Origin of the sequence: Pseudoalteromonas agarivorans, from assembly GCF_024518735.1 — a bacterium.
In the GTDB taxonomy this organism is placed as follows: domain Bacteria; phylum Pseudomonadota; class Gammaproteobacteria; order Enterobacterales; family Alteromonadaceae; genus Pseudoalteromonas; species Pseudoalteromonas atlantica.
Genome location: NZ_JANIGJ010000013.1, coordinates 1 through 57,671, shown reverse-complemented (window position 1 = coordinate 57,671; position 57,671 = coordinate 1). Strand labels below are relative to the sequence as shown.

Annotated in this window: 51 protein-coding genes (1 of these 51 running past the window's edge); 21 read left to right on the top strand and 30 right to left on the bottom strand. The window is 41.3% G+C overall.

What is annotated here, in order from left to right; all coding sequences use genetic code 11:
- The 7 genes from folX to ycaO form a co-directional block, all read right to left on the bottom strand.
- On the bottom strand, positions 1-223 hold the 5' portion of the coding sequence (folX, locus tag NQT65_RS18245; RefSeq protein WP_024032091.1) for a dihydroneopterin triphosphate 2'-epimerase. Its footprint begins 134 nt before the window's first position; 223 of the gene's 357 nt are visible here — the first part of the coding sequence; its start codon is at positions 221-223; the stop codon falls past the left edge of the window.
- A 2-nt stretch (positions 224-225) separates the two neighbouring features.
- On the bottom strand, positions 226-780 hold the full coding sequence (folE, locus tag NQT65_RS18240; RefSeq protein WP_004589001.1) for a GTP cyclohydrolase I FolE: 555 nt from the start codon (positions 778-780) through the stop codon (positions 226-228).
- Between the two features lie 24 nt (positions 781-804).
- The gene (gene folM, locus NQT65_RS18235) at positions 805-1,524 is read right to left on the bottom strand and encodes a dihydromonapterin reductase (RefSeq protein ID WP_256851720.1); all 720 of its coding nucleotides are present in this window, start codon (positions 1,522-1,524) and stop codon (positions 805-807) included.
- A 116-nt stretch (positions 1,525-1,640) separates the two neighbouring features.
- Entirely contained in the window at positions 1,641-2,477 is an 837-nt protein-coding gene (nadE, locus tag NQT65_RS18230) for an NAD(+) synthase (RefSeq protein ID WP_055255384.1), read from the bottom strand.
- A gap of 69 nt (positions 2,478-2,546) precedes the next feature.
- Positions 2,547-3,173: a YceH family protein gene (locus tag NQT65_RS18225; RefSeq protein ID WP_256851719.1), complete on the bottom strand. Its 627-nt coding sequence runs from the start codon at positions 3,171-3,173 to the stop codon at positions 2,547-2,549.
- A gap of 41 nt (positions 3,174-3,214) precedes the next feature.
- Positions 3,215-6,577, bottom strand: a complete 3,363-nt coding sequence (locus NQT65_RS18220) for an ATP-binding protein (RefSeq protein WP_256851718.1) — start codon at positions 6,575-6,577, stop codon at positions 3,215-3,217.
- 114 nt (positions 6,578-6,691) lie between these two features.
- The gene (gene ycaO / locus NQT65_RS18215; protein ID WP_024032086.1) at positions 6,692-8,452 is read right to left on the bottom strand and encodes a 30S ribosomal protein S12 methylthiotransferase accessory factor YcaO; all 1,761 of its coding nucleotides are present in this window, start codon (positions 8,450-8,452) and stop codon (positions 6,692-6,694) included.
- Positions 8,453-8,598: 146 nt separating this feature from the next.
- On the opposite strand from ycaO, the gene NQT65_RS18210 reads away from it, so the two are divergent.
- The 4 genes from NQT65_RS18210 to NQT65_RS18195 all read left to right on the top strand — a co-directional run bounded on the left by NQT65_RS18210 (position 8,599) and on the right by NQT65_RS18195 (position 13,729).
- Positions 8,599-10,884, top strand: a complete 2,286-nt coding sequence (locus NQT65_RS18210) for a penicillin acylase family protein (protein ID WP_256851717.1) — start codon at positions 8,599-8,601, stop codon at positions 10,882-10,884.
- Positions 10,885-10,942: 58 nt separating this feature from the next.
- Positions 10,943-11,791 carry an MBL fold metallo-hydrolase gene (locus NQT65_RS18205; protein WP_256851716.1) on the top strand — a complete coding sequence of 283 codons (849 nt, stop codon included), beginning with the start codon at positions 10,943-10,945 and terminating at the stop codon, positions 11,789-11,791.
- An 88-nt stretch (positions 11,792-11,879) separates the two neighbouring features.
- Entirely contained in the window at positions 11,880-13,412 is a 1,533-nt protein-coding gene (locus tag NQT65_RS18200) for a bifunctional GNAT family N-acetyltransferase/carbon-nitrogen hydrolase family protein (RefSeq protein WP_256851715.1), read from the top strand.
- Positions 13,412-13,729: a DMT family transporter gene (locus tag NQT65_RS18195; protein WP_256851714.1), complete on the top strand. Its 318-nt coding sequence runs from the start codon at positions 13,412-13,414 to the stop codon at positions 13,727-13,729. The genes NQT65_RS18200 and NQT65_RS18195 overlap by 1 nt, the downstream gene beginning before the upstream one ends.
- Positions 13,730-13,810: 81 nt before the next feature.
- On the opposite strand, the gene NQT65_RS18190 is transcribed toward NQT65_RS18195, so the two are convergent.
- Positions 13,811-14,689, bottom strand: coding sequence for an EamA family transporter (locus tag NQT65_RS18190; RefSeq protein ID WP_256851713.1), 879 nt, complete (start codon positions 14,687-14,689; stop codon positions 13,811-13,813).
- A 253-nt stretch (positions 14,690-14,942) separates the two neighbouring features.
- Between NQT65_RS18190 and NQT65_RS18185 the strand changes: the two genes are divergently transcribed.
- Positions 14,943-15,326, top strand: a complete 384-nt coding sequence (locus tag NQT65_RS18185) for an MAPEG family protein (protein WP_256851712.1) — start codon at positions 14,943-14,945, stop codon at positions 15,324-15,326.
- Positions 15,327-15,399: 73 nt separating this feature from the next.
- Here the strand turns inward: NQT65_RS18185 and NQT65_RS18180 are convergent, their stop codons facing one another.
- The 3 genes from NQT65_RS18180 to NQT65_RS18170 form a co-directional block, all read right to left on the bottom strand.
- Positions 15,400-16,611 carry a M56 family metallopeptidase gene (locus NQT65_RS18180; protein ID WP_256851711.1) on the bottom strand — a complete coding sequence of 404 codons (1,212 nt, stop codon included), beginning with the start codon at positions 16,609-16,611 and terminating at the stop codon, positions 15,400-15,402.
- 9 nt (positions 16,612-16,620) lie between these two features.
- On the bottom strand, positions 16,621-16,995 hold the full coding sequence (locus tag NQT65_RS18175; protein ID WP_004588989.1) for a BlaI/MecI/CopY family transcriptional regulator: 375 nt from the start codon (positions 16,993-16,995) through the stop codon (positions 16,621-16,623).
- 99 nt (positions 16,996-17,094) lie between these two features.
- Positions 17,095-17,787: a pseudouridine synthase gene (locus NQT65_RS18170; protein WP_256851710.1), complete on the bottom strand. Its 693-nt coding sequence runs from the start codon at positions 17,785-17,787 to the stop codon at positions 17,095-17,097.
- A gap of 90 nt (positions 17,788-17,877) precedes the next feature.
- Between NQT65_RS18170 and NQT65_RS18165 the strand changes: the two genes are divergently transcribed.
- Positions 17,878-18,183 (top strand): DUF6482 family protein, encoded by a 306-nt coding sequence (locus NQT65_RS18165; protein ID WP_004588987.1) that lies wholly within the window; start codon positions 17,878-17,880, stop codon positions 18,181-18,183.
- A 41-nt stretch (positions 18,184-18,224) separates the two neighbouring features.
- Positions 18,225-18,632, top strand: a complete 408-nt coding sequence (locus NQT65_RS18160) for a GNAT family N-acetyltransferase (RefSeq protein WP_256851709.1) — start codon at positions 18,225-18,227, stop codon at positions 18,630-18,632.
- Positions 18,633-18,647: 15 nt separating this feature from the next.
- On the opposite strand, the gene NQT65_RS18155 is transcribed toward NQT65_RS18160, so the two are convergent.
- From NQT65_RS18155 to lptM, 9 genes are all read right to left on the bottom strand, one after another.
- Positions 18,648-19,004 carry a HopJ type III effector protein gene (locus tag NQT65_RS18155; protein ID WP_029773753.1) on the bottom strand — a complete coding sequence of 119 codons (357 nt, stop codon included), beginning with the start codon at positions 19,002-19,004 and terminating at the stop codon, positions 18,648-18,650.
- 37 nt (positions 19,005-19,041) lie between these two features.
- The gene (locus NQT65_RS18150) at positions 19,042-20,343 is read right to left on the bottom strand and encodes a hypothetical protein (RefSeq protein ID WP_126005463.1); all 1,302 of its coding nucleotides are present in this window, start codon (positions 20,341-20,343) and stop codon (positions 19,042-19,044) included.
- 24 nt (positions 20,344-20,367) lie between these two features.
- Complete coding sequence (locus NQT65_RS18145; RefSeq protein ID WP_256851708.1) at positions 20,368-21,468, bottom strand: retropepsin-like aspartic protease; 1,101 nt, start codon at positions 21,466-21,468, stop codon at positions 20,368-20,370.
- Positions 21,469-21,492: 24 nt separating this feature from the next.
- The gene (locus NQT65_RS18140; RefSeq protein ID WP_004588983.1) at positions 21,493-22,200 is read right to left on the bottom strand and encodes an HAD-IA family hydrolase; all 708 of its coding nucleotides are present in this window, start codon (positions 22,198-22,200) and stop codon (positions 21,493-21,495) included.
- 10 nt (positions 22,201-22,210) lie between these two features.
- Complete coding sequence (locus tag NQT65_RS18135; RefSeq protein WP_256851707.1) at positions 22,211-23,155, bottom strand: tyrosine recombinase XerC; 945 nt, start codon at positions 23,153-23,155, stop codon at positions 22,211-22,213.
- The gene (locus NQT65_RS18130; protein ID WP_024032071.1) at positions 23,152-23,763 is read right to left on the bottom strand and encodes a DUF484 family protein; all 612 of its coding nucleotides are present in this window, start codon (positions 23,761-23,763) and stop codon (positions 23,152-23,154) included. Before NQT65_RS18130 ends, NQT65_RS18135 begins: the two co-directional genes overlap by 4 nt.
- Positions 23,760-24,590 carry a diaminopimelate epimerase gene (gene dapF, locus NQT65_RS18125; RefSeq protein ID WP_004588980.1) on the bottom strand — a complete coding sequence of 277 codons (831 nt, stop codon included), beginning with the start codon at positions 24,588-24,590 and terminating at the stop codon, positions 23,760-23,762. The genes NQT65_RS18130 and dapF overlap by 4 nt, the downstream gene beginning before the upstream one ends.
- A 64-nt stretch (positions 24,591-24,654) precedes the next feature.
- Complete coding sequence (gene lysA, locus NQT65_RS18120) at positions 24,655-25,908, bottom strand: diaminopimelate decarboxylase (protein ID WP_029773748.1); 1,254 nt, start codon at positions 25,906-25,908, stop codon at positions 24,655-24,657.
- Positions 25,909-26,100 (bottom strand): LPS translocon maturation chaperone LptM, encoded by a 192-nt coding sequence (lptM, locus tag NQT65_RS18115; RefSeq protein WP_004588978.1) that lies wholly within the window; start codon positions 26,098-26,100, stop codon positions 25,909-25,911.
- A gap of 148 nt (positions 26,101-26,248) precedes the next feature.
- On the opposite strand from lptM, the gene cyaY reads away from it, so the two are divergent.
- From cyaY to add, 8 genes are all read left to right on the top strand, one after another.
- Positions 26,249-26,572 (top strand): iron donor protein CyaY, encoded by a 324-nt coding sequence (cyaY, locus tag NQT65_RS18110; RefSeq protein ID WP_004588977.1) that lies wholly within the window; start codon positions 26,249-26,251, stop codon positions 26,570-26,572.
- Positions 26,569-27,225 (top strand): alpha/beta hydrolase, encoded by a 657-nt coding sequence (locus NQT65_RS18105; protein WP_004588976.1) that lies wholly within the window; start codon positions 26,569-26,571, stop codon positions 27,223-27,225. The genes cyaY and NQT65_RS18105 overlap by 4 nt, the downstream gene beginning before the upstream one ends.
- Before the next feature lie 21 nt (positions 27,226-27,246).
- Positions 27,247-28,182, top strand: a complete 936-nt coding sequence (locus tag NQT65_RS18100) for a DUF2914 domain-containing protein (protein ID WP_256851706.1) — start codon at positions 27,247-27,249, stop codon at positions 28,180-28,182.
- A 35-nt stretch (positions 28,183-28,217) separates the two neighbouring features.
- Positions 28,218-29,156 (top strand): hydroxymethylbilane synthase, encoded by a 939-nt coding sequence (gene hemC / locus NQT65_RS18095; protein ID WP_029773745.1) that lies wholly within the window; start codon positions 28,218-28,220, stop codon positions 29,154-29,156.
- The gene (locus NQT65_RS18090; RefSeq protein ID WP_256851705.1) at positions 29,157-30,989 is read left to right on the top strand and encodes a uroporphyrinogen-III synthase; all 1,833 of its coding nucleotides are present in this window, start codon (positions 29,157-29,159) and stop codon (positions 30,987-30,989) included.
- Complete coding sequence (locus NQT65_RS18085) at positions 30,986-32,095, top strand: heme biosynthesis HemY N-terminal domain-containing protein (protein WP_256851704.1); 1,110 nt, start codon at positions 30,986-30,988, stop codon at positions 32,093-32,095. Before NQT65_RS18090 ends, NQT65_RS18085 begins: the two co-directional genes overlap by 4 nt.
- Positions 32,096-32,141: 46 nt before the next feature.
- Positions 32,142-34,832 carry a CHASE domain-containing protein gene (locus tag NQT65_RS18080; protein ID WP_256851703.1) on the top strand — a complete coding sequence of 897 codons (2,691 nt, stop codon included), beginning with the start codon at positions 32,142-32,144 and terminating at the stop codon, positions 34,830-34,832.
- A gap of 138 nt (positions 34,833-34,970) precedes the next feature.
- Positions 34,971-35,972 carry an adenosine deaminase gene (add, locus tag NQT65_RS18075; RefSeq protein ID WP_055019972.1) on the top strand — a complete coding sequence of 334 codons (1,002 nt, stop codon included), beginning with the start codon at positions 34,971-34,973 and terminating at the stop codon, positions 35,970-35,972.
- Positions 35,973-36,018: 46 nt separating this feature from the next.
- Here the strand turns inward: add and NQT65_RS18070 are convergent, their stop codons facing one another.
- The 4 genes from NQT65_RS18070 to NQT65_RS18055 all read right to left on the bottom strand — a co-directional run bounded on the left by NQT65_RS18070 (position 36,019) and on the right by NQT65_RS18055 (position 39,320).
- A complete protein-coding gene (locus NQT65_RS18070; RefSeq protein ID WP_004588969.1) occupies positions 36,019-36,435 on the bottom strand; it encodes a CBS domain-containing protein in 417 nt (138 codons plus the stop codon).
- Between the two features lie 162 nt (positions 36,436-36,597).
- A complete protein-coding gene (fre, locus tag NQT65_RS18065; protein ID WP_256851702.1) occupies positions 36,598-37,311 on the bottom strand; it encodes an NAD(P)H-flavin reductase in 714 nt (237 codons plus the stop codon).
- Between the two features lie 103 nt (positions 37,312-37,414).
- The gene (gene ubiD / locus NQT65_RS18060; protein ID WP_024032061.1) at positions 37,415-38,881 is read right to left on the bottom strand and encodes a 4-hydroxy-3-polyprenylbenzoate decarboxylase; all 1,467 of its coding nucleotides are present in this window, start codon (positions 38,879-38,881) and stop codon (positions 37,415-37,417) included.
- A 145-nt stretch (positions 38,882-39,026) separates the two neighbouring features.
- Entirely contained in the window at positions 39,027-39,320 is a 294-nt protein-coding gene (locus NQT65_RS18055) for an MliC family protein (protein WP_256851701.1), read from the bottom strand.
- Positions 39,321-39,453: 133 nt separating this feature from the next.
- Between NQT65_RS18055 and NQT65_RS18050 the strand changes: the two genes are divergently transcribed.
- Entirely contained in the window at positions 39,454-40,365 is a 912-nt protein-coding gene (locus NQT65_RS18050; protein ID WP_256851700.1) for a DUF808 domain-containing protein, read from the top strand.
- A 114-nt stretch (positions 40,366-40,479) separates the two neighbouring features.
- Positions 40,480-42,438, top strand: coding sequence for a S9 family peptidase (locus NQT65_RS18045; protein ID WP_256846559.1), 1,959 nt, complete (start codon positions 40,480-40,482; stop codon positions 42,436-42,438).
- A gap of 49 nt (positions 42,439-42,487) precedes the next feature.
- Here the strand turns inward: NQT65_RS18045 and NQT65_RS18040 are convergent, their stop codons facing one another.
- From NQT65_RS18040 to NQT65_RS18030, 3 genes are all read right to left on the bottom strand, one after another.
- Positions 42,488-43,420, bottom strand: a complete 933-nt coding sequence (locus tag NQT65_RS18040) for a tetratricopeptide repeat protein (RefSeq protein ID WP_256851699.1) — start codon at positions 43,418-43,420, stop codon at positions 42,488-42,490.
- Positions 43,421-43,513: 93 nt separating this feature from the next.
- Positions 43,514-44,914 carry a M20/M25/M40 family metallo-hydrolase gene (locus NQT65_RS18035; protein ID WP_256851698.1) on the bottom strand — a complete coding sequence of 467 codons (1,401 nt, stop codon included), beginning with the start codon at positions 44,912-44,914 and terminating at the stop codon, positions 43,514-43,516.
- Between the two features lie 151 nt (positions 44,915-45,065).
- Positions 45,066-47,144: a TonB-dependent siderophore receptor gene (locus NQT65_RS18030; RefSeq protein WP_029773737.1), complete on the bottom strand. Its 2,079-nt coding sequence runs from the start codon at positions 47,142-47,144 to the stop codon at positions 45,066-45,068.
- Between the two features lie 205 nt (positions 47,145-47,349).
- Here NQT65_RS18030 and dbpA point away from each other — a divergent pair, with 205 nt between their 5' ends.
- Positions 47,350-48,738 (top strand): ATP-dependent RNA helicase DbpA, encoded by a 1,389-nt coding sequence (dbpA, locus tag NQT65_RS18025; protein WP_096740357.1) that lies wholly within the window; start codon positions 47,350-47,352, stop codon positions 48,736-48,738.
- Here the strand turns inward: dbpA and NQT65_RS18020 are convergent, their stop codons facing one another.
- Positions 48,739-49,302, bottom strand: a complete 564-nt coding sequence (locus NQT65_RS18020) for a DNA-J related domain-containing protein (RefSeq protein ID WP_055019978.1) — start codon at positions 49,300-49,302, stop codon at positions 48,739-48,741.
- A gap of 75 nt (positions 49,303-49,377) precedes the next feature.
- On the opposite strand from NQT65_RS18020, the gene NQT65_RS18015 reads away from it, so the two are divergent.
- Positions 49,378-52,191 carry a tetratricopeptide repeat-containing hybrid sensor histidine kinase/response regulator gene (locus NQT65_RS18015; protein ID WP_256851697.1) on the top strand — a complete coding sequence of 938 codons (2,814 nt, stop codon included), beginning with the start codon at positions 49,378-49,380 and terminating at the stop codon, positions 52,189-52,191.
- 223 nt (positions 52,192-52,414) lie between these two features.
- Here NQT65_RS18015 and rho read toward each other — a convergent pair whose 3' ends face one another.
- Positions 52,415-53,674, bottom strand: coding sequence for a transcription termination factor Rho (rho, locus tag NQT65_RS18010; RefSeq protein ID WP_004588958.1), 1,260 nt, complete (start codon positions 53,672-53,674; stop codon positions 52,415-52,417).
- Between the two features lie 182 nt (positions 53,675-53,856).
- Entirely contained in the window at positions 53,857-54,183 is a 327-nt protein-coding gene (trxA, locus tag NQT65_RS18005) for a thioredoxin TrxA (RefSeq protein WP_004588957.1), read from the bottom strand.
- Positions 54,184-54,274: 91 nt separating this feature from the next.
- On the opposite strand from trxA, the gene rhlB reads away from it, so the two are divergent.
- Both rhlB and gppA read left to right on the top strand, forming a co-directional pair.
- Entirely contained in the window at positions 54,275-55,552 is a 1,278-nt protein-coding gene (gene rhlB / locus NQT65_RS18000; protein WP_024032051.1) for an ATP-dependent RNA helicase RhlB, read from the top strand.
- Between the two features lie 44 nt (positions 55,553-55,596).
- The gene (gppA, locus tag NQT65_RS17995; protein WP_138685463.1) at positions 55,597-57,090 is read left to right on the top strand and encodes a guanosine-5'-triphosphate,3'-diphosphate diphosphatase; all 1,494 of its coding nucleotides are present in this window, start codon (positions 55,597-55,599) and stop codon (positions 57,088-57,090) included.
- Positions 57,091-57,671: the final 581 nt, after the last annotated feature.

The window sequence follows — 57,671 nt, the reverse complement described above, 5'->3', positions numbered from 1 at the left end:
CAAGCAACAAAAAGTGCCCTTGCTCTACTAGGTTTATCACCTCTTTGGTGATCACTTTATAGTTAAGCGCTTGGTCCACTTCGTCTGTTTTACAGGCGTCATCAGCAGGGTAGTGAATTTCTAAATTAATCACTACATCTTGCTTTTTTTCCCGTTCTTCTGGGTTAAAACCAATAAATGTACGTAAGCGTAAGTTGGTTACGTTAATAATTGCGTTGGCCATAATTAACCCTTAATAAGCTGTAAAAACTCGTTACGCGTTTTAGAGTCACTTCTAAAGTTACCTAGCATTACAGAGGTACGCATGCTTGAGTTTTGCTTTTCTACACCGCGCATCATCATACACATGTGTTTAGCTTCAACAATAACGCCCACGCCTTTTGCGCCGGTTACTTCCTCAACGGCTTTAGCAATTTGATGAGTAAGTTGCTCTTGTATCTGAAAGCGACGAGCAAACATATCAACAATACGCGCAAACTTAGATAAACCTAGTACTTTGCCATCGGGAATATAAGCAATATGGCAACGACCAATAAAAGGTAATAGGTGGTGCTCACACATAGAGTAAAGCTCTATATCTTGGACAAGTACCATGTCATCAGCGTCTGAGCTAAATACCGCATTATTGGTAATTTCATCAAGCGTTTGACGATACCCTTTGGTTAAATACTCCATGGCTTTTGCTGCACGTTTTGGTGTATCGAGAAGACCTTCTCGGCCTGCATCTTCACCCACAGCGGTAATAATATTTTGGTAGCTTTGCTTTAAATCGTCATGCATAAATTTCTCAGTTTAATGTGTGTTCTACTTTAAATGGCGGCCGCCATCAACAGGCAAAGCGCGGCCTGTGATGTAGTGGCTGCGCAGTAATAAATCAATACTATTAATAATTTCTTGGCAACCTGGCTCTATACCCATAAGAGATTTTTTAAGGGTTTTAGCACGGTAAGCCTCGTCATCGTGCTGATTAAAAATAATCAACGATGGCGCAACCGAATTCACCTTTATGTTTGGTGCGTACTTAGCGCTAAACGACTTGGTTAAGTTATCAAGTGCAGCCTTACTTGCGGCATAGGCAATGTGCTTTGGGCTACCTGTTTCAACAACGTAATCGGTAAGATGAATAATGTCAGCCGGTGTGCAAGCATCAGCTTGGTATGCCATTAATAGCTTTGCACAGGCATTATTAATTAAATACGGTGTTTTGGCATGAATGCGCATCATGTTATCAAACAAACTCGAAAAATCAGGGTTACTGGCTTCGCAGTCCCAGCTAGAGGCATTGTGCACAATGGCACGTAAAGAGTGAGTTTGCTGTTTGAGTGTTTCAATAAAGCTAGCTATACCGGCATCGCTGCTAAAGTCGGCGTGTATGCATACGGCGCCTTGTTTTTCTAAGTCGTCGACTGCATCGTGGCGCGTACGATAGGTAATAATAATAGCTTGGCCTTGCGATAAAAAGTGCTTAGCAAGCGCAAGGCCAATACGTTGACCAGCGCCTGTTATTAAAATAGGAGATGTCATGTAATGCAGTTTTCTCTTTGGCAGGCGTTAAAATTAACTATAAATCAGTTTTTGTTTTACGTAACAATACGGTGAATAGATCAGCTAGTGCATACGCAGCACTAGCTGTTTAGCCGTTATAAATCATCGTAAATAGTCGGAATGGGTTGGCGCTTATGCTGAGTGCGAACATAAATATCAGTTAGCTTTTGCTCAACCTCTGCAGCCACCGGCTTGCCTTCTAAAAAGTCGTCAATTTGATCATAGCTCAGTCCCAATGCTTCTTCATCGGTGAGGCCTGGGCGGTCACTTTCTAAATCAGCTGTTGGGGCTTTTGTTACTAATAGCTCTGGCGCACCTAAGGCAGTTGCAAGTGCGCGAACTTGACGTTTTGATAAGCCAAATAACGGGGCTAAATCGCATGCGCCATCACCAAATTTGGTGTAAAAACCAGTAATGTTTTCAGCGCTGTGATCGGTCCCCACAACGAGGCCTTGGCAAAAACCAGCTATTTCGTATTGCGCTACCATGCGTTGGCGTGCTTTTACATTACCTTTTACAAAGTCAATTTTAGCTTGCTCTGGTAGCTCTTCACCACTGCCTACTACTGCCGCCATAGCTTGCTCGTGTAATGCATCGGCAGCAGGTTTTACGTTGACGGTCATGCGTTTACTTGGCTTGATAAAATCAACGGCCATTTGCGCTTCGTCTTCATCTGCTTGTACACCGTATGGCAAACGAACCGCAATAAATTGGTACTTATTAGTGTTTTGCTCTGCGTTTAGTTCATCTACGGCTAATTGACACAAGCGCCCGCAGGTCGATGAGTCAACACCGCCGCTAATTCCAAGCACTAGCGATACACTATGGGCTGCCACTAAACGTGCTTTTATAAAGTTAACTCGACGGGTAATTTCGGCGTTTACATCAATAGTTGGCTGAACTTTCATTTCAGCCATAATTTCGGCGCGCATGGCCAGCTCCTCGTTATTTAATAAGTTGTTTTTAAATAGGCTTACATTATCTGGTTTAGTGGTTATTAATTAAAGTCCTAAATGTCCTTTTATACGGCTAAGCTCGGCTTTTAGTTCCTCAATTTCTGCAAGTAACTCGTTAATTTCATCGTTTTTAACTTCTGCGACTTCTGTAGCTTGCGCTGGGCTTGGCGCTACTGCTGGGTCAGCAAAAAGGTGCATGTAGCGACTTTCTCGTTTGCCGGGCTCGCGCTCAAGCTTTGTTACGTAGTCATCTTTTGCTAACGCGCTCAGGGCGGTTTCTACTTCGCTAACGTTTGTAAAGTCAGCTAGGCGAGCGCTGCGCGTTCTTAGCTCACCGGGTGTTTGTGCGCCGCGTAACAGCAGTAAACATATAATTGCCCGTTGCTGCGTGCTTAACTGTAAGTTACTAAATTCTGTATTACAAAAACGGTGATCGTATTTATTAACTCGCCCCGAAAGCCCTTCGTCTAGCGTTACAAGGCGCTGACTTATAAGCTCATCAAGTGTTTGTTGCACCTCACTTTCGCTCAAGTTTACAACCGGGTCTCGATTTGATTTTTGGTTACACGCATTTGTCAGTGCGTTCAACGACAGTGGATAATGCTCGGGTGTAGTGCTTTGTTTTTCTAAAAGGCAGCCAATAACGCGCTGCTGATTTGCTGATAAATGCATGGCTTTTCTTTGTTAGTAAACAGTATTTTTAGCTTACACCTTTATTGTGTACCAAGCCATTGTTGTAATTTAGGCTCTAGTGCTGCGGAATCTAAAGGTTTGGTTAAATAATCGTTCATTCCTGCATCGAGGCACTTCTCTTTGTCGCCCTGCATTGCGTTTGCCGTTAACGCAATGATTGTAATATGTTTATTATGCTTGCCCGCTTTTCCTTCGCGTATAGCTTGCGTGGCTTGGTAGCCATCCATCACGGGCATTTGGCAGTCCATTAAAACTAACTGGTATTTTTTGTCTTGGCTGCTGTTTAGCTTATCTAGTGCATCTTGGCCGTTTTGTGCAATATCAAAGGTAAGCCCAACTTGTTTTAACAATGCTGAGGCCACCACCTGATTTACTTTGTTATCTTCTACTAAAAGCACTTGCGCGTGCGCTGATATTTCTTTGGGCTTTTCAGTTAACTCATTTTGCAGTTGTGCTTGGCGCTGTTGTTGCTCAATGTATTTATCGTTAGTGAGTGAATCAAATAAATCTGACGGAGTAAGCGGTTTAAATATCAGGCAATCTATATTTATGCCAATGTTGTTATGCTCTTGCGAATAACTCATCGGTGCCATAACAACCAGTTTGCTTTGCTTGGTGGTTACTCGGTTTTTTAATGTATTTATTTGTGGGTGCGCAGCTTGCTCAAAAAAATGATAATCGACTAGTAATGCATCTGGCTGGGTATCGCAGTTATCAAAATAATTAATGATGCCGCTATAGTCATTTAAAATATTCACGTGTGCGCCCCATACGCGTAATTGTTTGGCGGCAATATTGGCGTTAAGTGTGCAGGCATCAATAATTAAAATATGTTTGTTATTAATTAAGTGGCTGGGTAAATCTTGCGCTTTAGTTAAACGGGGCTGTATTTTTATAGAAAACGAAAAAGTGCTGCCTTCATTTAGCATGCTGGTTACGCTTACTTCGCCTTCCATGAGTTCACAAAGCTGCTTAACAATAGCAAGGCCTAGGCCTGTGCCGCCAAACTGGCGGGTGGTTGAGGCATCGGCCTGAGTGAATGAGTCGAATAAGGTTTTTTGTTTTTCTGCGTCTATTCCTATGCCGGTATCAATAATAGAGCAATGTAAAAAACTGCCATCGGTGGTTTCATCTATCTGCGCGGTCACCAGAATTTGCCCATCAATAGTAAACTTAACGGCATTGCCAATAAGGTTATTTAAAATTTGACGCAACCTATTCGGATCGCTAATTATTTCGCTGATAGTAATTTGGGTGGCATCTAAAATGAGGTTGGTATTATTTTGCTCCACTTTAAGCGCAAACGACTCAACAACTTCACCGAGTAATTTAGGTAAGTTAAATTGCACATTTTCTATATCAAGTTTACCTGCTTCAATTTTAGAAAAGTCTAAAATGTCGTTAATTATATTTAACAGCGACTGAGCTGAAGATTGTGCAAGCTCAATATGATGCTCTTGCTGTTGGTTGAGCTGGGTGCGCTTGATAATATTTAGCATGCCCAGTACGCCGTTCATGGGGGTTCTTATTTCGTGGCTCATGCTGGCTAAAAATTCACTTTTAGCCATTACTGCTTGCTCTGCAGCCTCTTTGGCGGTGACTAACTGTTGCTCTGTTTCAATGCGTTGCTGACTTGAATGCAAGCTGCCCACTAGGGCGGCTACAGCAATTAAAAAGCTTTCTTCGTTACGTGACCACGGGCGCATTGAAGCACATTGCTCAGCGCATACTATGCCAATGTTGCCACTTCCCGCCGGTATGATTGCGCACAGCATGGCATTAATATTGAGCGGCGCAAAGTAATGCGCTTTAAGGGGTTTTAGTAGAGGGTGATTTTGGGCATCACTGGTGCTAAACACAGCGTGTTTTTCTATGGCTTCAAAAAAATCAGGCGCCTCTTTTTTAAGCCATACCGCATTATTATTACCCATTCTGTTTTCAATATTATGGGATGCTATAGGACTTAATGAGGTTTTTGAGCTATTAAAAAACCAAATACTGGCTTGCTCAATGTTTAATGCATGGCAAATAGATTCAGTAATAACTTGTTTAGATTGGCTTAATTGGCCACTTAAAATAAGGTCGTTGGCTGTAAGCGACGCTAAAATTTCGTTATGTAGGGCAATTTTGCTGTTTTCAAGCTCAATACGCTTACGGGTATCAATATTTTGCAATGAGCCAAATATTCTTACACAGCGCTCGTTTTTTCGCTCGGCTTCACCATGAATAAGCACCCACATTTCGCGCCCTTCAGAGTCAATTACTTCAAGTTCGGCCTCATAACTTTTGCCTTCTTTAATTGCAGATTCAACCAGCTGAGTGATACGTTCTCTGCTTTCACCGGCTTTAAAGTAATTTAAGTTTGTAGGCCAGGTAGGCTCTTTATTTAGTGGGTACTTAAAGATTTTTTTGGTCATATCGGACCAATACACTTGTTTGGTTTCTAGATTAAATGACCACGCCCCAATTTGGGCAAGGTCACTCATTGCCTCCAGCATTTTTTCGTTTTGTTGCTGGCGGTTTAGCATTTTTAAAAAGAATAAGAACGCCCATATTAGTAATCCGCAAATAATTATAATGGCGATTCTAAGCGGCCATATAGTTGAAGGTGCGGGGCTCCAACCTTCTTTAGGGGCTACGTATAATTGCCAGCTTCCCCCTTGAAAATTAAGCGTAAAATCAAGCGGCTCTTGTGTGGTTATATTGTTATTGCCATAAAAAAACTCGCCTTTTTTGCCTAAACCATGACGCCCTTGAATAGCAATGTTGTAGTTTTTTTCAAGCTCTTTTATGCCTGAGTTTTTATACACTTTTTCAATGTCGAGCACCACCGATAACAACCCCCAAAAGCGGTTCTCGGGCGGAATATAAACAGGCACTCTGGCAATAAGGGCAATGTCGCCTTGAACCAGTTTAAGAGGCCCTGCCATAACAATGGTATTTGTATCACGGGCTCTAATGGCGTCTAGGCGCTGGTTTTTGTTTTCTAAAAAGTTTAAACCAATGGCTTTTTCGTTACCTTTGAGTGGGTAAGACATACGAACAATCATGTCGGGTGCACCGCCAATATGGCGCAATTCACTGGAGGTTTTAAACAAAGGCGCAGCAATTTGTTCAAACCGTGCTTGCTGTAACTCGGGTTCAGCTGATACAGCAACCGCTAATCCACGAACTAGCTGAATGTTTGATACCAAGGTGGCTTCGAGTTGTGCACGATACGTACTTACCTGAGATAAAATTTGTAGGCGGTGGGCGTCTTTTGCGCGATTGTAGTTAATTCTATCTAACACAATGCTTACTAATATTATTAGCGTAAGCGATAACCAAAAGGTCAGCTTATAGTTGCTAATAGTGTTTTTTTTGTTGTTATTTTTTGGCGGCATTGGCTAAGTCATGCTGTTATTTTAGGCAATTTAACTATAGCTAATTTATTGTATAAATAAAAACGGCGCTGATAAATTAGCGCCGTTTTATTTTTATAATTAGTAGTTTAACTATTAAGCATCGGTTACTTCACGTGCCCAATGGTTTTGCTTAGCAACATGTAACTTACGGTAACCATCAAGTAGTGCTGCATGCTTTTTAAAGCCTTCAAGCGATAAACCTGGGAAGGTTAAACCATTAAATAATTTACGGCCTTCTGCTATTTCAATAGCCAGCGTGACGTTATCGCTGCCAAACATTAAACCCAGTGCATCTTGGTAGTCGGCGTAGTCGCGCTCGTCATCGTATTTAATTTCAAGAATGGCTTTTAAACAGCGGAAGTGACGCATTGCATCTTCGTTTACTTGGCCTGTGTGTAGTATCCAGTCCACCCAATCAATGGCTTCTTCGTTGCCTGCGGCTAAACATAAGTGCGCTTTAAGCTCACCAATACGCAGTGTATGCCATGGTGTGTCGGCATCGGTGGCAAGGCCAATAAATTCAGCAGCACGAATAATATCGCTGTGGCCTGCTTCTTCTAGGCTGTCGTAAATGTCCATCCACTGCTGCGCATCGTACTGATCAAGCGATAGGAATGCTTCACGGAATTTAGCGCCTTCGTTGTTGTTACGCCAAATTAGTTCATCTACTGGGTAAATGTCTGACATACCTGGTACTAAAATACGACATGCATACACGTTTAAGTGTGTGTAATCCATAATGTAAATGTCGTGGCCCATGCTGTGAATTAAGTCAGTACAGAAGTTGTATTCTTGCTCTGTTGTACCGCTAAAGTCCCAATGAACAAAGTCAAAGTCGGCGTCGGCACGGAAAAAGTCATGCGAGATTAAACCGCTTGAGTCGATAAAGTGCAGCTCAATGTTTTCAGGCGTTGCAACTTCATCGTTATCAAAAGTAGCTGGTTGGAACACATCAAGTTGATCAAGGCGACGACCTTGTAGTAGCTCGGTAACCGTACGCTCAAGTGCAACTTCAAATGATGGGTGAGCACCAAATGAGGCAAACACAGAGCCATCAACAGGGTTAATAAGCGTTACGCTCATTACAGGGTATTTACCGCCAAGTGATGCATCGGCAATACGTAAATGAAAACCATGGCTGCGCAGCTCTTCACACGCTTCGTGAATTTTAGGGTATTGCTTTACCACCTCTTCAGGGACGATAGGTAAACAAATACCTTCTGCGATAATACGGTTTTTAATGGCGCGCTCAAATACTTCTGATAGCCCTTGTACACGTGCTTCAAACTTAGTGTTACCTGCGCTCATGCCGTTAGAAACAAAAATATTACCAATTACGTTTACCGGAATGTATACGTCTTGGTTATCGCGTTGGCGTGTGTATGGCAATGTACAAATGCCGCGCTCGTTATTACCTGAGTTAAAGTCAAAAAGGTGTGAGGCATTAAGCTCACGCTCTGGGTCAAAGTAATCCCAAAGGCTTTCGTCCATTATGCCTTCTGGCACTTCATTGCCTTCAACTTTAAACCATTTCTCATTTGGATAATGAGTAAAGTCGCTGTTTGCAAATTCTTCACCTAGGTAAAAGTCGGCAAAAAAGTAATTACAGCTTAATCGTTCAAAGTATTCACCTAACGCAGAGGCGATAGATGCTTTATCGGTTGCGCCTTTACCATTGGTAAACATAACACCGCAGTCGCTGTCTTTTATATGAACTGAATAACAGTTAGCTACAGGGTTAAGCCAAAGTGCTTCTTCAACATTGATATTTAGCGCTTTTAGCTTGTTTTGCATGGTAGAGATAGACGATTCTAGGTCGCGGTCTTTACCTTTGATAAATGTTTTTTCAGTCATATGAGTCTCAACTAGATCTGCACAAAATGTGGAATGGCTATTATCGTGGATTTTGATGTTTATTTCACCCTTTGCGAGTAAGAACATTATTATTTAATAAAACTATGGTTATTATATGTGCAACAAATGGTGCAAAGGACAAATTAATGTTTAAAGTAATCAAATGGCTAGTATTACTCGTTGTGGTTTTAGGCTTAGCTGGTACAGCGCTTGTGTATGGCGTATTAAGTTTAAGTATGCCCACACTTGATGGTAAAGGCCAAAGTACAGCAATTAATAAGCCGGTTACTATTTCGCGTGATGCACTAGGGCAGGCGGTTATAAAGGCAGAAAACCGCAATAGCGCCGCATACGGGTTAGGCTATGCGCATGGGCAAGACCGTTTTTTTCAAATGGATTTATTAAGACGTAACGCCGCCGGTGACCTTAGTGAGTTATTTGGTAAAGCGGCCCTTGGGCTTGATAAAAAAATGCGCTTTCATCAATTGCGAAAACGTAGCCGCGCTATATTAAACACCTTACCCGAAAGTGATAAACAACTATTAAACAGCTACGCCCAAGGTGTAAACGAAGGGCTGGCACAAGTTGGCTTTGCAAGCTTTGAGTATTTACTGACAGGCGCAGCACAAAAACCATGGCAAAGTGAAGACAGCTTATTAGTTATATTTAGCATGTACCTTGATTTGCAAAGTGCCACCTTTGAGCGAGATGAAGCGCTCATACATATTGAGCAAGCATACGGGCAACACATGGTTGATTTTTTAACACAACCTAGCCAATACCAAGCAGCGCTTGATGGCAGTAAACTTGCCCCGTTTACAGGCACTATTCCTCAACTTCCAGAGCAAGCACAGCACACGGTTAAAAATATTCAGGCAAACCAAGAGCGCGGTAGCAATAACTGGGCAGTGACCGGTGCGCATACCCAAACGGGTGCAGCCATGCTCTCTGATGATATGCATTTATCTATGGCGGTGCCGGTTATTTGGTACAGGGCGCAGCTTAACTACACACAAAATGGCGAGCAAGCTCAGGTAACTGGCGTATCGCTACCCGGCGCCCCTGCTATTGTGGTGGGTACAAATAATAAAATTGCCTGGGGCTTTACTAACGGCTACATAGACACGGCCGATTGGGTTGCTTTAAGTAACGATAATAAAATATGGCAAGTCAATGAGCCTATCGCACTGCCTAGTGGCGACGTGGACGATTACTCATTAACCATGAGCGAATACGGCCCAGTAAAATATATAAATAAACAGCCTTATGCACTTAGCTGGGCTGCACACCAACTTTATGCTGTAAACATGGACCTGCTTAAACTAGAGCAAGCCACTAGCGTAGATGATGCGCTAGATGTGGCAAGCGGTGTGGGTATTCCGGTACAAAATTTAATGGTGGTAGATGGCCAAGGCAGTGCCGCATGGCAACATATTGGCGCTATACCGGCGCGTAAAACACCGAGTGAGCTAAGTGTTAATGCAAGCGAATACTCACCCGACTGGCAGCAAAATGAGCATCAGCGCCCTTATGTTAAAAACCCGCAAAGTGGGCGATTATGGACAGGTAATTCGCGCGTTGTGTCAGCCACTGATAATGCACGCTTTGGCAATGGCGGGTACGCGCTAGGCGCTCGCTCGAGCCAAATTCGTGATAGGTTATTTGAAAAACAAACCTTTGCTGAGAGCGACTTTTACGCGCTACAGCTTGATAACCAAGCCCGCTTTTTAACGCCATGGCACACATTGCTACTTAATCAGCTTAAAAAAGACAAAGCCAAAAACGCACAGTACATAAGTGCACTTGAAAACTGGCAGCAATGCGCATGTGCAAGCTCGGTAGGTTATACCTTAGTTAAACACTACCGCAGCACATTAATTAATACTGTATTTGCAAGCATGGAGAACAAACTCAATGAGCAAGACGCCACGCTTAAATATGTAAAACGCGATCTAGAACCAGCTATATGGCAGCTTATTAAGGATAGGCCGGGCTCATGGGTAAACCCTGAGTATAAAAATTGGGACGATCAGTTATTAGGTGCATTTAGCCAAACAGTGACAGCACTTGGGGCTGAGTATGGGGATAACTTACAAAATTGGCAGTGGGGTAAGGTAAATGCGCTTAATATTGAGCACCCGTTTGCTAAACAAATGCCCATACTGGCTAAGCTTTTAAATATGCCTATAGCGCCAGCTTTTGGCGATAGCTACATGCCCGCCGTACAAGGCAAAAGCTTTGGTGCATCGCAGCGCTTTATTGCCCAACCTGGGCATTTAGAAAACGCCATTATGGCAGTGCCCGGTGGGCAGTCGGGGCATCCGCTATCCGCGTTTTACCGTGCAGGTTTTAGTGACTACATTGAAGGTAAGCACACGCCTTTACTACCACAAACGCTAATACATCAAATAGTGATAGAGCCAGCACGATGAACTAAATTACAGTTAATCACGTTCTATATAATCATTAATAAATCAACAGAGAACTAAAATGAAAAAAATACTACCCGCATTAATAACAGGCTTATTACTTAGCAGTGCAACACATGCTGATGAAAATCCGGTAACGGCAGAAAAACTAAGCGACAGTGTGTATGTACTGTTTGGCCAAGGCGGTAACATTGCCGCAAGTGTAGGGGAAGATGGCATTTACATTATTGATGACCAATTTGCTAAGCTTTCAGACGACATTAAAAAAACCATTAGCGATTTAAAACCCGGTAGTGCAGAGTTTGTAATTAATACGCATCATCATGGCGACCACACTGGCGGCAACGAAAACTTTGCCAAAGCCGGTGCGCATGTCATTGCGCACGATAACGTACATAAGCGATTAGAAGAAAAACACGGTGCAAACTCAGATTACCTGCCACGCATTAGCTTTGGCCACGATTTAAAACTGCATTTTAATAACGAACACGCCCATGTAGTGCACTACGCCCATGCACATACCGACGGTGATTCGGTGATATTTTTTAATAACGATAACATAGTGCACATGGGCGATATTTACTTTAACTTTGGCAGCTTGCCGTTTGTTGATGTAGATAGCGGCGGCAGTGTTGACGGAATACTAGAGGCCGTAAATGACGTTATTAAGCAAATAGATGAGCGCACCATAGTGATACCCGGGCATGGGCCGGTAAGTGACCGTTCAGGGCTGGAAACGTATGCTAAACTTGTTAAAAAAGCCAAAGATTTAATGCTAAAAGCAATGCAAAATAACGCAAGCTTAGAGGAGGTACTAAAAGCTGATCCATTGGCAGAGCTTGGCCTTGAATACGCAGGCTGGTTGCCAAAAGAGAAAGTGACTACACTTTTTTATCGCAGCTTAAAATAGTACGCGTAACGTAAAAAACATGATACAAAGCTGAGTGTACTTTAAGCTACATTCGGCTTTTATTTTATTATGCCCAAAGGAGTTGTGTATGTCGGCAGAAAAAACCCACCTAGAAATTTGTAATCTAACAAAAGAGCAGTATCCGCAAATTAAAACCTTAATGGATCAGGCTTATCCTGATTTAGGTGGCGCGTGGCCAAGCCATACTATTTTTAGATTGATAGATCAGTTTCCTGAAGGGCAAATAGGCATTGTAGATGATGGCGTGCTGGTGGGCTTAGCACTAAGCGTGCAAGTAGACTACGCGCGTTTTTCAAATCCGCATACGTACGAAGATATAGCTGATGGCCACGACCGTGTATTTAGTGACTCCGATGGTGATGCGCTATACGGTTTAGATGTGGCAATTAGCGAAACCCACCGAGGCATGCGCTTAGGGCGTAGATTATACGATGCTCGTAAAGAATTGTGCCGCCAATATAACTTACGCGCTATTTTAGCCGGTGGGCGTATTCCACGTTATTACAATCACAGCAGTGAAATGACGCCAATGGAATACATTGAAAAGGTTGACCAAAAAGAGCTTTACGACCCAATTTTAAGTTTTCAGCTTTCTAACGATTTTCAGGTAAAGCGGTTACTTAAAAAATACCTGCCAGAGGATCAAGAGTCAGTAGGTTACGCCACGTTACTTGAGTGGAATAACATAATGTACGAACCAACCGATACGGTACTCGAATCGACTAAATCGATTGTGCGGGTAGGCGCGGTGCAATGGCAAATGCGTTGTGTTGAGTCGGTTGAAGAGCTACTTAAACAAGTAGAATACTTCGTTGATACAGTATCTGATTATAAAAGTGACTTTATTTTATTCCCTGAGTTTTTTAATGCGCCACTAATGGGGCTTACTGAACAAAGTAATCAAACTGAGGCAATTCGCTATTTAGCAGAATATACAGAGACATTCCGTGATGCGATGTCGCGTATGGCGATAGAATATAACGCCAATATTATTACCGGTTCTATGCCACTTGCCGAAGACGATAAAATTTATAACGTAAGTTACTTATGCCACCGTAGCGGTAAAATAGACGAGCAGCGCAAAATACACATAACCCCGCATGAACAAAATGACTGGGTGATTCAAGGCGGTGACAAAATTGCCGTGTTTGATACCGATGCTGGGCGTGTAGGTATTCAAATTTGTTACGATGTAGAGTTCCCTGAGCTTTCGCGCATATTAGCAAAACAAGGGCTTGATATACTCTTTGTGCCGTTTTGGACCGACACTAAAAATAGTTATTTACGGGTACGTCACTGTGCACAAGCGCGCGCAATCGAAAACGAATGTTATGTGGTTATTGCAGGCTCAGTGGGTAACTTACCTGAAGTAGAAAGCTTAGACGTACAGTACTCGCAATCAGCTGTGCTAACGCCATCTGACTTTTCGTTCCCACACGATGCAACATTAAATGAAGCCACACCTAATACCGAAATGTTACTATTTAGCGACCTTGATATGGATAAACTAAAAATTCTTCATAGCGAAGGTACGGTGCGCAATTTAAAAGATCGCCGCGAAGATTTATACGACGTAATTTTGAAGAAGAGAGATGTTTAATGGCATGGGTTTATTTAATCATAGCAGGCCTACTTGAAATAGGCTGGCCAATTGGTTTAAAAATTTCACAACAACCCGACACTCGCTGGCAGGGGGTTGCAATGGCTGTTGCGTTTTTAGCAGCCAGTGGTTTTATGCTGTGGCTTGCACAAAAGCAAATATCAATGGGGACGTCCTACGCTGTATGGACCGGAATAGGTGCTGCGGGTACGTTTTTAGTGGGTATATTACTTTACGGTGATGCAGCCACGTTTGGCCGTATTGCTGGTGTACTCATGATTATTTGCGGTGTGATAACGCTAAAAATTAGCTCTTAAAAAGAGCGCTTAATACTCGCTTTAAACGTTATAAGCAGCCTATAGTAGCGCAGGTTTAAAAGCCTGCGTTTTTTTATGTTCTCAATTTGGCAGCATTACTAAAATAGCGGCAATGGCTATAAGTATTAAGCCCGCGGTATCTTGCTTTTTAAGTGGCTGTTTGAGCCAAAGTACAGCAATTAGCATGGTAAAAAATACCTCTACCTGACCAAGCGTTTTAACATATGCTACGTGCTGTAAACTCATTGCGCTAAACCAGCCAATAGAGCCTACACAACTAAAAATACTAATTGCTGTTGTAATGCCTTTATATTGCCAAAGTTTACTAAGAGTTTGTGGCTCTTTAAGTAATAAATAGCCAAGTAATATAAGTGTTTGTAGACTTATTACAAACAGTAAAACCCATGCAGCTGAGTGTGGAAACAATAACCCTGAATTTAAACTTGCTTCGCGTACCCACAGCGATGTAAGGGCAAAGCTGGTACCACAGGCAAGGCCAAGTAATGCAGTTTTAGCATCAAAGCGTTTTACGTTGGTTATACCGCTAAGTAAAAGCACCGCAATAGCGCCTAAAAATACCCCAAGCCAACCAAGCAGGCTAAGCGCAGAACCAAAAAACAACACCCCTAAAATAGCCGCGACTAACGCCTCACTTTTAGCAAGGCCTGCACCTATGGCGTAATTGTTCATTTTAAACAGCTTTACCATTAAACCCGTGGCGAGTATTTGCATAACGCTTGCGCCAATAATAAATCCCCAAAAGGCATTATTAAATGTAGGCATGGCGGTATCTTTATATTGATAAAGACCATACAAATACATTGCAGCAATGGGGCCCGCTAAAATAAAACGCGAAAGGGTAACCCCTGCCACACTTGCATGTGTACTTAATTTACTTTGTAGGGCATTTCGCCATGCTTGCATAAAGGCGGCTAAAAATGTGAAAAAGATCCAAGTCATGGTATTCGTCGATTAAAAATAAGGTCTTTACGTTAACAATCTTTAGTTATTAATGCGATGCATTAAGCGTGATGTTGAATATTCATCACCTGCGACATTATGCCGCACTGCTTTATAGGTAAACTTAGCTATAGTAAGTATGATGTTATTGTTTAGCCGCCCGCGTATGTTAAAAACGTTTGGGCGGCTTTTTTGTGTATGTGTGTTATATGTATTGGTTAAATAACTAGGTTTTAAAATAAGAGAATAAATTATGACAACATTAGTAGTATGCGCATTACTTGCTGTATTAATGCCTTATTTTGCAAAAATACCAGTGGCCATTGCTATGGCAAAGCTTGGCCAATACGATAATAAACACCCGCGTTCCCAACAAGCAAAATTAACGGGTTTTGGTGCGCGGGCGCTCGCTGCTCATCAAAATTGTTTTGAATCACTTGCAGTGTTTGCCGTTGCTATTGCGGTGGTATTGGGTACTAGCTCGGTAAACGCAGTAACCGAAACCTTGGCGGTTACTCATATAGTTTCGCGTACTTTGTATTGTATTTTTTATTGGTTGAACTTAGATATTATCCGTTCGCTTGTATGGTTTATTGGCTTAGGCACTGCCATTGCCATGATTGTAGTGAGTATTTAATTTTATTGTTAAAACCACAAAGCAAGCGGCCTAAAAGGGCGCTTGCTTTGTGCTCTTGCATTACTCATTAGCCTTAATGCGATACTTTAATTCGCTCTATTAAATCGGTATTAGCAACCTCGCTGTTTATAGCAAAATCGAGCTGTACAAGTACATCATTAAAGCCTGCCTCAGAGATTTTATACTCCCACTTTGCCAGCGCTTCTTTAGCTGATTTATCAAAAACGTCTGACGGCTTAGATTGAATGACACTAATGTTTTTTGTTCTGCCATTGGCGGCTATATCGTACTTTAATACAACCGAGCCGCTAATGCCTTGCTTAGCGGCTTGGGCTGGGTAGACAGGTTCAATGCGTATTGTTGGTGAAATATGATCCTCTTTCGTTATTTCAGTTTGGGGCTGTTTTGCAATGGCTAAACCGCTAAGCATGCTTGTTGCTATTAGCAGTAAGCCACCTTTGGCAAGGCGAGAGTGATTGCCACTGTGCTTTATATTGGTAAGTCGTTGTAACATGGTTTTTTTATCTCCGTAGTGTGAATAAGCCATTAGGCCTGCGGGCGTTGCTGCCGCGCAGTTAACTAAGGCTTTGCTGTATAAAATGTGTTGGTGTGTGGTTTTATTGGCAAGTACCTGCTGATCACAAGTTAGTTCCTGCAAGCGTCTAAAGCTTGCGTAAGCCATCCACGCGAGCGGGTTAAACCACATTAAAATAGTAGACAGTAACAGCAGGGCATTTATTAGGTTATCTTTGCGTTTTATGTGCACAGCCTCATGCTCTAAAATAAGTGCCAAAGTGGCTTTATCAAACTGGGTTTTGTAATTACTAGGCAGTATGAGCTTACTTTGCAAAATACCTACCACCATTGGCGATGCAATATGGTTACTGGTATAGGTTTTAATGTGTGAGGTTAGAGTGTGTTCGCTATTAATTAAATAATTGAGCTGCAGGTTTTTTATAAAGCGAATATGCACAACAAACGCTACGCTAAACAGCACTAGGCTAACCACTACATAAAGCACGGCCCAATTTAGGCCTAAGTTATTAATAAGGGGCTGGTTAGGCGTTATTAAATAATGGCTAATGGCGCTATTTTGCAGTGGCTTAATGTTACTTGGTAAGTTGGCAACCAGTAACGATACGGGGATTAGGCATACTAATTTATACACAAAGCCTGGGCCAAGCAGCCTTAAACTAAAACGCTCACATATAATAAACCCGCCAAGCATTATGCTGAGTAATAATTGCTGCTCTAGTAACCAGTTAAACAGGGTTTGAATATCCATAGCCACTCCTTACTTTTGGTTTTTTTCCCAGTCATCAATGACCTTTTTTAACTCGTTTATATCTTGTTGCGAAAGCTGCTCTGATTTAGCAAACCCGCTTACCAGCGGCGCTATACGGCCACTAAAAAAACGCTCAATAAAGTTTTTGCTTTCTTTTAATGTGTAGTCGGCGCGCTCCATACAAGGAGTATAAATATATTGACGGCCGTCTTTTTCAAAGGTCAGTGCGCCTTTTTTAACTAATCGACCCAGTAGGGTTTTAATAGTTTTTTCGTGCCATTGTTTGTCATCGCTTAAGCGCTCAATAATTTGGCTGGCGGTTGCTGGGTAATTAATCCAAAGCGCATCAAGCACGTCGAATTCTGCTTTTGATAACTCAATCATTTTATTGCCTACAAATGTAATCTTTAATTTAAGACTACACCTGTAATCTATTTTTGCAAGGTTATTTTTTAACTTTTTTGTGCGCTATTTAAACGAAGGTTAGATTTTTGAAATATCAGTTTTATTAATTTGTATGTAGTGGTTTTCAGGGAGGTTTAGTTTTGAAAGAGCAAGTTCGCTAAATTGCACTCTAAATAAATCAATTACTTTAAAGCCGCAGTAATGCGCCATTTTACGTATTTGTCTGTTAAGCCCTTGCTTTAAAATAATACTAAACTGGTTGTCAGCTATTTTTGTTACTTCACACGGTAAGGTTACTTGTTTATCGACGGGGATTCCTGCGGCCATTTTTTCGCAAAACGCGTTATTAATAGGTTTATCTACCGTGACTAAATAATGTTTCGGCTGGTGGAAGTCAGGGTGAATAAGTTGATTACAAAAATCTCCGTCGTTGGTCAAAATAAGTAAGCCCCGAGAGTCTTTATCTAATCGGCCAATGGGGTAAACCCGAGTGAGGGTAGGTAAATGGTGAATAAGGCTCGTAGGGTCATTTTCATTTAATTTGCAGTCAATACCTACAGGCTTATGGTACGCAAAATAAACCAAATCGGCAGCCCCTTTAACTGCTTGGTCATTAACTATTACGTCGTCTTGCTCATTAACGTGATCAATATGATTAGCAGGGCGATTATTTACCGTTACTCTCCCATCATCTATTAAGCGTGATGCTTGTTTTCGTGAGCACACACCAGCGTGAGCAATGTATTTAGCGAGTCGAATTTTATTGCTCATAAGCTTAAAAGGCAGTGATGTAATAATTTGATCGCGATTATAGCAAAGGTGCGTATCTATAAAGTTACTTTTTATTAAAAGGCGATTGTTATGGGTATGAAATTTTCTGAGTTAAAAAAGCACGAACCATTACAAAAAGTGGTCGCGCACTCCCTTGAAATGGCGCTCTATCAAGTGTCTGTCATTATAAATAACGTAGAGTATTACGTTACTGAAGAAAATGGCGAGTTTGTTAAAGCGCTCAGCCCGCTGCATATTCAAAAACGTTTTGAAAAAATAGCCTACGCCGAAATGGTACTGCGCCATACTAGCGCTTACGATGAAATGTGCGGCCAACCCGAAAAAACAAGCAGCAATTTGCTAGAAGTACCTTATGGAAAAAATAACCTTTTTTAATTAAGTTTGTTTGCTAGTATCTGCTTATTTAAGGGCGGTACATGTATCAATTAAAAGCAGATAATACCGATGCGTTAAACTCAGCGCTTCGCACTAAAATAGTTGAATTTAACGCACAGCACTTTGATGCGCAAAGAGTGCCATTAGGCTATAAACTTGTTGATGAGCAAGGTGAGCTTGTTGCAGGTATTAGTGGGTGTGTGTTTGGAAATTGGCTGATGATTAGTTGGCTTTGGTGTAGCGATGTAGCGCGAGCTCAAGGGCTTGCAGATAAGTTACTAACGGCACTTGAACAATCAGCTGCTGAACTAGGTGCAACGACCGCTCAGCTTGATACACTCGATTTTCAGGCCAAGCCTTTTTATGAAAAGCGCGGATACGTGGTTAAGTATCAGCTTAACAACTATCCGCGATCTGGTACGCGTTACTTTATGGAAAAAACGCTTTAATTTAGTAGCTTAGTGTTATTTCTCTTTTAGTGGCTCACCATCAAAGCTCAGGCCTAAAAATGGAGTCGCTTCTGGCGCTAACATAAACGTGCGAATGTTCATGTGATCATCGCCTTTAGGGTTTTGTAGTACGTCTTCGCGGTAAAACTTACCAAAACAATCCAATGTATTTTGCTTGCTTAAATCGTTTAATTTAGCAAACGCAAAAATTTTACACGAGCCATTGTTCTCGCTTGCAGAGCTAAGTAAGCCGTGGTTATTAAATCCACACGCGGTAAAATCGTAATTAGCTTCTATTACCGCCATGGTATCGCTAAATTGTATGCTTTTAGGGTTGTCTGCAAGTTGCTGCAAAAAATCGTTTAATAACATGTTTGTCCTTTTCTAACAGAAGATTCAAAGAGAAAAATTAATAGTCGTTGCTTGTAAGCTCTGCACTTAAAAGCTTTCCGTCATAAATATAAAAATAACCATCCCAGTGTTGAGAAGTAAATTCTGCTGAGTCAAAGAACTCGTCGTAATCGCCTAACTTAGCAAGGCTTGCAACAGGGTCGTTGTATTTTACGCCTGATAAGTTCCACTGTGTACTTTGGTTAATATAGCCAGCTAATGCAGCGAGCTTAATTTTAGCGGTTGAAAAGGGCTCCACAAGCTTTAATTTAGAAATGTAGCCGTTGCCTTCATATATAAACTCATAACAAGGAGTAATGATTATATTGTCATGATTTTCATTAACTACTTTAAGCGTTTTACTATTTTTGTGTTTTTTTAAGTATTCATCGGCCAATATTGTGCCGTTATAGCATTGAGTGTTGCTCTTTATATGTTCAACTAATTCACCGTGCGATATACCAACAACTCTTTGCTCTGACTTGTTAATGGATACTTTATAAGATGCGGTTTCCACTTCATCAAAACTGTTTTTTAATTTATTAATTGCTGGTTGGGTTAAATCTGTATCTAAGAAAATAGCCTGATCTGTACCGGTGCTTATTTGTAATTTTTCATTTGCCAAAGAAAGCTCATTATTTATCACCATAGGTAGTAGCGTTTCATGGAACTGATAACCTATAAATACATTGTTTTTAAAGTGAAAAGCATGATTTCTTCCATATACAAGTATTGCGTTATTGTTATCGCTTAGCGATAAACTAGCAAGTCCGAGAGACGCTAATACCTGCTCATAGCTACTGCCAAATTGGAGTCCAAAAAAGTTAGTGGGGGTGATGAGGGGGTTGTTAAATTGAGTAAACTTAGGGGAATTGTTTATGTCTAAAGTGACATCAATTGCATTCCCCTCAATGGTATTTGAGAGGCTGTGCTTGTGCATTCCAGAAATAAATAGCTCGCTAGTCATAGCGACTTGTTGATTGCAGTTTTTTGAGGGGGTGAGCTTAATAAGGTAGTGTAATTTTTTTTGGGCTCTGCTTATTGTAGGAGTTTCAGCAGCGTGGCTGCTATTTGTAGTAAAGCGTTCCTCTACATATAGTTGCTCATGCTGTTGATTGTACTGTTCGCTATACTTATTCAGCGCTTTTTGTCTAAGGTTTTGTCTTTTTCTTTGATGGTTATCTAAATCTCTCAGTGTAGCGCTAAGGCTTATTTCTATTTCGGGTGAAATAGCCTCACAACTTTTGTCTTTTACAAAATAATTTGTTGCCTGAGCAGTACATTGCCAAAAACAAAGTAGTGTAAATAGTAGAGTACGCATAAACTTCCTTTTATTATTTTTTGTTTATTTAGCACTCAACTCTAACTCATCTGTTTGTTGATTTATATTAAATTTAAATCTAGATAAAAAGTTCATTCCTAACAAACCTTGGCCGCGGGTGTTTTCAATACTGAGCACTTCAAAACCGTAAATAGTTTGCATCCCTACTTTAAACGACTCAATTTGGTAGCGTTTTACTCTAATTTGCCCATTCGCCGTGTTTACGGTTACATCGCCTAAATACAGTGGTCTGGGTGAAAGTTGGTTAAGCACGTCACTCGGAAGAGAAGTAATACTTGCGCCGGTATCTATCATTAGCTCTGTTTGAATTGAGCTATTTAGCTCGGTGCTAATTAAGTAATGTGCGCCGTAGGGGGTAAGCGCAATAAAGTCATCTTGCGATTGAGCTTTCTCTATCATTGCGTGTAAGGCAGTTACTTCGGCTTGTAGTGGGTGATTTGATGGCATGCGCTCAATAGTTGTTAAGGCGCTAATAAAGTCCTCTAGTTGATAATAAGCATGAGCGAGTGCGTATAAAAAATGGCTATTGTCGTTTTGATAGTCGAGCCAAATTTGAGTTTGTTCAATAATTGTTTGCCAATTTTGCTGCTCACTCAAACTATGCAGTTCGTTAGTCGTTAAATGCACAAGGCGCTTATCTACAGGGTCTTGTTGGTGCTTATTTAATAATGGGTAGAGCTCAAATAGCGCAATAATTGCGTTTTGCCGTTGCCCGCTTTTTACTAGGTAATCAACGTGTAAAGTGAGTAACTCGGTATTGTAAGGGTCTTTATTTAAAAGTGCATTTAACAATGACTGGCTAAGCGGTAGGTTTGTGTTTAGCCATTGCTTTAGTTGTGCTACCCACGAAGCGTATAAAGTATGTGCTTTTTTTGGAGCGCTTAGATTTAGTTGCTGATATGTATTTACAGCATCATCAAATTTGTGTTGTGTAAATTGCTGTTGAGCTTGGCTGAGCAGGTTACTTTTTGGCGCTTTGATGCTCTCGCCGCTGTGGATTTTTTGTGTGCCAACTACAGGCTTTTCTTGTGGCCACAATAAGTAAGCGTTTAGGCTAAGCGAGCCTATTAATAGCAAGGTAATTAGCTTGGTATAATGGCTCATTGCAACCTCTTCGTTCTATTTAGGCTATTTGATAAAGTGCGCTAAGGCATGAATATTCGCAATTTCAACATCGGCAAGGCCTTTGTAGTGATAAGCCGCGCCTTGGTCGTTTAACCAAACCGATTGGCAGCCTGCATTATTAGCGCCTTGTACGTCGGTATCTAGGCTATCGCCAATATGTAAAATTTCACTTTTAGCCACGTTTAAGTGCGCGGCGGCTTTATCAAACAGTGTACCGTGGGGTTTGGCTTTACCGTGCATACCAGCTTGCAATACTAGCGCAAATTTATCGCGTAAGTTAAAGCGCTCAATTTCAACATTGCCATTGGTTATTGCAACCAGCGTAAAGTGCTGGGCTAAGTTATCTAGCAGCTTTAGTACGTCGTCAGTTACCACTATTTTACTGCGCGCATCGGCAAAGGCGTTATAGGCAGCATCGGCATGATGCTCTACCTCTTGCTCATTTAAATCTAGCTTTGAAAGGGCTAAGCGTAGCGTATGTTGGCGCCATTTAGTTACATTATCAGCAAGCTCTGGTAACTGTAATACAGCCTCGTTGCGGCATTGTTGCCAGTATTTTGGGCCTTGTTGTAAGTAGCTGGGTAGCGCGTTTAAATAATCTTGCTGCGCTTTAACCGCGGCTTTTATTATAGGGTGGTTGTTATACAGGGTGTCGTCTAAATCAAAGCTCATAACTGAAAAAGGGCGAGGAGCACGATTAAATCGGATCATAATTACATTCCTAATCGGTTTGTTTTTTAGCGCGCGGATGAGTGTTGTCGTACACTTTTGCTAAATGCTGAAAATCTAAATGCGTATATACTTGCGTAGCCGATAAACTACTGTGCCCTAATAATTCTTGCACAGCGCGTAAATCGCCAGATGATTCTAAAATATGAGAGGCAAACGAGTGGCGAAGTTTATGGGGGTGCACTTGCGAGCTAATGCCTTGTTTTATTCCCCACTCTTGCATGCGTAAGCGAACTTGGCGAACCGAAATACGATTTTTTTTACTGCTTAAAAACACCGCCATTTCGTCAGACTTTGCAAATTGCCCCCGTATGTTGAGCCAATTTTTTAACGCTGTGAGCGCTTTACGACCTACGGGAATAAGGCGCTCTTTGTTACCTTTACCTTTGACTAATATTTCGCCGCTTGCGGCATTTATATCTCGTAAGTTGGTGCCAACTAACTCGCTAATGCGCAGCCCGGAGGAATACATAAGCTCCATCATAGCTTTGTCTCGTATGGCTAATGGGTCGTCGTCGTTAATCTCTAGTAGGCTTGCCATCTGATCTACATCGAGATTTTTAGGTAAAGGCTTAGAAAATTTAGGGCCTTTAATGCCTTGTGCCGGATTATGATAATGCGCGTGCTGAGCGATGTTTTTAGCTTTTAAAAATTTATACAAACTACGAATGCAGCTTAATTTTAAACTAATAGTGCGCCCACTTAATTGCTTTGAACGAAGCGCCATGCTGTAGCGGCGAATATGCTCGCCTTGTACGCCAAACCAGTCATCACATAATTTACTAAAATACAGGGCGGCAAAGTTTAGTTGACTAACATACTGATTTACAGTGTGCTCTGAGTACTGTCTTTCGTACTTTAAATAGTCACTAAATAAATGAATGGGTGTACGCCAATGCTCACTTAATTGCTCAGTGTTAGGCGTCTCGTCGCTCATGCCAATTCCAACAGCCTAAGTTGCAATGCATGAACAAAATCAAGCACGAATAGGTTATCTTGTGCGGGTTCAAAATGGTTTTCATCATGGCTGCCAAAGGCCAATATAGCGACGGGTTTTTCAGCGCAACCAATAAGATAAATAGCAGAAGACTGCGTGTTTTCGCAAAATAATAGCTCACGCTCTTGCTGATTAACGCGTCCTAGGTAGTGCCCAAATTGGCTAAGGCGGTGCTCAATAAGCCCATCTAAAGTGTTGTTGTATTTAACCAACCTACACTCGCTAATGTGTGGGCTGGTACAAATAATATTGCGCAAATTTGCGGCAAGCGTATTAAAGTCGTAGTTTGTCCACAGTTGGCGATGGCATTGGCTAAACAAGCGATACACTAGCTCATTTTGCGTAGCGTGTTCGCTCATACTGTGTATTTGATTTTTTAACTGAGTATTGTGCTCGCGCAATTGGCGCTGTTGTATATGCACAAGCGAGGTGGCGCCTTGCGTTTTGTGGTGTAACTCAAGTTGTGCAAGTAGCTCAGGCTGCTCTATTAAAAAATCAGGGTGGCGCGCCAAATACTCAGCGACTTGCTCTTTTGTTAGCTCGCTCATAAGGCAACTTGCCCATCAAATACATGCTCGGCTGGGCCAGTCATGCGGACAGGGTGACCTTCGCCGCTCCAACGTACTTGTAAAGTGCCGCCGGGTAAATCAACTTGTACCGTGGTGTTAAGTTTGCTTTGAATGTGGCCAATTACCATTGCTGCGCAGGCACCCGTGCCACACGCTAGGGTTTCACTAACGCCGCGCTCCCACACCCTAAGTTTAATATGATCTTGCGAGACCACCTGCATAAAGCCAATATTGGCACGATTTGGAAAACGTTCGTGGTTTTCAAGCAGCGGACCAAGCACCTCAACTTGGGCGGTAGCTATATCGTCAACTTCTAACACGCAATGCGGATTACCCATAGACACAGCGCCACTAAATACAGTGTGCTCTTGAGCTCTTATTATATAAGTAAGTTCTCGCTTGCTGGCTTTAAGCGGGATTTTAGCAGGCTCAAAATTAGGATGACCCATGTTTACCGTCACTTGGCCGTCTTTTTCTATGTATAGCGTGAGGTTGCCCGACTTAGTCGAGACACTAATTTTGTGCTTGTTAGTTAAGCCTTTCATGCGCACAAAGCGGGCAAAACAGCGTGCGCCATTTCCGCATTGCTCTACTTCATTGCCATCGGCATTAAATATACGGTAATGGAAGTCGAGATCAGGGGAGTAAGGGGCTTCAACCATAAGTAATTGGTCAAAGCCAATACCAAAGTGGCGATCAGCCAGTTTTTTGATTTGATCGCGAGACAAAAATACATTTTGTGTAATGTTATCAATTACAACAAAGTCGTTGCCTAAGCCGTGCATTTTGGAAAAATTAACTAACATAGCGCTCTAATTCGGGTTTGCTCTGCGCTAATCATGCCACAGAGCAGCGCCTTAACAAAAACGTTTATGGTAAAATTTTCTCACCTTGATAAAGGCTCTCGATGGTTTCGCGTTGGCGAATAAGGTGGTGTTGCTCACCATCTACCATTATTTCGGCCACGCGTGGGCGAGAGTTGTAGTTTGAACTCATTGTAAAACCATAGGCACCAGCACTTCGCTGCGCCAATAAGTCGCCTTGTTTAAGGGCTAGTTCGCGGTCTTTTCCTAAAAAGTCGCCGGTTTCGCACACTGGGCCCACAATATCAAAGTTATGTGTTGGGGTGTCGTCATCGCGCACCGATACAGGAATGATTTTTTGCCATGCCTGATAAAGCGAAGGGCGAAGCATGTCGTTCATACCCGCATCGACAATGGCAAAAAATTTATCCTGGTTTTGCTTAATAAATTCAACCTGCGTTACTAAAATTCCAGCATTAGCGGCTATAGCGCGCCCTGGCTCAAAAATAAGTTCAAGGTGTTTGTAATTGGCTAAGCGCTCGGTAACCTGCGCAGCGTATTCACTTGGGTGAGGTGGCTGTTCATCATTGTATGGAACGCCTAATCCGCCGCCAATATCTAAATGAGTAAGCTCAATACCATTTGCTTTAAGCTCATCTATTAATGCCATTAGCTTATCAAGCGCTTCTAAAAAAGGTTTAACCTCAGTTAATTGCGAGCCTATGTGGCAATCTACGCCTGTTACTTTTAGACCTGGTAAAGATGCCGCATGCTGATAAACGCTCACAGCCGTTTGAATATCGATACCAAACTTGTTTTCTTTTAAACCGGTAGAAATATACGGGTGTGTTTTAGCATCTATATCAGGGTTTACACGAATAGAAATAGGGGCTTCTAAATTTAACTCGCACGCTACCTCAGAAATACGCTCAAGCTCTGAGGCCGACTCAACGTTAAAGCATTTAATGCCTAACTTTAGTGCATAAGCAATTTCGTCGGCGGTTTTAGCCACACCTGAAAACACCACTTTACTGGCATCACCGCCGGCTTTTATTACACGCGCCAGCTCACCTTTAGACACTATGTCAAACCCTGAGCCTAAACGCGCTAATATATTTAATACTGCAATATTAGAATTAGCTTTAACTGCGTAGCACACCAAGCTTTTATGATTTTTAGTGGCATTTGCAAAGGCTAAATAATGGCGCTCAAAAGTAGCACGCGAGTACACATAACACGGCGTACCATAGTGCTGAGCAATTGTGGCAATGCTGACATCTTCGGCAAATAATTGATTGTTTTGATAGTTAAAATAATCCATTTATTGCTCCTGCACTTGCTCGGTGTTGGTTTTTTTTACGGGCGTTGGCTGTGCCGTATTAGGGGGTGTGTTTTGCTCAGCCTGTTGCTCTGGTAAATACAAAGGCCCGCTTTGGCCGCAGCCAGCTAATGCACTTAGCAGTAAAGTACTTATATATAGTCGTTTTAATTGTAAGGTATGTGTCGCTTTCATTAGATTAATACGGTTGCTGGCTTTATAATCGCAGAGTAACAGAATATCTAAAAAATGCAGCTATTCGCGGATGATTTTATTCCTGTTACACTAGCTGTATATAAACCGTACCCAATATTAGGCAGCTCGCCTGCAAAGGAAAATTACAATGACTGAACACGAATATCACCAATTAGCCGAAGCTCTTATGTTCACAATTGAAGAGCAAGTTGATGATTGCGAAGCAGATTTAGACTACGAATCGGCAGAGGGTATTTTAGAAATAATTTTCCCTGATAAAAGTAAAATTGTAATTAACAAACAAGCGCCTTTGCATCAAGTGTGGGTTGCGACTAAATTTAATGGCCACCATTTTGAAATGCGTGACGGCCAGTGGATTGATAACCGCTCGGGCGCAGAGTTTTGGGAGTTTATGAACCAAGCGTCTACTCGCCAAGCTGGCCAAGAAATTAAGTGGCAATCAAGCTTATGAGTTTAGAGTTTGCACAATACCCAGCGCAAGGTGAGCACAAAGCCACTGTTATTTGGTTACATGGTTTAGGCGACTCTGGCGATGGCTTTGCTCCGGTTGCTCCGCAACTTAACTTACCTAGCGAGCTTGGTATACGATTTATTTTTCCGCATGCGCCTATTCAACCGGTCACCATAAATGGTGGCATGGAAATGCGCTCGTGGTACGACATTAAATCTATAGAATTAGATAAACGTGCCGATGAACAAGGCGTGAGAGATTCAGCCGAAAAAGTGCAAGCCCTGATCAATCAAGAAATTGAAAATGGTATACCTGCCAATAAAATTATTTTGGCGGGCTTTTCGCAAGGGGGCGTGGTGTCTTTACATTTAGCGCCGCGATTTGAGCACAAACTTGCAGGTGTTATGGCGCTGTCTACTTATATGTGCGTGCCTGAAAAGCTAGCGCAAGAAGCAAAGCATACTGATTTAAATGTATTTATGGCTCATGGTAGCCAAGATAATGTAGTGCCGCATAGCGCGGGTAGAAGTGCGTTTGAAGTATTAACAGCACATAACATGGATGTAAGCTGGCAAGAATACCCTATGGCTCATCAGGTTTGCGCAGAAGAACTGCAAGCTATTCGCCAATGGTTAATTGCCCGTTTAAGCTAATTTGGAGCCGCTGAGGTCAATATGAGTCAAAAAATAGTTATTAAAGCAAATGTAAAACGCGAACCACAAAATAGTATACCTAATGTAAGCTACGAGTGGCATTGGCGTCGTATTGCGAGTGTTTCTATGTTGGTAGCAATGACCTCGGCAGCGGTTGTGTATGGCTTAACTAGCTCGGTAAATGCCGAGCAGGGCGAGCAACCTAATGAGCAATCGCCGTATTCACCTTTAAGCGACAACACAGCAGATAATGTTGAGCCCACGGTCAGTGTAAATGACGAGCAAGCGCGCCCAAATGAGCTTACAAATGATATAGCAGATGTTGCGCCAGCGGTGCTTGAAGATGAAAGCGTTAATAATACTCCGTTAGCGCAAAGCAATAATGAGCAAACGGATATAGAGCCTATTGCTAACGTTCAAAGCAATCAAGTTTCTGTTATTAAGCAATCAGATACTGAACTCGCTGAGCCTATCGCTAATCAGCCGCTTACAAGCACGCAGTTAAGCGCATCACCCAATGGACAGCTCCCAGATATTGAAAACGACGACGGTTCGCTAACTAGCAGTGAAGGCTTTTCATCTAATGCGAACATTGCCAGTGTTGCGTTAGGCGCACAAATTGATACTGGTAAAATTAGCCGTGCAGTGCTTACTCGCAAAGTAAGTAAGCGCGAGCCCACGAATGTATTTGCTGCAGATATCCGCTTAAATCAGTTTGAAGAGGCACTTTCGTTTTTTAGTGAGCTTAAAAACCTACAAGGCCAACAAGTAAAGCATGTATGGTCTTATGAGGGTGAAACCATGGCTGAGATTTCACTTAATGTTACCTCGCCGCGCTACAGAACGTACTCAACCAAAAATATTATGAATACACAAACAGGCCACTGGCGTGTAGATGTTGTTGATGAGCAAGGTAATTTAATTGCTCAAAAAGAATTTAGAATTTTAGCTAATTAAGCTTGGCTATTAGCTGTAACTATTTGGATACCCCTATGACAGAAAAAACAAAGTTAGTACGCATTGCGACCCGTAAAAGTGCTTTAGCGCTTTGGCAGGCTGAATTTGTAAAAGCACAGCTTGAGCATTTTCATGCTGATGTACGCGTAGAATTAGTCCCTATGTCTACTCAAGGGGATATTATTTTAGATACACCGCTTGCTAAAATTGGTGGTAAAGGCTTGTTTGTTAAAGAGCTTGAGCAAGCAATGTTAGATGGCCGCGCGGATATAGCAGTACATTCAATGAAAGATGTACCCGTAGAATTTCCAGAAGGCTTAGCACTGCACACAATCTGTGAGCGTGAAGACCCGCGCGACGCGTTTGTATCAAATAACTTTGCCAATTTAAGCGAATTACCACAAGGCGCTGTAGTTGGTACTTCTAGCCTTCGCCGTCAGTGCCAAATTAGAGCTTTGCGCCCTGATTTAGTCATTAAAGACTTACGTGGTAATGTTAATACTCGTTTAGCTAAGCTAGATGATGGCCAGTACGATGCGATTATTTTAGCTGCAGCCGGATTGCTACGTTTAAAAATGGACGAGCGTATTGCTGATTATATTGAGCCTGAGGTATCTCTACCTGCTAACGGACAAGGTGCTGTCGGTATTGAATGTCGTATTGACGATGAAGTAACAAAAGCCTTACTGGCCCCGCTTGAGCATACCCAAACACGTATTCGTGTAAATGCAGAGCGTGCTATGAATCGCCATTTAGAAGGTGGCTGCCAAGTACCAATTGGTGCCTACGCATTAGTTGATGGCGAGCAAGTGCATTTACGTGGCCTCGTGGGCGCAGTAGATGGTAGTGAAATTTTACATGACGAAGTAACCGGTCATATAAATGATGCAGAAGCTATCGGTGTGCAGCTAGCTAAAAAGTTATTAGCGCAAGGCGCCGACAAAATATTAGCAGAAGTATATAGAGACGCATAAATGACACATATCCTGATAACTCGGCCCGAAGGAAAAGGCGCAGCCCTTGCTCAGCAACTTGAGCAAGCGGGTTATCAGGCGTCATTATTTCCTGTTTTAAAAATATCCTACCTTACGCCTTCTACTACCGAGCTAAGCCCGTTAATTAATGCCGATAAAATTATTTTTATCTCTCAAGATGCCGTTACTGCCCTTGCGCAATTAAAGCCAACAATAAATACCAAAGCACAATTTTACGCAGTAGGGCAGCAAACTGCAGATACTATTTACGCGTTATTTGGCGTGCGCGCAGCAGTGCCTAAACTACATGATTCTGAAGGGTTATTGGCGCTAAACTCGTTAGCTGAGGTTGATGGCAGTAATATTGTATTAGTAAAAGGCCAAGCGGGGCGCCCTGATATTGCCAAAACCTTAAAGGCGCGTGGGGCATTTTTAAATAACTGTGTGGTATACAAGCGCGAGCCAATAAGCGCTGAAAAAACCAACTGGACAGACCACTGGCAAAGCCTGAAAGTACAAGGTATAGTCATAACCAGTAATGCAGCAGTTGATGCAATATTTAATAACCTGACTGAACAACAGTTACAGTGGTTACAACAGTGCCGATTTTATGTTGCTAGCGAGCGTATAGCCGCTTATTTACAACAGCAACAGGTAAGCTCGGCTAATATACACATTGCCGCAGGGGCAAGCGATACCGCTATGTTTTCCTGCATAAAACAGCAAGGTAGCAAAATGAGCGAACAGTCAAAGCCAGTAACGGCAGATAACACACCAACCACTAAGGCAGCGGCCTCTGCACAAAAAAAAGAGGCAGCTAAAGCACACAGTAAACCACATAACGATAAGCAAAAAATAAGTAAATTAGCGGTATTAGCGTTGATCATTTCGCTTATTGTTGCCTGTGGTGTGGGGTATGAGTTTTACCAAAAACTCAATGCAGGTAAAGCCCAAAATGTAGCTGTTAATGAACTAAAAGAAGAAAACGCGTTATTGTCACAAGAGTTACAGGCGCTCAAATCGGCGCAATCTAATCTTCAGCAAGCATTGTTCAATAGTGAACAAAAAGTGGCTGCTGCGCTTAATGAAAGTGCAGAGAGTAACCAGCAACAATTAAAAGCAGCATTGCAACAAGCTCAACAGCAAGGCGCTTCACTAAACCCGCAAGAAGTAACAAGCTTACAACGTATGGCTGAGTTTAAACTGTGGGCTGAAAAAGATTACCAAGGTGCCAGCGCTGTACTTAAACGTCTAGATGCCTTATTGAGTGAACACCCAGGTACTGTTGCAGTTCGCCAAGCAATAACACAAGACATTCAAACACTAGATAGCTTAAAACCTATCCCAACAGAAGCCATTTACTTAAAACTTAATAGTGTGTTATCAAACATAGATAACCTTGCATTTAATGCCGTTAACATACCGCAAGAAACAGCAGAAATTGAAAAAAATGCCTTGAGTGAAGATGTAAGCGATTGGCAGCAAAACCTAAGTAATAGCTGGAACAAGCTAGTTGATAGCTTTATTACTATTCGTCAGCACGAAGGGGTTGCTATAGAGCCACTGCTAACCGATCAGGAGCGCCACTTAATTAATCAACGTATTAAATTAAATGTGACGCAAGCTCAAGATGCATTAATGAGCAAACAAGCGAGCATTTATTTTAGTGCCATAAGTGAGGCAAAGCGTCTTGTTAATGAGTACTTTAAACAAGATGACGAGGCGACAAAAGTGGTTATAAACGCACTAACTAGCCTAGAAAAAGAGCCATTAAACTTTAACCCTGAAGTAAACCTACAAAGTACGCAGCAGGTTAAGGAGTGGGCGCAATGATAGGGCTTATAGTATTAATTGTTGCGATTGTTTTAGTTTTAGCAGTTACGCCATTTGTACTGGATGAAAAAGGCTATGTGCTGATCTCGTTTAACAACACCACGATTGAAGGCACGATTGTATCGTTTTGTATTATGGCGGTAATTAGTGCAACTATTTTGTTTTTAACTTACAAATTAGTGCGCTATTTAGTGTCGATTTATCATAATACTAAACATGGTTTTTTTGCGCGTAGCGAAGAGCGAAAGCAAGCAGCTATAGAGCAAGCCTTATGGAGTGCAATAAACGATGATTACGAGCTTGTTGAGCAAACGTTATCAGGTAATAGTGTACCCAGTAAGTTTGAAGATATACGCTTAGCGTTATTAGCAAAAGCAGCGCTTGCTAATAACCAAACTGACAAAGCACTAGAGCGTTTATTTGAAATTAGCCCAGAGCAGCAACTTAACGTTGCTAAACTTTGGATAGCCAGTGGCGATAGCAGCGCAATAGAATCACAAATGCGTGCTAACAGCGATTCAAAAAAAGCGACACCACTTGAGCTTAAGCTATACGCCGAAATACTTGTACAGCAACAGCACTTTAGTGCGCTTGAAGACTTTTTACCGCGTTTACTTCGTAAAAAAGTCCTCAACGATGCGCAGTGGACACAACTGTTTAATGCCTATTTTAATGCACAAGCTAGCGATAAAATCACTGAAAAATATAAACAATTTCCTAAAAAGCTACAAGCTCATGCTAATACAGCTTATTTAATGCAAATGGCTAAAGTGGGTCAGTTAAGTGCGATTGAAAGTGACTTAATTAAAATGGTGAAGCACGATGAGCAACATGCTCAGCTGGCTAATATATTAAGTAACGCCACCTCGGCAGAGGCTGTAAAGCTTCAAAGTAGTATTCAAGAGCGCCTGAAAAAAGATGATGCAAACAACGCATTATTACTCTCGCTTGCGTGTTTAGCTAATGCTCAAGGCGATTATGAGTTAGCCGCAAAGGTTTTTGATAAAGCCTTGAATATCGAAAACAAAAAGCAATTTGCTCAGCAAGCAGCGCTTAGCTATAAAAATACCGCACAAGCCGATAAAGCACTCGTTTTGTATCAATAAAGGCTACACTTATACTTTTGCAGCTTTGATATTCGGGAGCATTGGGTTGAAACACTTTTTCATTGTCACTGTAAGTTTAGCGTGCGCTTACTTTTTTACCGGATATTTTAGTAATTTACTATTAGCGATAGATGGCTACGCAGTGGCTGTGTGGCCGCCTTCGGGAATTGCGCTTGCTGGCTTTTTAATTTGGGGCAGAAAGAGCTTACTAGGTATTGTTTTAGGGGCTTTTTTTACTAACCTTATTCATTTAGAAAGCGCCTCAGCGATATTTCAATTAAGTGTGTTTATGCATGCTGCGGCTGTTACCTTTGCTGCTACTTTACAAGCATGGGTAGGTAGCCAATTGGTCACTAAAGTGATTAAAGCACCACTCGACTTATCTTCTTTAAAGCACTGTATTCAAAGCCTCGTTGTTGCCGGCCCATTGTGCTGTGTTATAGCTGCAGGTGTAGGCACCAGCTTATTAATTTTTAATGGCGTTATTGTGTCTCAAGCCGGTTGGGATACGTTTATAGCGTGGTGGATAGGCGACAGTATTGGAGTGCTTGTTTTTACTCCGCTTATGCTAGCGGCATTTAACTATTCACAGGTAAATTATCGCCTACAAGTTATACTGCCCTCACTGTTAATTTATATGGTTATAAGTATTAGCTTTTATGGCGCGGCCAGTGTAAAAAAAGAAAAAAACATTCAAAAAGAAGAGCTGAAAATATTAGCCACTCAAGATGCTATCAACAATAAAATTAACGAAATAACAGCACACCTCGCCTTACTGGCGACCTTTTTTTCTAGTAGTGACGATGTGAGCTTTACTGAATTTAAGCAGTTTACTTCTAAGCAGCTTAGTTACAGCGAAGAAATTTTAGCATTTGAGTGGGTGCCCTACTTACCAAGTGAAAACCTAGCTCAGTATATAGAGGCTAATAACAACACCGAGCTGGCTAAATATAGCTTAAAAGAAAGAGCAAAAGATGGCAGTTGGCAGGCCATACCCCCACGAGGTTTTTACTACCCTGTACAATACGCACATCCTTTGTCGGGAAATGAAGACGTAATTGGCTTTGATCTTGCCTCAAATGAGGTAAGGCGATCTGCATTAATAAAAGCAAAAGTGTTAAATGAGTTGGTGATCAGTGAGCCAATAAATTTAGTACAAAACGAAGCTGAGCGCGGCGTGTTGTTTTTTCATCCGGTGTTTGGCAACAATATTACCGAAGACGATTTTAAAGGTTTTGTGGTAGCCGTTGTAAGTTTAGAAAGACTATCAAACGCGGTGTTATTTGATCAAAACAACGGCGTAGCAGTGAGCTTTACAGACACCACAACAGAGAATAATGCACAACCTATTTTTATTGCCGATCACCAACAACTATTGCCGTTAAAAGACTATAAGTTATTGGTAGGTAAGCGGGTGTGGCAGGTGGAGCTGCATCAGCCAATGCAACGAGAGTCATGGTTAGTTTACTGGCTTGCACAAATAGCCGGCATGTTATTTGTTTGGCTGCTTATTACCTTTTTAATATCGGTAACGGGTACCAATATTCGTATACGTGAGCAGGTAGCAAAACAAACAAAAATTTTACGCTTAGAAAAGCAAAAGGCCGATGAAGCCAATGAAATAAAAAGCCAGTTTTTAGCAAATATGAGCCACGAAGTTCGCACGCCTATTAATGGTATTAAAGGGCTGCATTATTTAGCCCTACAGCAAAACGATTGGCAGCAAGCTCGCAGCTATATTGAACAAGCAGATGGGGCACTGGGCGTATTGCTAAGAGTATTAAATGATGTGCTCGATTTTTCTAAAATGGAAGCAGGCAAACTTGATTTAATTCAAGAGCCAATTGATGTAGGCACACTCAGTGAAGAAGTGGCTAATTTACTGCAGTTTGATATAGAAGCAAAGTCGCTAGAATTTATGCTTGATTACGATAAATCAAGTAACTTGGTTATTAACACCGACCCAATACGCTTAAAACAAGTTTTGCTAAACCTAATCAATAATGCCATTAAGTTTACAGCCAAAGGCAGCATCACACTTAAAGTGTGGCAATCTAAAAAAATGACTTACTTTAGCGTTAACGATACCGGTATTGGTATTAGTAAAGAGGCGCAAAAACAGCTCTTTAAACCGTTTGCACAAGCAGATAGCTCTACCTCGCGTCAATATGGCGGCACGGGCTTAGGTTTAAGTATATGCAAAAAGCTTGTAGAGTTGATGGGTGGAGAAATTGATTTAATAAGCCACGAAGGGCACGGTTCTACGTTTACTTTTAGCCTGCCAATTTATTCGCCGCTACCAAAGGCTGAGCAAATAAAGCAACAATATGATGAGATAGATGTTAGTACGCTTTCTTTTGCAGATTATAAATTATTGCTTGTTGAAGATAACCCATTAAATCAGCACGTCGCGAGCGCTATTTTAAAAACCAAAGGGTGCGTTGCTGATATTGCTAATGATGGTTTTGAGGCGATTGAAAAGCTGACAGAGCATACCTACGACATTGTGCTTATGGATATACAAATGCCAAAAATGGATGGCCTTGAAGCCACGCGAGTTATTCGTAATGAACTTGGTTTGTTTGACCTACCTATTATTGGCTTATCTGCTAATGCCCACGATGACGATGTTAAAAAAGCAGTTGCCAGCGGTATGGATAATTATATTACTAAACCCATTGAAGCAAATACCTTATTTAAAACACTCTGGCATCACTTAGCTCATCAAAATAAGTGAACAAAAACCTAATTTTGTTCACTTTTTGAGTAAAAAGCAGACATATGACCGCTAATATTTACTTTAACTGCTCTACACTTGAAAAATAACTGTACCTGCGTATCATGCGCGCAATTTTAACCTAACCGAGTCGCTATTATGATAAATAAAAAATTACCTCTGCTAGATATTCATCGCCATTTAGATGGCAATGTACGTGCGCAAACCATACTAGAGCTTGGTCGACAGTTTAATATTACGCTACCTGCTGATAACGTAGAGGCGCTTATCCCTCATGTGCAAGTTATTGATCCTGAGCCTGATTTAATGGCATTTTTGCAAAAGCTCGACTGGGGTGTAACGGTACTGGGCGATTACGACGCCTGTAGACGCATTGCAGTTGAAAACATAGAAGATGCTCAAGCGCAGGGACTTGATTATGTAGAGCTTCGCTTTAGCCCGTATTATATGGCACAAAGCCAAGGCTTACACCCGCAAGGGGTGGTTGAGGCCGTGGTTGATGGTATTAAATCGGCTACTCAAGGCGCCAATATTAAAGCAAACTTAATTGGTATTATGTCGCGTACTTACGGTGTTAAAACCTGCCAGCAGGAGCTTGACGCATTACTTGCCTTTAAAAATGATTTAGTGGCGATTGATTTAGCCGGAGATGAAATTGGTTTTCCGGGAGAGCTTTTTGTCGAACAATTTAAGCAAGTAAGAGACGCTTACCTGGCCGCTACTATTCATGCCGGTGAAGCGCTGGGCGCAGCGAGTATTTGGCAAGCCATTAATGAATTAGGTGCAAGCCGTATTGGCCATGGGGTAAAAGCAATTGAAGACCCTAAACTAATGGACTACCTGCGCGATAACCGCATTGGTATTGAGTCGTGCTTAACCAGTAATATTCAAACCAGTACCGTAAACGATTTAGCTAAACACCCTCTTAAACAGTTTTTAGATCACGGTATTTTAGCGTGTATTAATACCGACGATCCGGCTGTAGAGGGCATTGAAATTGAGCATGAATACCTAGTGGCTGCGCCAAAGGCCGGTTTAACTCAAGCCGATATGCATAAGGCACAAGCTAATGCCTTAGAGATTGCATTTTTAAGCGACAGCGATAAAAACGCATTAACTGCGCTTGCTGCAGCACGTTAAATACGCTTAATACAAAAAATGCCGCTTATTAGCGGCATTTTTTATGTTAGCTTACTTTTGTTTGGCAGCTCACGTAATTATCAAACAGTGCTTTTAATACATCGCTTCGGCCAATCAGCCCTATCACGGTGTCACCCTCAACAACGGGGTAGTTTTTTGGCTTTCCTGTTTTCATTTGCTCTGCAAGCTCGATAATGTTGGTATCGGCATTAACGGTTACAACCTCGGTTTGCATAAGCTGCGAAACTTTTACAACGCCATCGCAAAAATAGCTGCTTCGCATTAATGGTTTTAACAGCTCTTGCTCAGATATAAAACCAACCAGCGATTTATTGTCATCAAATACTGGTGCACCTAATAAGTTAAACTTTTGCAGCTCGCTAATGGCGGTGGTCATTTCGGTATTTGGGGTAATGTGTGGCAACTTACGTTGCATAAAATCTTTTACTTTTGTATTTAACATTTGGGTCTCTCCCGCTGATGTTCTATACAAAGTATGGTTTATAGATAGGAATTTAGGAAATTGTTTATACTGATTAAAGCAATAGGTTATACCAATTAATAGCTTAAATTTGATAGAAATAACAAAGGCGCCATGGGGCGCCTTTGTATTATAAATAAAAATTTATTTTATAAACGCAAATGCGTCAGCGTACATGTTTTCGCGAACAGCACCGTGAGCAATAAAGTCATCACGGACAATGCCAATCATGTCAAAGCGACCAGCCATATAAATGTCGTAAGGTTCTAACGACACAATATCTTGCATGACTGCGTTGTGTACAAACCCGGTGTGGCCTTGCCAATTAGCAGATGGGTTTTCTACAACAGGAATAAATTTAAAGTGCTCGTTACTCTCTGCCCATGCTTGCATTTCGCTGTGAGCATACAATGCAGACTCTTCTTTAACACCCCAGTAAAATAATACCGGGCGGTCGCAGTTAATTTCAGCTAAGTGATCAGCCATTGATTTTGCATAAGAAAAACCAGTGCCGCCAGCCAATAAGATAATAGGGCGCTCGCATTGTAGACGTAGTTGCGATACACCAAGGGCAGCTTCTATATCTACCGGTGTATTATTTTGATGCGCATTACGCAAATGCTCAAGCGATTGCATTGCGTATGAATCGGCTTTAGATGCGCCAATATGAAGCTCTATTTCATCACATTGCGATGGACGACTTGCAATCGAAAATGCGCGCTTGTCTTTTTCGCCAAGTACAAGTTGCATGTATTGGCCAGCTTCAAACGTAACAGGTTGTTGAGGCTTTAAAATTACTTTATGAACAAATTCTGTAAGTGGGCTGATGGCAACAACTTCAGCTTTTAATGTTTGCATTTTTTACCTTTTAGCAGCGTTTACGCAGATATGCAGTTAAGTGGAGCAATATTAACATATCTGCGGGGTTATTTTATAGCCTGTTTATATTCACTAAGCGTGCTTAAAGTATATCGAGGCTTTGCCAAATTTCGTCAACACGATCTTTTGTCGCTTTATCCATGACAATTGGCTCGCCCCATTCGCGGTCGGTTTCACCTGGCCACTTATTTGTTGCATCCATGCCCATTTTTGAGCCAAGCCCAGATACCGGCGATGCAAAATCGAGGTAATCTATTGGCGTGTTTTCAATTAATGTGGTGTCGCGCGCAGGGTCCATACGGGTAGTGATGGCCCAAATAACATCGTTCCAGTCACGGGCATTTACATCATCATCGCAAACAATAACAAACTTAGTGTACATAAACTGACGTAAAAACGACCATACGCCCATCATGACGCGCTTAGCATGGCCTGGGTATTGTTTTTTCATGGTTACCACGGCCATACGGTAAGAGCAGCCTTCGGGTGGCAAGTAAAAGTCGACGATTTCTGGAAACTGCTTTTGCAATATAGGCACAAACACTTCGTTTAATGCCACACCTAAAATAGCTGGCTCATCAGGTGGACGGCCGGTAAATGTACTATGGTAAATTGGGTTTTTACGGTGTGTTAAATGGGTCACTGTCATCACAGGAAAATCATCAACTTCATTGTAATAACCAGTGTGGTCGCCATATGGCCCCTCGGGAGCCATTTCGCCAGGCATAATGTAGCCTTCAAGTACTATTTCGGCACTGGCAGGGACCTGTAAGTCATTTGAAATTGACTTAACCACTTCTGTTTTACTACCGCGCAGTAAGCCAGCAAAGGCATATTCGCTTAACGTGTCTGGCACAGGTGTCACCGCACCTAAAATAGTGGCAGGATCAGCTCCTAATGCAACCGAAACTGGGTAAGGCTCACCGGGGTTTTCTTTACACCATTCTTGAAAATCGAGTGCGCCACCGCGATGCGATAACCAACGCATAATTATTTTATTTTTACCTAATAGCTGCTGGCGGTAAATACCCAAATTTTGGCGCTTTTTATAAGGCCCTTTGGTAACGGTTAAACCCCAAGTAATAAGGGGAGCGGCATCTCCAGGCCAACAATGCTGTATTGGTAACTTAGTTAAATCTACCTCGTCACCTTCTAGAACAACCTGTTGGCACGGTGCTTTTTTAACTTCTTTAGCCGGCATATTGAGTACTTGTTTAAATACCGGAATTTGCCCTAGTGCTTCTTTAATCCCTTTTGGTGGCTCGGGCTCTTTTAAAAAAGCGAGTAGCTTGCCAACTTCACGCAGCTCGCTTACATCTTCTTGGCCCATGCCCATAGCAACGCGCTTAGGTGTACCAAATAAGTTTGCAAGCACAGGCATACTGTGACCTTTTGGGTTTTCGAACAATAATGCGGGGCCTTTAGCACGTAATGTACGGTCGGCTATTTCGGTCATTTCAAGATACGGGTCGATTTCTTGAGTAATACGTTTAAGTTCGCCTTTTTTTTCAAGCAAATCGATAAAATCACGTAAATCTTTATATTTCATGGTAGGCCGCTACTAAGCAAAAAGTGAAAGTATTATACCCAACTAAACAACAAATGCATGTGCAGTTGTAAGTCAGTGATAACGTAAAAACAGGCTATTTATTACGATGAGAAAAAAGAAAAAGTTTAAATCGCGAAAGACAAAATTATAAGGCGTCGGCTTGTTGAAGTTGGCAGTGGTATTTATTACCTGAAACAATCAACATCGCTTCATCGGCTTTAGACCAAAATAGCACTCGCTCATTAATATACTTTACCCCTGATGCGCTCGGCTCTTTATTAAGCGTATATGTTTGCTCATTTAAAGTAAGTTTTGCCCCCGCTCCTTGGTGGGCTAATTCTACTACGCGCTCATTGCATAAGTAGTGGGTACTTTTAGACTCATTACTACAGGCTGATAAAACCAGCATGCTTGTAAAAATAACCACCAATGCTTTCATTTATATCCCCTAAGTAAGTTTGCCATTAATAAAAATCAGTGCGTTTAATCAGCATAACAAAGCAAAATTAACCGTTGGTGAAAATTACGGATTACGCTATGTTGATAGCATTATTTTTTAGCTAGGAAGCAACATGGCAGGCATTAACCTTTTAACATTACTTGATGATATAACCACTTTACTTGATGACATTGCCACAATGAGTAAAGTCGCCACTAAAAAAACAGCCGGTGTACTTGGTGACGACTTAGCACTTAATGCTCAGCAAGTTACAGGCGTTACAGCCGATCGTGAGTTACCTGTGGTTTGGGCTGTGGCAAAGGGCTCATTTTTAAATAAAGCCATTTTGGTCCCTGGTGCATTGCTCATAAGTGTATGGCTGCCTTGGTTAATAACCCCGCTGCTAATAATCGGTGGCTTATTTTTATGTTTTGAAGGCGCTGAGAAAGTATTTGCTGGGTTTTTACCTCACCCCGAAAAAGAGGCTGATGAGTCGCAGCAATTAGACCCAGCTGAGTATGAAAAGCAAAAAGTAAAAGGAGCCATACGCACCGACTTTATTCTCTCAGCCGAAATTATAGTGATCACCTTAGGAACGGTTGCAGGTGCCACACTTGTAAATCAGGCGCTTGTACTGTGTGTTATAGCCGTATTAATGACCATAGGTGTATACGGCCTTGTAGCCGGTATTGTGAAGCTTGATGACGCGGGGTCGTATTTGCTTAATCAATCAAAGGTGTCGGCTAATAAATTTAAAGAGATGCTTGGTAAGGGGTTATTAGCTGCAGCACCAAGGCTTATGCAATTTTTAGCCTTTGCCGGCACGGTGGCCATGTTTTTAGTCGGTGGCGGCATTTTATCCCACGGTATTGAGCTACTACATCATTGGCAATTAGAAGTAATAGCCATAGGCAAGTCGTTATTAAATGGCACCGGCGAAACATTAGCCCCCCTTATATTTGACGGATTACTAGGGGTAGTAGCGGGGCTATGCATTGTTATTCTGCATTTAGTTTGGAGTAAGCTTACTAACCCTAAGCATTAGATTAATAACCCTATTAATTTACGCCTGTTTACATAAAGGGAAGAAGTATGGTGTATGTTTTTGTTAAAAGTATGTAACATAAAGCTCAATCAAAAATAAATAAAAGGAACTTTAATGAATAAGTTTTTGGCTTGTCTGCCTTTATTGCTGGCCAGTATTTTTAGCTCTCATACTACAGCAAGTAACGACTTGGTACCGATAGAAAGCTTTAGTAAAGATATAGAGTTTGCAGGTGTGAAAATTTCACCTGATGGAAAATACTTAGCTGTAATTACTCGCCCTGAAGGAAAAAATGTATTAATGGTGCTAAGCACTGATACATTTAAAGTAAGTCATGCAATTAAGTTTCCTAATGATGCCCAGGTTGGCAATTATTATTGGGTTAACAATGAAAGAATTGTACTGGCTAAAGAGTACATTAAAGGCTGGAAAGATCATCCCGAATTTCATGGTGAGCTTTTTGGTGTAAATGCTGATGGTAGCCGAGGCAAATATTTAGTGGGTTACCAAGGTGAAATGCAAACAGGAACCCGTATAAAAAAAGCGACACCCATACTAGGTACTTCTTATGTACTAGACCCGCTTATTCATGATAGGCGTAAAATGCTGATCCTGACCTACCCATGGAGCGCTTCAAATGAGCCGCATACAATAGTTTATGAAGTTGATATTTACAGCGGAAAGCGAAAAAGAGTCACTCGCTCACCATCAAGAATGGCAGGCTTTTTAACAGATCATGATGGTAATGTGCGTGTTGCTGTTTCAAACGATGATTATATTAATCAAAAAATTTATACCCGTGAGAAGTCAGGTGGTGAATGGCAACAGCTTGATTTAGGAGAGTTAAAATACACTGATATTAGCCTTCATGCGTTTGATAGTACGGGTGCTTCTGTTTATGTTACAGCGTCAGAAAATGGCGAAGCAAAGGGGCTTTATAAACTAAATTTAGAGAGTAAAAAGTTTGAGCTTTTGCATAAAGAACCACAGGTCTCTCCAAAAAAAGTGTGGGTAGATGAAGTTTCTAAAGAATTATTCGCAATTGAAAATGAACTTGGCTATCCTGCCTATTCCTTTATAAATAATTCACATAAAAGTGAGCGCTTAAAGGCATTAATACAATCCCTTCAAGGGCAGCAAGTTCAGCTTGTTAGTAGTACAGAAGATGGTGAGAAGAGTATTATCTTTGCGTCAAGCGATACTAACCCTGGCAGCTACTACTTGTTCGATGCCAAAAAGAATAGCTTACGCTTTTTGTTTGCGACTAAAAGCTGGATCAAGCCAAGTGAAATGGCTATAACCAAACCTGTAAATTATAAAGCGCGTGATGGCTTAACAATATACGGATATTTAACCATCCCTAATAATACTGATGGGAAAAACTTACCTTTAGTTGTTATGCCTCACGGTGGTCCTCATGGACCAAGAGATTGGTGGGGCTATGAGAGCGAAGCTCAGCTATTAGCCAGTAGAGGCATTGCAGTACTAAAAGTTAACTTTAGAGGCTCTGGTGGCTTTGGCCGCAACTTTGAACATGCCGGACATAAAAAATGGGGTGCTGAAATACAATACGACATTATTGACGGTGTAAAATACTTAATAGAGCAAGGCACTGTAAATAAAGATAATATTTGTATAATGGGCGCAAGTTTTGGTGGCTATTCGGCACTACAAAGTGCAATTTTAGAACCTGATATGTTTCAGTGTGCTATTGGTGTAGTTGGGGTGTACGATTTACCGCTAATGTTTGAAAAAGGCGATATCTCTGAACGAGACCGTGGACAGCGCTATCTTAAAAGCGCGCTTGGTACTGATGAGGCACTGTTAAAGCGTTTTTCACCTAGCTACAACATAGACAAGCTTAAAGCGCCAGTTTTAATTGTACATGGTGGGCAGGATGAAAGAGCACCTATTGAGCAAGCTGAGTCTTTAGTTGCAGCGCTAAAAAAAGAAAACCATCCTTATATATACGAGTTACTTGAAGATGAAGGGCATGGCTTTTATAAAGCAGAGCACAGAACGCGCTACTACAAGCAGGTACTTAACTTTTTAGATGAGCATATGACTTTCTAATTATAAGTATGAATGAAGATTGAAAATGGCCAGTTAAACTGGCCATTTTTTATTTGCAGTTTGCTTTATCGCACATTTCCTCTAATTCTATTTTAGCTTTGCTATTACCTTGCGCTATTGCCTGCTCATACCAATGTTTTGCTGTTTGTACATTTTGAGTCACGCCTTGTCCATCTCGGTACATTTGCGCAAGGTTGAGCTGCCCCCATTGCGAGCCGGCATTTGCGGCTAGAGTAAAACTCTCAAGCGCATCGCTATACTGTCCGTTTTTAAAATACGTAATGCCCTGTTGGTTATTTTTGTCGAGCTTTAAGCCTTTATATAGCGGTTTTGGTTTTGGCGGAAACATAACAAACCCACCATATAAACTATTTGCTGAGGGGCGCAGTATGTCGTAAATCACCCCGTCGTTGTAAAGTCTTTTTACTTCGCTACGAGGCAAAGTAATTTTGTCATCTGAGAAGTAACCTCTTTGTACTAATAAGCTGGTACGCATTGCAGTAGTAATGCCTTTGTTGCGCTTATAGCTGTAGTTACTTACTTGAAACGTAATAAACTGCTCGTCAAAACTTAAAACTTGCGCAACTTTTAAGTTGGTGAGTGTCCATGGCTCATGAGTAAATTTATCAGCATGTACTAAATACGTATCGTAGGCTTTAGGGTTAGTTAAGTAGCTTTGCTTTTGCGCTTGCGCTACAGCGTGTTGTTGGTAAAAAAATAAACCCACCCATAACGCTAAAAATACCCCTATAAAGTATTTAGGTAGAGTGAAAATTTCAAACGTCGGTAACTGCTTTAATTTTACAGGCGCATTATGGCCGCATTGATAGCATTCGTATTTATAGTTTAGCGCTAAAGGTAGAACAGGAATAACCGTAAAGCGTAAAAAACGGCTTTGGTTTATTAAATGGTAGGCGCGGCTATGGCAGCACTGTGTTTGTGCAAAATGAGGGAACGACCGACTCGTATTGAAAAGCAACATGCCCGCACACTCCTTGTTTTATTTAATTTATATAAAGGTAAAACAAGGAGTGCGTTTATTAAAGCGACAAACTGTAAGTAAGTATGTCAGTTATTAGTTAGTCTGCGTTTTCGGTCGAATTGTTGTTTTGGCATCTGCTGCCATTAACGCAAATACAGCATACGCAGCGGTATTTTGGCGCAGTTTAGCAGGCGTTACTTTATCGAGTGTGTCATCAGCTGTGTGATGGTAATCAAAGTAATCAGTGCCATCTTGGGCCAACTCAAATATAGGTGCCGACACCGCTTTTTTTAATGGGATTAAATCCGGCCCGCCGTTAGCCTGGTTTTTACCAATGTACTCAATGTTTAACGCAGTCAGCTCTTTTGCTATGGCACGCACTACTGGCAGAGAAGCCGCATTAACATTTGACTCAAAACCATATACTACATCGGCGCCAAAGTCCGACTCAGCAGCTGCAACTATATTATGTAAATCGCTTTTGTGTTGTGCAAAGTAAGCTTTTGCACCCCAAAGTCCAAGCTCTTCTGCTGCAAACAGTACAACACGAATACTGCGCTTAGGGCGTTTAACATCGCTAATGTGTTTAGCCGCAGCCATTGTTAGCGCAACACCTGCACCATCATCTAATGCGCCAGTGCCTAAATCCCACGAGTCTAGGTGGCCGCCAATTAACACATATTGTTCTGGATTTTCGGTGCCATTAAATTGGCCTATAACGTTATAGCTTGTGCCTTCTCCTAGGCTTTGTGTTTGTACATTTATATTAACCGTTACCTTTTTGTTTAAAGCCACTAAGCGCGCTATTTGATCCGCATCCGGGTTGGCAATAGTTACGTTAGGTATTTTTTTAACCCCTTCTTTATAGTAACTACCGCCAGTGTGAGCAAAGCGATGGTGAGCTGTGCTCACTGAGCGCATCATGTAAGCAACCGCGCCTTTTTTTGCAGCTTCAATTGCGCCTGTGGCACGTGCTTTTACTGCAGGGCCGTAACCGTTGCCGTCTATGTCGCGGTTCATGCGGTAATTAATATAGGCAATTTTACCTTCCAAGCTATTTGCTGGTGCTGCAATTAGCTCATCCAATGTTTCAAACAACACAATCGGTGCACTAATGCCATCATCAGGTGTGCTTACACTATTACCCAGCGCAGTTAAATGCAGAGGTTGCTCACTTGGGGTGAGTATTTTTCCGCTTTCGCTATAACGGCGCCATTTTGGAAATGTTGCTTCTTCAAGCCATACTTTATCAAAACCAAGTTCGTTAAATTTTGCTTTAGCCCATGCTACTGCTTTTTTATCGTTTTCAGTGCCGGGTAAGCGAGGGCCAACTTCTGTTGTGAGTGACTCGAGTAGCTCGTAGCTTAAATGGCTTTTAAGTGCAGCAGTGCGCACCTCATCAACCTGTTGTAATTGCATTGTGGTGAATTCTGCATTGTTTGCGCTAACGCTGAGGCTGCTAATCATTAGTAGCGCTGTAATAATTTTTTTCATATAGAGTAAGCCTTTTTATAATTAAGTGTATTAGAGCACTTTTTAAAGGCTTTAAAAAATAGATGAGATGAATGCAGTGGTGTTTTTAATAGGCAGTAAAAAGCCCGCACAATTATTATTGTGCGGGCTTTATAAGTATAAGTTTTATAACTTAAAAGCTAAATTGAGCTGCTAGGCGTACATTGGTGCCTTCGCCAATAGTTACATTACCATTACCGCCGCCACCTAAGTAATCAGTATCAAATAGATTTTCAACGTTAAGGCGAAGATTTATATCGGTGTTACTCATGTTAAACTTATAAGTTGCACCAACATCTATACGTGTATAGGCATCTTTGGTAATAGAATTATCACTATCTGCAAAGCGTTCACCTTCATAAAAAGCACCGGCATTAAACGCAATGGTGTCGTTTAACTCATAGCGTGTCCAAAGTGATGCAGACCATTTAGGGGCATCGGTAGGTCGTTTACCTTGTAGATTTTCGTTCGCTCTTTCATAGTTAGCATCTAAATACATTGCAGATGCCATAACAAATAAACGGTCAGTTGCTGCACCTTGTGCTGCCATTTCAAAACCTTTATGACGCTGTTCACCAACTTGGTTTGTTTCAGTGGTAATTGAGCCGATAGGTGTTTCAAGTTGTTCTGTAACTAAGGTTCCATTTTTACTTATATCGAAAATAGCACCGCTAAGCATTAAACGCTCATCAAATAGCTGCCATTTAATACCAAGCTCTCTTTGTTCAGAGGTGACAGCATCTATTTTCATACCAAAGTTGATATCTTCTTCGTTAGTAATGGTTTCGTTTTGTGGCTCAAAACCTTCTGTATAACTGGCATAAATAGTTGCAGATGCATTCGGGTGATAAAGTACGCCGAATTTAGGCAAAAACGACTCGTTATTTTGTCCTTCACGTGTTTGCTTATCAAAGCGACCGCCAACAGACACTTGCCATTGTGGTGAAAAAGTAATTAAATCTTGGGCGTATACACCGTAGTAGTCATATTCAGTTTCGCTTTTAGTGAGATCAGTTTTATAGCTGACATCTGGGCGGGCAGGTTCATTTTGGCCTGCTGTAAAACTAAATGAATCAGCAGATGTGCGTAGTTGACCATAATAGTAGTCAAGCGAGTTCGCACCGATTAGAAATTGGTGTTGTATGCCAGCCGTTTCAAATTCACCAATAAAATCAATAAATGCAGTGGTGAATTGCCAATCATCAAAACGATCGTATGGGTTCGAAGTGTATGTATTCGTTTGTGAGATGTAAGAATTTCGACTAGGAGATGACTCAAAACGCTGGCGCTCAAATGTTTGCTCGTTGTAACCAAGCTTAACTTGCCAGTGATCGTTTAAGTACACTTCAAAATCTACGCCTAAGTTTTCTACCGTTATGTCGGTAAACGCCCAAGACATATCGCGAATGGTTTTGTCATCGCCAATCACATTAGCGTTGTCATCTATCCATGCACCTGTATCAAGGCCTGCTTTGTCGTCTGTGCGGTCGTAATGCACGCGTACTAATGCGTTGTCACTTAAATCGTAATCAACAATTACAGCGCCTAAAAAACGGTCGCGTTCACGGTTTTCGCCGTTTTGGTATTCGCGCCAGTAATCAACATCTTGTTTTACTAAAATACCGCGTGCACGTAAATCTTCAGCGTCGGTAAGTGCACCAGCTGCGTCTAGCATAAAGCGGGTAGAGCCATGTTGGTCTACATCTGCGCTGGCATTAAATAATGTGGTTGCTGTAGGCTTTTTTGTCACCATGTTTATCAAGCCACCTGGACCTGATTGTCCGTATAAAATACTTGATGGGCCTTTAATAACTTCTACTTGTTGTAGAATTTCAATCGGTTGCTGGTAGTGAGACCAATGTTGGTGTCCGTCACGTAAGTAGCCAGTTGAAGAGCTAAGCTCAAAGCCACGTAAGTTAAATACTTCACGGTTACGTTGCTGAGAGCCGGCAGTTAAACTTGCATCGTTAGTAAGCACTTCGCCAAGAGTGGTTGCTAATTGCTCGCTAATTATTGTATCGCTAATAACCGTTACTGATTGCGCTGTTTCTAACAATGACGCTGATGTTCTCATTGCTCCGTTGGCGTTGTCGACTTTGTAGTCGTTGAAATAGCTCCCTTTAACTTCAATTCGCTCTAAGTCAGTAGGGGCGGCAAAGGCGCTTGTGCTAATGGCACCAACAAGTGCTACGTACAGTGAGTTTAGTTTCATCAATTACATCCAGTGTTAGGGTGTTAAAATTTTTGGGGATCTTAATGAAAACTAGTATCATTTGCAACTTTTTTATTAACAAGGATTAACGCATCGTAAAATAATGCACATCGGGTATTAATGGTTGCCTAACCTGAATTCTGCTATTATAGAGCCATATTTTGGGGCTAAGCCCTGTGTTGTTTTTATTATTTTGGAATTTATTGTGACTTCTACTGCATTTTCATCTTTGGCTTTACCTGCTGGTTTAGTTGATAATTTATCAACACTTGGCTACTCGCAAATGACGCCTGTACAAGCGCAAAGCCTGCCACCTGTACTTGAAGGTAAAGACATTATTGCACAGGCAAAAACCGGTTCAGGTAAAACTGCTGCTTTTAGTTTAGGTGTGTTAGCTAAATTAAATGTAAAACGTTTTCGTATTCAATCGCTTGTACTTTGTCCAACGCGCGAACTGGCTGAGCAAGTGGCAGTAGAAATGCGTAAACTTGCCCGCGGTATTCACAATATTAAAATTTTAACCTTGTGTGGCGGGGTTTCTATTGGCCCACAAATAGGCTCGCTTGAGCATGGCGCGCACATTATTGTGGGTACACCTGGGCGAGTGGACGATCATATTCGTAAAGGCACACTGCGTTTAGACGATGTTGAAACGCTGGTACTTGATGAGGCAGATCAAATGCTTGATATGGGTTTTCAAGATACCCTTGATGCCATTATTGAGCGCATACCGCAAAATCGTCAAACGTTGTTATTTAGTGCAACCTTTCCGCGTGCAATTGAAGCTATTGCAAAGCGCGTATTAAAAAATCCAGAGATGATAAAAGTAGAAGAAGAGCAAGAAAAAAGCACAATAAAGCAATACTTTTACAAAATGGATAACAACAAACAGCGTTACTCAACACTTAAATTATTACTACTTAAATTTACACCACAAAGCTGTGTTGTTTTTTGTAATACCAAGGTAGAAACACAACAAGTTTGTGATGATTTAGCAAGTGAAGGCTTTAGCGCAGTGGCGTTGCACGGTGATTTAGAGCAGCGTGATCGCGAACGTACGTTAATTCATTTTGCTAATAAAAGTGCCTCAATATTAGTTGCTACCGATGTTGCCGCGCGAGGCTTAGATATTGACGACATGGATATGGTAATAAATTACCACTTAGCACACGACCCACAAACCCATGTGCACCGTGTAGGGCGTACAGGCCGAGCGGGTAAAAAAGGCATTGCGTGCTCTATTTACGGTGAAGCTGAGCAGTTTAAAGTGGCGCAAATAGGCGACCATTACGAACGAGACTTTTTGCCAGAGCCAATGCCTGCTTTTAGTTTATTAGAAAAGCCGCCTTACAAGCCTGAAATGGTTACCCTAATGATCGACTCGGGCAAAAAGCAAAAAGTGCGCGCTGGTGATATTTTAGGTGCACTTACTGGCAAAGATGGTGTTGCAGGACGCCAAGTAGGTAAAATAAATGTACTCGATAACGTTGCCTTTGTAGCCGTTGAGCGCAATGCATCAAAACCTGCGCTACGTAAATTAACCGAGGGCAATATTAAAGGGCGTAAAATTCGTGCCCGTCGCCTTACCCGTTAATTACCTGTTTTGAGCAGCTAGCTTTAGCTGCTCATACTCGGCTCTTATTTGTCTAAATTTACATGCACTCCCAGTTTGCTTATCGGGATGATGTTTTAATGCCAATTGCCGCCAGCGCTTTTGTAGCATAGCCAGACTAAAGTTTGGCGGTAATTGCCAAGCCTTAAGTAATGGCTCAATTTGCTCAACTGGTTGCTTTATTAGTGGGTTAAATTGCTGCCAAAAACTATCTAATAATGCCTCTATGTCTTTGGCACTGGTGTCGTAGTTTTCCCAGTTTAAATAGTAACTTTTTAAATGGGATTGCGTTGCTACATTGCTACTTGGCTCTACAAGTTCAATATGTAATGACGATATAATTAAGTGCTTGGGTAATAGCTGTGTTTGCAGCTCAAATAAAGCATTCATAATTAAAAAATTCTTTTTAAATAAATTTTGCTCAGGGTTTGCATCTAAAGGTGGTAACACCCCTTGTTGAGCGAGCGTTGCAGCTAAGGTATGAACTTTCCAAACACGCTGAGTTAAAAGTAGCTCAAAAATCTCATCAATCAGGGGGTTAAGCATTGTTTGCACTCGTTTTGTTGTGTATCTTCAATAAAGATTACACTGACTAAAGCTAAAGTTTGAAGGAATAATATTATGCAAGGCAAATTGAAGTGCCTTTTATTTGTTTTATGTTGTGTGTTCATACTGCCAAGCTTTGCTCAAAATAGTGTATCTTTATTTGATGAATTTAAAAAAGAGCAGCAGTGGGACGTAAAACTCACGCTCGGTAATGCACTGCTTGAAGCAAAAAATATTACAGAATCCCAAAAGGTCAGTGTGTATTCTGAACTTGCCGATTTAGCCTTCTCCTCAGATGATTTTGAAAATGCCCTGCTGTATTTTAAAAAATTAGAACAGCACACTTCCTTAAACTACCTACCAGATATGCACTTTAGAGCCATTAAAATGCAAGGCGTTGTGTTTTATTTTCAGGGATATTTTCAGCAAGCTATTGTTGAATATAGCCGTGCCATGGTGATTGTTGAAAAAAACAATAAGCAAGTAGAGCTTGCAAACCTGCTTAGTAATATTGGTTTAGCGTACTTCGAAATGAATAATATGGAGCTAACGCTCGAATATTATTTAAAAGCAAAAGAGATTTATGAGAAAAAGGGCAGTGCTCAAGACCAAGCTGATATTTTGCTAAATATAGCAGGGGTGTACATTAGGTTATCGCGTTACGAAAACGCCATTTTATTTTATAAAGAAGTACTTAAAGTTTATCAAAAATTAGCTGATACCAGCGGTATAGCGCAAGTTAACAATAATTTAGGGGTTGCTTACTACGAAAGTTCGCAATTTGATTTAGCGCTGCATTATTATCAAATGGCACTGCGCTATTATATTTCTACCAATGATTATAATAAGTTATCTACCCAATATACTAATTTAGCAAACATCAATTTAATTCTTAATAACGTGGATGTTGCCTACGAGCAAGCTAAATTGGGGGTACAAAATGCCCTTAAAATTGCTAATCACAGTTTAGAGCTTAACGCCTTACATGCACTGGCTAAAATACAATTTGTGAGAGGCGAGCTTGCTGATTCGCAAAAAAGCTTAGATAAAGCAACCGATTTGGCCACACAATATAATAGTGTGCGTATAAAGCGCGATGCTTTTGGTACACGCTCGCTCCTAGAGGCAAGCAAAGGCAACTACGCTGAGGCATTAACTCTGCACGAAAAGTTTGTAGCAGAGCAGCGCGGTATAAATAGCGAAACAATTACCAGCGCCTTAGCTGTATTACAAAATCAGTTTAAAGCTACTCAGTTAAATCAAGAAATTCAAAAGCTTAAGCAAGAACGAAAAGTACAAAAGTTAAAAATGAGCCAACGCTCGCAGCTTACGGTTTTTATTTTTGTTTTATTATTTTTAGTAATTGTAACGGGCACCGCGCTTTATCGTCGGGGTGCCGAAAAGCGTGCCAAGCAGTTATTAAAAGAACAAGTCGCGCAGCGTACAGCAGAGCTACAAGCTATTGCCCAAGAGTTGCGAGAAGCAAATGATGTTAAAAGCCAGTTTTTGGCAAATATTAGCCATGAAATTAGAACCCCTCTTACCGCTATTTTAGGTCAAACAGATGATTTAATTAATGGTTTGTACGAGCCTGAAAACCTACAAGATGAATTAAAAATAATTCAACGACATAGCGATCACTTAAAAAGTTTAATTAATGACGTACTCGATTTAAGTAAAATAGAAGCAAACAGATTAGAGCTTAATATTTCGTGCTTTGACATAGTGCAGCTAGTTAGCGATGTACATGCCATGTTTATTACGCAGGCTAAGGCGAAGCATTTACAAATTCGTTTTGATAACCATGTAGGCAATGCGTTTTATACCAAGCTCGATTTAATGCGGGTGAAGCAAATACTCATTAATTTATGTGCTAATGCTGTTAAGTTTACGCAGGCGGGGCAGGTAGTTGTGTCTTTAAACAAAACCGAGCAAGGGCTTGTTTTTATAGTGAAAGACACCGGTATTGGCATGAATTCATCACAGCTAAAACAAATATTTGAATGCTTTAGCCAAGCCGATAACAGTATTAGCCGCCGTTTTGGTGGCACCGGGTTAGGGCTTAGTTTGTCTCAACAGCTAGCTTCTATGATGGGCGGCTACATTAGCGTACAAAGTGAGTTTAAACGCGGAAGTCAGTTTTCGCTGTTTTTACCCTGTGTAGAAGTTGAAAAAGAGCCAGATGAGTACGAACATGTAAGCGCCGCTGAACAGGTTAAGCAGTTAACCGGGCGTGTAGTACTGGCTGAGGATCATCCCGACAATCGCAGACTCATAAGTCGTTATTTACGTTCTATGGGGCTTGAAGTTATTGCGGTAGAAAATGGCGAGCAAGCGGTTGAGAAGTGCCTACAAATATACCCAGATTTAGTGCTGCTTGATATACAAATGCCTATTATGGACGGGCGTGCTGCGTTTTCGTTGTTGCAACAGTGCGGCTTTCAAGCGCCTATTTTTGCTTTAACGGCCAATGCAATGAGCCATGAAGTTGATGATTATCTTGCCCTAGGGTTTACAGGGTATTTAGGTAAGCCACTAGATAAAAACGCGTTTTATAACACCCTTGCCCAGCATTTAGGTGAAGCAAAACAAGAGGCAGCCTATACAGCTAAGATAGACATGAGCGACTTAGTAACAAGTTTTAAGCAAAGCTTCACGTTTGAAAGCGAAACCATAAGTCAGCACCATAATAGTAATGACCTAGAAGCACTACAAAAAGACAGCCATCGTATTTTAGGTGCTGCGCAAATGTTTGCGTTAGACGATATTGCCAAGGCCGCTAAAAATCTCGATATGGCTTTACTCAATAAACAAAGCCAAAGTAAAGAACACATTCAAAAGCTTGTAGATGAATTACAGCGTGTACTTAAAAAATATAACGAGAGTTAATTATACCAATCGTGTTAGGTTATTAGACATTTATAGCGACAGATAAATAGAGTGGTCATAAGGCATGAATTTTGACACCTAGTTGTTCTACATAAGAAATTTATAACGCCATTAACGCTTTATTTAGTATGCTAGAAAGGCTAAATATCTAAGCCGATTGGTATTAGTCGTTTACACATAAAAAAAGCGCCCTAGGCGCTTTTTTTATGTAACGAAAACGCGCTTATTGGCGTTTCATCGAATCGAAGAATTCATCGTTCGTTTTGCTCATAGAAAGCTTATCAATTAAGAATTCCATTGCATCAATCTCTGACATTTCATGAACAATCTTACGTAAAATCCACAGCTTTTGTAGCTCATCTGGCTTAGTAAGTAGTTCTTCACGACGCGTACCAGAGCGATTAAAGTCGATGGCAGGGAATACACGCTTTTCAGCAATCTTACGATTTAAGTGTAGTTCCATGTTACCGGTACCTTTAAACTCTTCGTAGATAACTTCATCCATTTTAGAGCCCGTGTCGATAAGTGCTGTAGCTATAATTGTTAAGCTACCGCCTTCTTCAACATTACGTGCAGCACCAAAGAAGCGCTTAGGCTTGTGAAGTGCGTTAGCATCAACACCACCGGTAAGTACTTTACCTGATGAAGGAATAACAGTGTTGTAAGCACGCGCTAAACGGGTGATTGAATCAAGCAAGATAACCACATCTTTTTTGTGCTCAACTAAACGTTTTGCTTTTTCAATAACCATTTCTGCAACTTGTACGTGGCGAGAAGCTGGCTCATCAAACGTTGATGCAATAACTTCACCTTTAACGAGGCGTTGCATCTCGGTTACTTCCTCCGGACGCTCATCAATAAGTAAAACCATTAATGTAACATCAGGGTGATTGTGAGTAATTGATTGTGCAATGTTTTGCAGTAGCATTGTTTTACCCGCTTTAGGCGGTGCTACTAACAAACCACGTTGGCCACGGCCAATTGGAGATGCTAAATCAAGTACACGAGCGGTAATGTCTTCTTTACTGCCGTTACCGCGTTCCATACGAAAACGTTCGTTTGCATGTAGTGGGGTAAGGTTTTCAAAAAGAATTTTAGTGCGAGAGTTTTCAGGTTTATCGAAGTTAACTTCATTTACTTTTAATAAAGCAAAGTAGCGTTCACCATCTTTAGGTGGACGAATAAGCCCTGAAATAGAATCGCCAGTACGCATGCTGAAACGGCGAATTTGGCTTGGAGATACATAAATATCATCTGGGCCAGCTAAGTAAGATGCTTCTGATGATCTTAAAAAACCAAAACCATCTTGTAAAATCTCTAGTACACCGCCACCGAAGATGTTCTCTCCGCCTTTGGCGTGTGCTTTAAGAATAGCAAAAATGATATCTTGCTTTCTTAAGCGGGCTACGTTTTCGAGCCCCATGGACTCAGCTAAGTTTACAAGTTCTTTTATAGACTTGTCTTTTAATTCGCGTAAATGCATATTGGTGGGTTCTTTATTACAATTGTCATACTCAAAATCGCTTTGATAGTTGAGTGAGGTTTGTTGAATATAACTAAGGATTAGTTGGCTTTATAAACTAGCAGTTCACTGGCATAGCGTCCAGTCTTTATACAAAATAAACACAAAAAAAGGGCAAAAACGCCCTTTTTTTTAATTTTTACTTAGATATTGTTTTCTAAGAACTCAATAAGTTGAGTTTTAGAAAGCGCACCAACTTTCGTTGCAGCTACTTGGCCGTCTTTAAAAAGAAGCAGAGTAGGAATACCACGAATACCAAATTTAGGCGGTGTACCCGCGTTTTGGTCGATGTTTAATTTAGCAACTGTTACACGGCTTTCGTATTCATCAGCTACTTCATTAAGGATAGGGGCGATCATTTTACAAGGTCCGCACCACTCAGCCCAAAAATCTACTAGTACAGGCTTGTCTGATTGTAATACGTCAGCTTCAAAGCTATCGTCAGTAATTTGGATTATTTTCTCGCTCATTGCGCTCTCCGATTTAGTTAGGCGAAATATTTAGTGCGTATTTAAACACTCTTGTTTCTTATTGCAAGTTTAAACGTTATGCTTAAACGCTATGACTAAGACACATTTGACCGATAAAAAGTTTTCAGACTTTGCTATCGCACCGGAAGTGGTTGCCGGTTTAACCGAAAGTGGGTTTGAATATTGCACACCCATTCAAGCAAAATGCCTACCTTTTATTTGTGACGGACGCGATATCGCGGGCCAAGCACAAACAGGTACGGGCAAAACGTTGGCGTTTTTAACTGCCACGTGCCATCGGTTATTACAATCTAGCAAAGCACCTAGTAAACATCCAAGAGCCCTGATCATGGCCCCGACTCGGGAGCTTGCGATTCAGATACACAAAGATGCTAAAATTTTAGCGCCGCACTGTAATCTTAACTTAGGTTTAGTATATGGTGGCGAAGATTACGAAAAACAACGTGCACAATTAGAAAAAGGCGTTGATATTTTAATTGGTACTACAGGTCGACTAATCGATTTGTACAAGCAAGGCTGTTACACCCTTAATGAAATTGAGGTAGTTGTGCTTGATGAAGCCGATCGTATGTTCGATTTAGGTTTTATAAAAGACATTCGTTACATGTTCCGCCGTATGCCAGATACAGCAGATAGATTAAATCTATTATTTTCTGCCACGCTTTCTTATCGCGTGCAAGAACTTGCCTTTGAACATATGACCAACCCTGAGCACGTTCAAATCGAGCCAGACGTTAAAACAGGTAAGCGAATTAAAGAAGAGCTATTTCATCCTTCTCAAGAAGATAAAATTAAGCTGCTATTAACTTTAATTGAGGAAGAATGGCCAGAGAAAGCCATTGTGTTTGCCAATACAAAGCACAGCTGTGAAACAGTGTATGCTTGGTTAAAAGCCGATGGCCACCGGGTAGGTATGCTTACTGGCGATGTAAACCAGAAAAAACGCCAATCTATATTAGCGCAATTCACCAAAGGCGAATTAGACTTTTTAGTGGCAACCGATGTGGCAGCACGTGGGCTACATATCCCTGAGGTAAGTCATGTATTTAACTTTGACCTGCCAGATGATTGTGAAGATTACGTTCACCGTATAGGCCGTACAGGTCGTGCGGGCGCATCAGGTCATGCAATTAGCTTTGCATGTGAGCAGTACGCTTATAACCTGCACGAAATAGAAGAGTATATAGAGCACAGCATTCCTTTATCACATTATGATAAAACCGCATTGCTAGATGATTTAACAAAGCCTACTATTCAAAGAAAGCGCAACTATTCTACAGGCCCACGTAATCGTAGTAATAATAACGGACGTCGCCCAAATAATAGTTACCAAAAAGGACGGTCGTAACTCGGCCGTTACTGTACGTAGTAGTAACTAGAGGTTTTTGAACGGTGGGGCAATTTAAACCGCAAAAAAATGTGTATGCAGTCATTGATTTAGGCTCAAATAGCTTTCATATGCTAATTGCTAAATCAATTGCTGGCGGCCTACAAACTATAGGCCGCGTTAAACGCAAAGTAAGATTAGCCGCAGGGCTTGATAAAGATAACGTATTAAGCACTGAGGCAATGCAGCGAGGCTGGGAGTGCCTTGCACTTTTTGCTGAGCGCCTACAAGACATTCCAAAACAAAATATCACCATAGTAGCAACGGCCACTTTACGTCTTGCGACGAATGCCGATGTTTTCAAAGCACAAGCCGAAAAAATCTTAGGCCATACTATTAATGTAATAAGTGGTGAGCTCGAAGCACGCACTATTTATAAAGGCGTAGCACACACTTCATCATGCACTGGCAAGCAGCTAGTTATTGATATTGGTGGTGCAAGTACCGAGGTCGTTATAGGTAAGGGTTTTGAGGCACTGCACTATAAAAGCTTAAATATGGGGTGCGTTACTTATTTAGAGCGCTATTTTAAAGATTGCCAATTAAGTGAAGCAAACTTTAACGCTGCCATCAAAGCTGCCCACGAAGTTATTGATGAAATTGCCCCTGAGTATAAACAAGCAGGTTGGCAAATTGCATCGGGTGCTTCTGGCACGGTGCAAGCCATTCAAGAAATAATGGTTGCGCAACACTTAGATGAACTACTCACCCTAGAAAAGCTAAATAAAATAAAAGAGCAATCAATAACGTTTAGCACTATCGCTGCACTAGACTTACCTGGTCTAAGCGAAGAGCGCAGATTAGTTTTTGTATCTGGTCTTGCTATCTTAATTGCGCTATTTGAATCGCTTGAAATTGAAAAAATGGGATTAGCTGGCGGTGCACTACGCGAAGGTGTGCTTTACAGTATGGTGCCCGAGCTTCATAACAACGACATTCGTAAACGCACTGTTGATGGGTTTATGGAACGTTACCATGTTGATCAAAAGCAAGCTAATCGAGTATCGAGCTTAGTTATTCAACTGGCAGAGCAGGTAGGTGAAAGCTGGCCGCTTGTTAGTGAAAATGCGTTGCCGCTTTTAAAAGCCGCAGCACAACTACACGAAATTGGTTTATTAATAGAGTACAAGCAATATCACAAACACACAGCCTACATTATAGAAAACACCGATATGCCAGGTTTTTCACAATCTGAGCATAAAGTGATTGCAGCTGTTGCCAATGCACATCGCTCCGATATTCAAAAAGGCAGCTTCGACGTTCTAGGTGCACATAGTACACTTACCCAATACTTAGTTAGGTTATTAAGAATTGCCGTAATATTATCGATGCGCCGACAAGACGACGTACTTCCTAAAATAGAGTTATCTGTAGAAAAAGACACCTTAGACTTAAAGTTTGCCAATAACTGGTTAAAAGAACACCCTCTTATGGCTAGTGAGCTACAACAAGAGTCTAAATTGCAAAGTAAACTCGGTTGGAAACTCATCGTAAACTAATATAAAAGGCCCGTAAGGGCCTTTTTAGTGTTTAAAGTAACCACTTTGCTTCAATTTCACGCGAACAGACATTTATTTCAAGTTTTCTTTAAAAAAGGGTTGATCTGTTTTCGGATCTCCCTATAATGCGACCCCACTGAGACGGCAGAGCAGGCAACGCTTAGCGAGGCAAGCAAACCACTTAGTGAGTTGAGTAAAACTTAGTTTTAAAAACTTTCAAGTTTAACAAAATTAAATGTTGACAAAAAAATAGGAAAGCGTAAGATGCGCAGCCCTAGCGAGATAAAGTTTAACGCTTTAATCGCAATGTTCTTTAACAATATAAAGCAATCATCTGTGTGGGCACTCGTACAGATTGAGTTCTAACAGCCAAGCTACTTAGGTAGTGAGGCAAATAAATTTAGAGTCTCAATTGAAACTGAGTGACCAACAGCAATAATTTACTTAGGTTTTACTTAAGAAAAGAATTGCAGCACAGTCAATTCAATATCGAAAGATATTAAATAAATTCAGAATTCATTGAGCTGTCGAAAGACACAAAACTTTTTAATTGAAGAGTTTGATCATGGCTCAGATTGAAC

Excerpts from the sequence above, each read along its gene's own strand:
- ycaO (WP_024032086.1), bottom strand. The coding sequence starts at position 8,452 with ATGACTGAAAAAACATTTATCAAAGGTAAAGACCGCGACCTAGAATCG.
- NQT65_RS18135 (WP_256851707.1), bottom strand. The coding sequence starts at position 23,155 with ATGAGCGACGAGACGCCTAACACTGAGCAATTAAGTGAGCATTGGCGT.
- lptM (WP_004588978.1), bottom strand. The coding sequence starts at position 26,100 with ATGAAAGCGACACATACCTTACAATTAAAACGACTATATATAAGTACT.
- cyaY (WP_004588977.1), top strand. The coding sequence starts at position 26,249 with ATGACTGAACACGAATATCACCAATTAGCCGAAGCTCTTATGTTCACA.
- NQT65_RS18050 (WP_256851700.1), top strand. The coding sequence starts at position 39,454 with ATGGCAGGCATTAACCTTTTAACATTACTTGATGATATAACCACTTTA.
- NQT65_RS18175 (WP_004588989.1), bottom strand. The coding sequence starts at position 16,995 with ATGATTGAGTTATCAAAAGCAGAATTCGACGTGCTTGATGCGCTTTGG.
- NQT65_RS18205 (WP_256851716.1), top strand. The coding sequence starts at position 10,943 with ATGAAAAAAATACTACCCGCATTAATAACAGGCTTATTACTTAGCAGT.
- NQT65_RS18070 (WP_004588969.1), bottom strand. The coding sequence starts at position 36,435 with ATGTTAAATACAAAAGTAAAAGATTTTATGCAACGTAAGTTGCCACAC.
- hemC (WP_029773745.1), top strand. The coding sequence starts at position 28,218 with ATGACAGAAAAAACAAAGTTAGTACGCATTGCGACCCGTAAAAGTGCT.
- NQT65_RS18150 (WP_126005463.1), bottom strand. The coding sequence starts at position 20,343 with ATGCGTACTCTACTATTTACACTACTTTGTTTTTGGCAATGTACTGCT.
- NQT65_RS18030 (WP_029773737.1), bottom strand. The coding sequence starts at position 47,144 with ATGAAACTAAACTCACTGTACGTAGCACTTGTTGGTGCCATTAGCACA.
- NQT65_RS18055 (WP_256851701.1), bottom strand. The coding sequence starts at position 39,320 with ATGAAAGCATTGGTGGTTATTTTTACAAGCATGCTGGTTTTATCAGCC.
- add (WP_055019972.1), top strand. The coding sequence starts at position 34,971 with ATGATAAATAAAAAATTACCTCTGCTAGATATTCATCGCCATTTAGAT.
- NQT65_RS18185 (WP_256851712.1), top strand. The coding sequence starts at position 14,943 with ATGACAACATTAGTAGTATGCGCATTACTTGCTGTATTAATGCCTTAT.
- nadE (WP_055255384.1), bottom strand. The coding sequence starts at position 2,477 with ATGCGCGCCGAAATTATGGCTGAAATGAAAGTTCAGCCAACTATTGAT.
- NQT65_RS18015 (WP_256851697.1), top strand. The coding sequence starts at position 49,378 with ATGCAAGGCAAATTGAAGTGCCTTTTATTTGTTTTATGTTGTGTGTTC.
- folM (WP_256851720.1), bottom strand. The coding sequence starts at position 1,524 with ATGACATCTCCTATTTTAATAACAGGCGCTGGTCAACGTATTGGCCTT.
- rhlB (WP_024032051.1), top strand. The coding sequence starts at position 54,275 with ATGACTAAGACACATTTGACCGATAAAAAGTTTTCAGACTTTGCTATC.
- NQT65_RS18090 (WP_256851705.1), top strand. The coding sequence starts at position 29,157 with ATGACACATATCCTGATAACTCGGCCCGAAGGAAAAGGCGCAGCCCTT.
- lysA (WP_029773748.1), bottom strand. The coding sequence starts at position 25,908 with ATGGATTATTTTAACTATCAAAACAATCAATTATTTGCCGAAGATGTC.
- trxA (WP_004588957.1), bottom strand. The coding sequence starts at position 54,183 with ATGAGCGAGAAAATAATCCAAATTACTGACGATAGCTTTGAAGCTGAC.
- NQT65_RS18085 (WP_256851704.1), top strand. The coding sequence starts at position 30,986 with ATGATAGGGCTTATAGTATTAATTGTTGCGATTGTTTTAGTTTTAGCA.
- NQT65_RS18100 (WP_256851706.1), top strand. The coding sequence starts at position 27,247 with ATGAGTCAAAAAATAGTTATTAAAGCAAATGTAAAACGCGAACCACAA.
- fre (WP_256851702.1), bottom strand. The coding sequence starts at position 37,311 with ATGCAAACATTAAAAGCTGAAGTTGTTGCCATCAGCCCACTTACAGAA.
- dapF (WP_004588980.1), bottom strand. The coding sequence starts at position 24,590 with ATGTTAGTTAATTTTTCCAAAATGCACGGCTTAGGCAACGACTTTGTT.
- NQT65_RS18165 (WP_004588987.1), top strand. The coding sequence starts at position 17,878 with ATGGGTATGAAATTTTCTGAGTTAAAAAAGCACGAACCATTACAAAAA.
- rho (WP_004588958.1), bottom strand. The coding sequence starts at position 53,674 with ATGCATTTACGCGAATTAAAAGACAAGTCTATAAAAGAACTTGTAAAC.
- NQT65_RS18170 (WP_256851710.1), bottom strand. The coding sequence starts at position 17,787 with ATGAGCAATAAAATTCGACTCGCTAAATACATTGCTCACGCTGGTGTG.
- NQT65_RS18040 (WP_256851699.1), bottom strand. The coding sequence starts at position 43,420 with ATGTTGCTTTTCAATACGAGTCGGTCGTTCCCTCATTTTGCACAAACA.
- folE (WP_004589001.1), bottom strand. The coding sequence starts at position 780 with ATGCATGACGATTTAAAGCAAAGCTACCAAAATATTATTACCGCTGTG.
- NQT65_RS18225 (WP_256851719.1), bottom strand. The coding sequence starts at position 3,173 with ATGCATTTATCAGCAAATCAGCAGCGCGTTATTGGCTGCCTTTTAGAA.
- NQT65_RS18020 (WP_055019978.1), bottom strand. The coding sequence starts at position 49,302 with ATGCTTAACCCCCTGATTGATGAGATTTTTGAGCTACTTTTAACTCAG.
- NQT65_RS18210 (WP_256851717.1), top strand. The coding sequence starts at position 8,599 with ATGTTTAAAGTAATCAAATGGCTAGTATTACTCGTTGTGGTTTTAGGC.
- NQT65_RS18200 (WP_256851715.1), top strand. The coding sequence starts at position 11,880 with ATGTCGGCAGAAAAAACCCACCTAGAAATTTGTAATCTAACAAAAGAG.
- NQT65_RS18190 (WP_256851713.1), bottom strand. The coding sequence starts at position 14,689 with ATGACTTGGATCTTTTTCACATTTTTAGCCGCCTTTATGCAAGCATGG.
- NQT65_RS18130 (WP_024032071.1), bottom strand. The coding sequence starts at position 23,763 with ATGAGCGAGCTAACAAAAGAGCAAGTCGCTGAGTATTTGGCGCGCCAC.
- NQT65_RS18145 (WP_256851708.1), bottom strand. The coding sequence starts at position 21,468 with ATGAGCCATTATACCAAGCTAATTACCTTGCTATTAATAGGCTCGCTT.
- NQT65_RS18160 (WP_256851709.1), top strand. The coding sequence starts at position 18,225 with ATGTATCAATTAAAAGCAGATAATACCGATGCGTTAAACTCAGCGCTT.
- NQT65_RS18105 (WP_004588976.1), top strand. The coding sequence starts at position 26,569 with ATGAGTTTAGAGTTTGCACAATACCCAGCGCAAGGTGAGCACAAAGCC.
- NQT65_RS18140 (WP_004588983.1), bottom strand. The coding sequence starts at position 22,200 with ATGATCCGATTTAATCGTGCTCCTCGCCCTTTTTCAGTTATGAGCTTT.
- NQT65_RS18045 (WP_256846559.1), top strand. The coding sequence starts at position 40,480 with ATGAATAAGTTTTTGGCTTGTCTGCCTTTATTGCTGGCCAGTATTTTT.
- ubiD (WP_024032061.1), bottom strand. The coding sequence starts at position 38,881 with ATGAAATATAAAGATTTACGTGATTTTATCGATTTGCTTGAAAAAAAA.
- NQT65_RS18180 (WP_256851711.1), bottom strand. The coding sequence starts at position 16,611 with ATGGATATTCAAACCCTGTTTAACTGGTTACTAGAGCAGCAATTATTA.
- NQT65_RS18220 (WP_256851718.1), bottom strand. The coding sequence starts at position 6,577 with ATGCCGCCAAAAAATAACAACAAAAAAAACACTATTAGCAACTATAAG.
- NQT65_RS18155 (WP_029773753.1), bottom strand. The coding sequence starts at position 19,004 with ATGTTATTAAACGATTTTTTGCAGCAACTTGCAGACAACCCTAAAAGC.
- NQT65_RS18035 (WP_256851698.1), bottom strand. The coding sequence starts at position 44,914 with ATGAAAAAAATTATTACAGCGCTACTAATGATTAGCAGCCTCAGCGTT.
- NQT65_RS18195 (WP_256851714.1), top strand. The coding sequence starts at position 13,412 with ATGGCATGGGTTTATTTAATCATAGCAGGCCTACTTGAAATAGGCTGG.